General features: G+C 49.2%; 51 protein-coding genes, 1 pseudogene and 1 riboswitch (2 of these 53 running past the window's edge). Of the genes and pseudogenes, 21 read left to right on the forward strand and 31 right to left on the reverse strand.

From position 1 onward, the window contains the following. From HG66A1_RS20510 to HG66A1_RS20520, 3 genes are all read right to left on the reverse strand, one after another. A protein-coding gene (locus tag HG66A1_RS20510) for a recombinase family protein (RefSeq protein ID WP_197996714.1) crosses the window boundary here: on the reverse strand, positions 1–62 show its 5' portion. It extends 2386 nt beyond the left edge of the window; the window shows 62 of its 2448 coding nt (coding positions 1–62); its start codon is at positions 60–62; its stop codon lies off the left edge, out of view. An 87-nt stretch (positions 63–149) separates the two neighbouring features. Continuing rightward, a complete protein-coding gene (locus tag HG66A1_RS20515) occupies positions 150–1253 on the reverse strand; it encodes a site-specific integrase (protein ID WP_145188251.1) in 1104 nt (367 codons plus the stop codon). Between the two features lie 5 nt (positions 1254–1258). Beyond that, complete coding sequence (locus HG66A1_RS20520; RefSeq protein WP_145188254.1) at positions 1259–1510, reverse strand: helix-turn-helix domain-containing protein; 252 nt, start codon at positions 1508–1510, stop codon at positions 1259–1261. Positions 1511–1930: 420 nt separating this feature from the next. Here HG66A1_RS20520 and HG66A1_RS20525 point away from each other — a divergent pair, with 420 nt between their 5' ends. Beyond that, entirely contained in the window at positions 1931–3010 is a 1080-nt protein-coding gene (locus HG66A1_RS20525) for a hypothetical protein (RefSeq protein WP_145188257.1), read from the forward strand. On the opposite strand, the gene HG66A1_RS32120 is transcribed toward HG66A1_RS20525, so the two are convergent. The 11 genes from HG66A1_RS32120 to HG66A1_RS20580 all read right to left on the reverse strand — a co-directional run bounded on the left by HG66A1_RS32120 (position 2992) and on the right by HG66A1_RS20580 (position 8758). Beyond that, positions 2992–3150: a hypothetical protein gene (locus HG66A1_RS32120; protein ID WP_197996715.1), complete on the reverse strand. Its 159-nt coding sequence runs from the start codon at positions 3148–3150 to the stop codon at positions 2992–2994. The genes HG66A1_RS20525 and HG66A1_RS32120 overlap by 19 nt on opposite strands. Before the next feature lie 157 nt (positions 3151–3307). Then, positions 3308–3961: a ThiF family adenylyltransferase gene (locus HG66A1_RS20530; protein ID WP_145188260.1), complete on the reverse strand. Its 654-nt coding sequence runs from the start codon at positions 3959–3961 to the stop codon at positions 3308–3310. 55 nt (positions 3962–4016) lie between these two features. Beyond that, positions 4017–4589 (reverse strand): hypothetical protein, encoded by a 573-nt coding sequence (locus tag HG66A1_RS20535; RefSeq protein ID WP_197996716.1) that lies wholly within the window; start codon positions 4587–4589, stop codon positions 4017–4019. Then, the gene (locus HG66A1_RS20540) at positions 4561–5625 is read right to left on the reverse strand and encodes a hypothetical protein (RefSeq protein WP_197996717.1); all 1065 of its coding nucleotides are present in this window, start codon (positions 5623–5625) and stop codon (positions 4561–4563) included. Before HG66A1_RS20540 ends, HG66A1_RS20535 begins: the two co-directional genes overlap by 29 nt. A gap of 227 nt (positions 5626–5852) precedes the next feature. Beyond that, on the reverse strand, positions 5853–6176 hold the full coding sequence (locus HG66A1_RS20550; protein WP_145043766.1) for a hypothetical protein: 324 nt from the start codon (positions 6174–6176) through the stop codon (positions 5853–5855). A gap of 54 nt (positions 6177–6230) precedes the next feature. Then, the gene (locus HG66A1_RS20555; protein WP_145188270.1) at positions 6231–6512 is read right to left on the reverse strand and encodes a hypothetical protein; all 282 of its coding nucleotides are present in this window, start codon (positions 6510–6512) and stop codon (positions 6231–6233) included. 39 nt (positions 6513–6551) lie between these two features. Continuing rightward, on the reverse strand, positions 6552–6734 hold the full coding sequence (locus HG66A1_RS20560) for a hypothetical protein (protein ID WP_145188273.1): 183 nt from the start codon (positions 6732–6734) through the stop codon (positions 6552–6554). 3 nt (positions 6735–6737) lie between these two features. Beyond that, positions 6738–6959, reverse strand: a complete 222-nt coding sequence (locus HG66A1_RS20565) for a hypothetical protein (RefSeq protein ID WP_145188275.1) — start codon at positions 6957–6959, stop codon at positions 6738–6740. A gap of 93 nt (positions 6960–7052) precedes the next feature. After that, positions 7053–7298, reverse strand: a complete 246-nt coding sequence (locus tag HG66A1_RS20570; protein ID WP_145188278.1) for a hypothetical protein — start codon at positions 7296–7298, stop codon at positions 7053–7055. A 9-nt stretch (positions 7299–7307) separates the two neighbouring features. Beyond that, positions 7308–8258: a hypothetical protein gene (locus HG66A1_RS20575; protein WP_145188281.1), complete on the reverse strand. Its 951-nt coding sequence runs from the start codon at positions 8256–8258 to the stop codon at positions 7308–7310. Between the two features lie 101 nt (positions 8259–8359). After that, entirely contained in the window at positions 8360–8758 is a 399-nt protein-coding gene (locus HG66A1_RS20580; protein WP_145188284.1) for a hypothetical protein, read from the reverse strand. 124 nt (positions 8759–8882) lie between these two features. On the opposite strand from HG66A1_RS20580, the gene HG66A1_RS20585 reads away from it, so the two are divergent. Then, a complete protein-coding gene (locus tag HG66A1_RS20585) occupies positions 8883–9104 on the forward strand; it encodes a helix-turn-helix domain-containing protein (RefSeq protein WP_145188287.1) in 222 nt (73 codons plus the stop codon). On the opposite strand, the gene HG66A1_RS20590 is transcribed toward HG66A1_RS20585, so the two are convergent. Genes HG66A1_RS20590 through HG66A1_RS20605 form a run of 4 tightly spaced genes read right to left on the reverse strand, consistent with a single transcriptional unit; the run spans position 9105 to position 11539 of the window. After that, positions 9105–9425, reverse strand: a complete 321-nt coding sequence (locus tag HG66A1_RS20590; RefSeq protein WP_145188290.1) for a hypothetical protein — start codon at positions 9423–9425, stop codon at positions 9105–9107. 25 nt (positions 9426–9450) lie between these two features. Further along, positions 9451–10938, reverse strand: a complete 1488-nt coding sequence (locus HG66A1_RS20595; RefSeq protein WP_145188293.1) for an AAA family ATPase — start codon at positions 10936–10938, stop codon at positions 9451–9453. A gap of 41 nt (positions 10939–10979) precedes the next feature. Next, positions 10980–11174 carry a DUF2997 domain-containing protein gene (locus HG66A1_RS20600; RefSeq protein WP_145188296.1) on the reverse strand — a complete coding sequence of 65 codons (195 nt, stop codon included), beginning with the start codon at positions 11172–11174 and terminating at the stop codon, positions 10980–10982. Continuing rightward, positions 11171–11539, reverse strand: coding sequence for a DUF1257 domain-containing protein (locus HG66A1_RS20605; protein WP_145188300.1), 369 nt, complete (start codon positions 11537–11539; stop codon positions 11171–11173). The genes HG66A1_RS20600 and HG66A1_RS20605 overlap by 4 nt, the downstream gene beginning before the upstream one ends. Positions 11540–11883: 344 nt before the next feature. On the opposite strand from HG66A1_RS20605, the gene HG66A1_RS20610 reads away from it, so the two are divergent. After that, positions 11884–12339, forward strand: coding sequence for a hypothetical protein (locus tag HG66A1_RS20610; RefSeq protein ID WP_145188303.1), 456 nt, complete (start codon positions 11884–11886; stop codon positions 12337–12339). Between the two features lie 278 nt (positions 12340–12617). On the opposite strand, the gene HG66A1_RS20615 is transcribed toward HG66A1_RS20610, so the two are convergent. Beyond that, a complete protein-coding gene (locus HG66A1_RS20615; protein WP_197996718.1) occupies positions 12618–13193 on the reverse strand; it encodes an SMI1/KNR4 family protein in 576 nt (191 codons plus the stop codon). 298 nt (positions 13194–13491) lie between these two features. On the opposite strand from HG66A1_RS20615, the gene HG66A1_RS20620 reads away from it, so the two are divergent. From HG66A1_RS20620 to HG66A1_RS20645, 6 genes are all read left to right on the forward strand, one after another. After that, on the forward strand, positions 13492–14424 hold the full coding sequence (locus HG66A1_RS20620; RefSeq protein WP_145188308.1) for a DUF2806 domain-containing protein: 933 nt from the start codon (positions 13492–13494) through the stop codon (positions 14422–14424). A 148-nt stretch (positions 14425–14572) separates the two neighbouring features. Next, entirely contained in the window at positions 14573–15964 is a 1392-nt protein-coding gene (locus tag HG66A1_RS20625; RefSeq protein ID WP_145188311.1) for an SIR2 family protein, read from the forward strand. Positions 15965–16235: 271 nt separating this feature from the next. Continuing rightward, on the forward strand, positions 16236–16625 hold the full coding sequence (locus HG66A1_RS20630) for a hypothetical protein (protein ID WP_145188314.1): 390 nt from the start codon (positions 16236–16238) through the stop codon (positions 16623–16625). An 809-nt stretch (positions 16626–17434) separates the two neighbouring features. Then, positions 17435–17971 (forward strand): hypothetical protein, encoded by a 537-nt coding sequence (locus tag HG66A1_RS20635; RefSeq protein WP_145188317.1) that lies wholly within the window; start codon positions 17435–17437, stop codon positions 17969–17971. Between the two features lie 152 nt (positions 17972–18123). Further along, the gene (locus tag HG66A1_RS20640) at positions 18124–18432 is read left to right on the forward strand and encodes a hypothetical protein (RefSeq protein ID WP_145188320.1); all 309 of its coding nucleotides are present in this window, start codon (positions 18124–18126) and stop codon (positions 18430–18432) included. Positions 18433–19556: 1124 nt separating this feature from the next. Beyond that, positions 19557–19862, forward strand: a complete 306-nt coding sequence (locus HG66A1_RS20645) for a hypothetical protein (RefSeq protein ID WP_145188323.1) — start codon at positions 19557–19559, stop codon at positions 19860–19862. A gap of 655 nt (positions 19863–20517) precedes the next feature. On the opposite strand, the gene HG66A1_RS20650 is transcribed toward HG66A1_RS20645, so the two are convergent. Further along, positions 20518–20715, reverse strand: a complete 198-nt coding sequence (locus HG66A1_RS20650; protein WP_145188326.1) for a hypothetical protein — start codon at positions 20713–20715, stop codon at positions 20518–20520. Between the two features lie 415 nt (positions 20716–21130). On the opposite strand from HG66A1_RS20650, the gene HG66A1_RS20655 reads away from it, so the two are divergent. The 4 genes and pseudogenes from HG66A1_RS20655 (at position 21131) to HG66A1_RS20670 (ending at position 28253) form a co-directional block, all read left to right on the forward strand. Next, on the forward strand, positions 21131–24907 hold the full coding sequence (locus HG66A1_RS20655; protein WP_145188329.1) for a tetratricopeptide repeat protein: 3777 nt from the start codon (positions 21131–21133) through the stop codon (positions 24905–24907). 331 nt (positions 24908–25238) lie between these two features. After that, a riboswitch (SAM riboswitch) is annotated at positions 25239–25342 on the forward strand. A 112-nt stretch (positions 25343–25454) separates the two neighbouring features. Continuing rightward, a complete protein-coding gene (locus tag HG66A1_RS20660; protein ID WP_145188332.1) occupies positions 25455–25757 on the forward strand; it encodes a hypothetical protein in 303 nt (100 codons plus the stop codon). A gap of 593 nt (positions 25758–26350) precedes the next feature. Beyond that, positions 26351–26743: pseudogene (locus HG66A1_RS20665) on the forward strand (restriction endonuclease); the annotation flags it as partial. Beyond that, the gene (locus HG66A1_RS20670; RefSeq protein WP_145188335.1) at positions 26736–28253 is read left to right on the forward strand and encodes an ATP-binding protein; all 1518 of its coding nucleotides are present in this window, start codon (positions 26736–26738) and stop codon (positions 28251–28253) included. The pseudogene HG66A1_RS20665 and the gene HG66A1_RS20670, both read left to right, overlap by 8 nt. Positions 28254–28720: 467 nt before the next feature. Here the strand turns inward: HG66A1_RS20670 and HG66A1_RS20675 are convergent, their stop codons facing one another. The 9 genes from HG66A1_RS20675 to HG66A1_RS20715 all read right to left on the reverse strand — a co-directional run bounded on the left by HG66A1_RS20675 (position 28721) and on the right by HG66A1_RS20715 (position 43052). Then, positions 28721–30466, reverse strand: a complete 1746-nt coding sequence (locus HG66A1_RS20675) for a ThiF family adenylyltransferase (protein WP_197996721.1) — start codon at positions 30464–30466, stop codon at positions 28721–28723. Between the two features lie 245 nt (positions 30467–30711). Continuing rightward, on the reverse strand, positions 30712–30897 hold the full coding sequence (locus HG66A1_RS20680) for a hypothetical protein (RefSeq protein WP_145188341.1): 186 nt from the start codon (positions 30895–30897) through the stop codon (positions 30712–30714). A 125-nt stretch (positions 30898–31022) separates the two neighbouring features. Continuing rightward, entirely contained in the window at positions 31023–35000 is a 3978-nt protein-coding gene (locus HG66A1_RS20685) for a hypothetical protein (RefSeq protein ID WP_145188344.1), read from the reverse strand. Positions 35001–35132: 132 nt separating this feature from the next. Continuing rightward, positions 35133–35783, reverse strand: a complete 651-nt coding sequence (locus HG66A1_RS20690) for a hypothetical protein (protein WP_145188347.1) — start codon at positions 35781–35783, stop codon at positions 35133–35135. 39 nt (positions 35784–35822) lie between these two features. Then, entirely contained in the window at positions 35823–36539 is a 717-nt protein-coding gene (locus tag HG66A1_RS20695) for a hypothetical protein (RefSeq protein ID WP_145188350.1), read from the reverse strand. A 112-nt stretch (positions 36540–36651) separates the two neighbouring features. Continuing rightward, entirely contained in the window at positions 36652–37644 is a 993-nt protein-coding gene (locus HG66A1_RS20700) for a hypothetical protein (RefSeq protein WP_145188353.1), read from the reverse strand. A 152-nt stretch (positions 37645–37796) separates the two neighbouring features. After that, positions 37797–38261 carry a hypothetical protein gene (locus HG66A1_RS20705; RefSeq protein ID WP_145188356.1) on the reverse strand — a complete coding sequence of 155 codons (465 nt, stop codon included), beginning with the start codon at positions 38259–38261 and terminating at the stop codon, positions 37797–37799. A 148-nt stretch (positions 38262–38409) separates the two neighbouring features. Next, positions 38410–41610, reverse strand: a complete 3201-nt coding sequence (locus HG66A1_RS20710) for a hypothetical protein (RefSeq protein ID WP_145188359.1) — start codon at positions 41608–41610, stop codon at positions 38410–38412. A 404-nt stretch (positions 41611–42014) separates the two neighbouring features. Then, positions 42015–43052, reverse strand: coding sequence for a hypothetical protein (locus tag HG66A1_RS20715; protein ID WP_145188361.1), 1038 nt, complete (start codon positions 43050–43052; stop codon positions 42015–42017). Between the two features lie 207 nt (positions 43053–43259). Here HG66A1_RS20715 and HG66A1_RS20720 point away from each other — a divergent pair, with 207 nt between their 5' ends. The 4 genes from HG66A1_RS20720 (at position 43260) to HG66A1_RS20735 (ending at position 46810) form a co-directional block, all read left to right on the forward strand. Next, positions 43260–43454: a hypothetical protein gene (locus HG66A1_RS20720; protein ID WP_145188364.1), complete on the forward strand. Its 195-nt coding sequence runs from the start codon at positions 43260–43262 to the stop codon at positions 43452–43454. Positions 43455–43573: 119 nt separating this feature from the next. Further along, positions 43574–44632: an ATP-binding protein gene (locus HG66A1_RS20725; protein WP_145188367.1), complete on the forward strand. Its 1059-nt coding sequence runs from the start codon at positions 43574–43576 to the stop codon at positions 44630–44632. A gap of 418 nt (positions 44633–45050) precedes the next feature. Continuing rightward, entirely contained in the window at positions 45051–46052 is a 1002-nt protein-coding gene (locus tag HG66A1_RS20730) for a hypothetical protein (RefSeq protein WP_145188370.1), read from the forward strand. Further along, positions 46046–46810: a nucleotidyl transferase AbiEii/AbiGii toxin family protein gene (locus HG66A1_RS20735; RefSeq protein WP_145188373.1), complete on the forward strand. Its 765-nt coding sequence runs from the start codon at positions 46046–46048 to the stop codon at positions 46808–46810. Before HG66A1_RS20730 ends, HG66A1_RS20735 begins: the two co-directional genes overlap by 7 nt. A 28-nt stretch (positions 46811–46838) precedes the next feature. Here the strand turns inward: HG66A1_RS20735 and HG66A1_RS20740 are convergent, their stop codons facing one another. Then, positions 46839–47381, reverse strand: coding sequence for a hypothetical protein (locus tag HG66A1_RS20740; protein ID WP_145188376.1), 543 nt, complete (start codon positions 47379–47381; stop codon positions 46839–46841). 44 nt (positions 47382–47425) lie between these two features. Beyond that, positions 47426–52600, reverse strand: a complete 5175-nt coding sequence (locus HG66A1_RS20745) for a WD40 repeat domain-containing protein (RefSeq protein WP_145188378.1) — start codon at positions 52598–52600, stop codon at positions 47426–47428. Between the two features lie 429 nt (positions 52601–53029). On the opposite strand from HG66A1_RS20745, the gene HG66A1_RS20750 reads away from it, so the two are divergent. From HG66A1_RS20750 to HG66A1_RS32130, 4 genes are all read left to right on the forward strand, one after another. Next, positions 53030–54397 carry an AAA family ATPase gene (locus tag HG66A1_RS20750; RefSeq protein ID WP_145188381.1) on the forward strand — a complete coding sequence of 456 codons (1368 nt, stop codon included), beginning with the start codon at positions 53030–53032 and terminating at the stop codon, positions 54395–54397. A 57-nt stretch (positions 54398–54454) separates the two neighbouring features. Then, entirely contained in the window at positions 54455–56545 is a 2091-nt protein-coding gene (locus tag HG66A1_RS20755; RefSeq protein ID WP_145188384.1) for a hypothetical protein, read from the forward strand. Positions 56546–56731: 186 nt separating this feature from the next. Then, a complete protein-coding gene (locus HG66A1_RS20760) occupies positions 56732–57388 on the forward strand; it encodes a tetratricopeptide repeat protein (protein ID WP_197996723.1) in 657 nt (218 codons plus the stop codon). Between the two features lie 73 nt (positions 57389–57461). Then, on the forward strand, positions 57462–57671 hold the 5' portion of the coding sequence (locus HG66A1_RS32130) for a hypothetical protein (protein ID WP_197996724.1). Its footprint extends 126 nt past the window's final position; 210 of the gene's 336 nt are visible here — the first part of the coding sequence; it begins with the start codon at positions 57462–57464; its stop codon lies off the right edge, out of view.

The raw sequence follows: 57671 nt of genomic DNA on the forward strand, positions 1-57671 counted from the left end.
GTCACAGGAGTGGAAGACTTAGAAACATTTTCTGACTTCAGGTCGAAGAAACGGTGTAACATTTTGTGATCTCCATTTAAATCGGGAGGTAACATAAATTTTTTGCGATCTGTTCCATCAGACCGCCAGATAAATAAGGGAGCAGAAAACTATGGCTCTGACCGATTCAATCGCTGCATCGCAGCCTGTGACTCCCGGTCAGCGATATGCGTGTAGTGTTGCAGTGTCTTATGATCGACGTGACCCACCCACTTGCGGATGATCGCTTCAGGGATGCCCTGCACAATGGCCCGCGAAATAAAGCTGTGCCGGAACGTGTGCAGGTGCCCTTTCAGTCCCAGCTTTTTAAGAGTCCGTTTGAGAGACTCCAGCAGTCTGCGTTCCGAGATCTGATGATCGCCTTGGGGATATCGCTTGGACGCCCTGGCCGTAAAGACCCAGCGACTGCGCCGGGGCTGTGCCTGCAGAACCTTACGAGCACGAGCAGAGATCGGGATCGAACGTACGTTCCCGGTCTTTGTCGTCCAGTCATCCTTAGGCCGGACATGAATTAGTCCCTGCTTCAGCTCAACATCGTCCCAGGTCAGCCACCGGAGTTCCCCGATCCGCAGTCCGGTTTCTGCCAAGAATGTAAATACCGGCCAGTGAACCTTGGAACTGGACGTAAGGACCTGTTCGACCTCCTCCCAACTCCAGAACGGTTGCGGTTCTGATTTAGGTTCAGTGAGCTTCAAACCTTCCAGCGGATCCTCGTTGAGCATGCGACGCGTCTTGGCAAAGAGTAAGAGGCGACGGATCACTCCCACTTCGGTATAGATCGTCTTGGGTTTTGCCCCATCCTGTTTTCGGTATTGCCGGTAGGCATCCACAAAGCGCATGTCGAGCTGTTCCAGCTTATAAAGATCACGTGATTCAGCAAAATCAGCGACCCCTTTCAGAACCTGTCTGTATTTACTGATGGTCTTCGGACGCAACTCTTCCGTTTTGCAACTTTGAATGAGTGCTTCTATCGCATCGGTAATCAGAGCTGGTTCAGATTCAACCGTTTTTACCGCCTCTCCTTTTAACAGTTCTCGCTCCAGGGCAAGTGCCCTGGCACGCGCTTCCTTCTTATTCGAAGTTTTCAGAGATTTGCGAATCTGTTTACCGCGAAATTGCATATTGAGATACCAGACACCGTTCCGGTTAAATATCGATGCAACCTCACCTACACGTTCATTATTCATATTGACGTTTTTAATTTTCGTATTCATAATTTCTATACTCCTTTACTCATCAGCTTGAGAACCAAGCGATCACGGAGAAAACGCAGATGCTTGCCTAACCGCTGAACACAGCCCGTTAGCTTGCCTTCTGAGTTCCACTGGTAGATGGTCGCTTTGGGGACCTGTAACAGATCTGCTGCCTGGTCGATGGACAGCAATGGTGGGTATCTGATGCCCCAGTCCCCGACTGAAAAAGCCTGAGTAACTTCCTTCTGAGTGACCTTGAGAGTTTTCCTGTCTCTCATTGCAGACCTCCTGCTCTGGGGTTCAAAAGTGGGGGACAAGACACCACGCCAAAAGTGGGCCTCCCTCGGCAAGGTGATTTCCGGACGGGTTCAATTTATAAAAAAATAGAAATTGGCAGCAGGTGGCTGCCATATGTCATTCTTATGTAAGGGATTACAGTGATTATGGTTTCAGGAAACTGCGCAGAATCGAATTTCGGCACTGTCAGAATTGAACTCCCGGAAAGTCATAGTGAGTTAACCCCAGGGTTAGAAAGGGCGTGTCAAGTAGCCACTGCCAGACATGTCTACCGGTGGGGCCCATCAGACACCTTGCGAGGTGAGTTACCGGCTGATTTTGAGCTACGGTTTAACTGTCTGACAGACAAAGACGGCTTACGGCGTTTTTATCCGACACTGGGCAGTGAGGGGTTAATCAGTATGCTTTTCGCCGGTGGGCTGGCCATTTCAATCAAGCAGAATGGACTCAGTGGTGAGCAGGCCCGGAACTCTCGAATGAAGTTTCTGCTGTTTCAGAAAATGCGAAAGCTGAATAATCGTCAGCAAAGAAAGTTTCAGGGGATCAAGGACCTCTATATAAAGAGACCGGGACGTTCTGATAAAGGCCAACGCAATGTACTGCCTGACTCCCTAGGTATGATTTCTGATTGCGACGACTTCCCTTGGGGGATGAATAAACTGCGAATAGAGGGAGAGAAACTGGCCAGGGCGTATGGATACAATCGACCAAGTATGCATCAGACGATTGAGTACGGATTATTCGCAGCGGCGCGATCGCGCCCTCTCATGATTGAAGAGCCAGAGCAAGTCGAAGGTCTGTTGCGCATTGCCCTGTATAACGAACAGAATACTTGTGACTGCGATTTTCAGACCAGAGAATGGATTGAGGGTGAAGTAGTGGCGGCGACTGATGCTCATCTGAATGACTCGCAAGATGATTTCAATGAGTGGTTTTGGGGAAGCAAAAACTCCTTCTTGAAGCAAATCGCCAGAAAACGATGTCCTTACGGAAATGTTACGAATCCCATGGTCCGTAAGGTCCTACTGGATTTAGGATGGCAAGCTTATACCTACGTTGCTGACTGCATTCACGCGCAGATGTGTAACTTTCAGAATGCCCTGTTAAATCCTTTGAATAAACAGGAGCGACAGATTTATGAGATGCTTTATCAGAAGCAAAGCTATCTGGCAAATTTACCGCTATTACTGCTCTATGAACGAATACCCTTTTTGAAAGCCCCCATGCTGGCCGTTCTCAACGGCCAAAACGATTTTGAGTTTGCGGGTACTGTCCATCAGCTTTTGTATTACTATTCGCAAATGTCTGATTCGCGTCGCGGGGCAGATCGCCTGATACAAGATTTTCATGTGTCCTGCCGATCACAGAACCGTCCCATAAAAATTTTGGAATTTGATGAGTCATGCCCCGTGGAAGACAATGGAAAACGTCGAAAGTACAAACCGCTCTATGATGAAGATAATCAAGGCTGGGATGACTGATTTTTCTTGTGCTTTATTTTCTGCTCTGTATGCCAGCGTTTTGCCAGTGCAGTTGCGATCACGCGTGCAAATTCCTTTGCTCCTGTATTTAATGCTTGTTTTTTACCAGATCGATTTGAGCGTTGTATTTTAGGTTGCATTCTTTCTCTCCTTACAATGTCTGATGATAAATTAAACGACTTTAGAGATATGGGCTGACCAGATCATAAAACTGCCATTTAGGTGTCGGAAAACTGTTGCTGACATTGCTGATTTTCAACAAAACAGGTTTTCCTGATAAACAATTAGCTCCTGTTTTCAAATACAAAGCTCTCCCGCAAGCAGATTCAAAGTCAGATCTCGATCTACAGACAGGTCGCGTAGCCAGCGTGTGCACTGATGTAGCATCAGTCCTGCGGCAATACCGGCGGTATAGATCGTACTGCGGGAAGTGCAGGTCCCGGTCTGCGCTTCTGCCTGGGGAAACAGCGCAGTGTCGTAGTGCGTGCGGGATGGTGAGTCTACGGCTGTCAGGATCCGCAGGACCTCGCCTCGCATGCGTCCGTCACTCCAGAATGCGCACTGATCACGGAGCGTCCTCCAGATGGCAGCCCGGCTGCTGATTGAGTCCACGCAGCAGAAGACGACTTCTCCCGTTCCCAGCCCCGGCCGGAAACGGTCATTTACCATTTCAACTTCAATCCCGGCATCAATGGCCAGCAGCGCCCGGGCCGTTGCTGCCACCTTAAACTGCCCCAGATCCCTTTCCAGGTAGCCCTGCGTGGTAATGTTTGTCGCTTCCACCCGATCGAAGTCCACCAGCTGGAGCTGACGTACCCCCAGGGACGCCAGTTGCAGGGCCACCTGCCTGCCGATGGCCCCTACTCCGATGACGGTCACCGTTAAGGAGCGCAGTTTTTCAGCGGGAACGAGTTCCGACTGACGTTCAAAACGATCCAGAGTTGTATTCATAAAAGTCTCTTTCTTTTAAAAAATGATTGATTTAGAACATGCTGCACCTGGCCCCTCAGATGGGGAGCCAGGGCCATTGTTCGGAAAGATAAGGTTCGTCACCGGGCAGGAAATCCAGGTCCCAGATGGGAGCCACGGGGGTTTCCTGCACACACTGCTGGAATTCCCCCTCCCAGGCAGCCTGATTGCTGCCGGTAAATTCCTCCCGAAAATCAATGCCCACAGAAAGCGGCTCTGGCTGGGAGTGACCTGTGCGTTTCAGCTCAGCATAGCTGGCTCCGTTTCGAGCCAGAATAAACATCACTGCCCAGTCACAGTTGCCAAAAACGCGGGCAAAGGTTTCGTGATCGACACCACTCGGCTCCGCAGAATTTCCCGGATGTGTATGAATCCAGATCCGGGCAAACTGCTCTGGATGCCGCCCCGCGTCGATTTGGTCGTCAAAGTAATCGGCAACCGCTGTGTCGTCGAAAGCGACGGTGACTTCGGTGCAGGACTGGCTGACCAGGACGATGTCCTTGACGAATCGGGGCTGCCCGGGATCGGTAATCCCGAAGCCGCCCACCTCAGTCATTCCGCGGTCACGCAGGTAGATCAGCTTAGCCCAGGCATACGGGCTGAACTTCAACAGGCGACGTTTCCTGCGCTGGGGACGCTTCCGACGCGGACGATGCAGCAGGCGATGTGTTACTGGATGAGTCTTCGGATGGGGCATGAGAATCTTCCTCGCTTTCTTTAAGACAGGCAGGACAGGTTTCAGAACAGAGACAGGAGTGACAGCAGCATTCGCTGCAGGAAGCACAGGTCGACAGGCAGCTGCGACAGAAGATTTCGTTACACGATTCGCAACAGTCAGCGCAACTGGAACAGAGGGCGTCCCCACAACGGGCACAGCCCCGCCTGCAATAACCGCAGGTGGTCTGCTCACAAATCGAGCAGGTGTGACTCTCATTGCGCGAAACAGAGTCACCGCAGTCGGCACACTCGAGACTGTACCAGCGACTCAGCGGGACGTAAGCCGAACCCGAGTTGTACGTGTGCAGGATCTGCTGGACCAACAGAAAGAAATCACCGATCCGCCCCTCGGCCAGAGCCCTGCTGATGGGGATTTTTCCTTCCCCCTCACACAGGGTATCCGCCTGCACGTGCGGATGATGGACATCGTCGTCTCCGGTTTCGGCCAGGGAGACGACCCGGTAAGGTTGTGGCTCTCCGAGCTCACTCCAGCGCAGTCGGATCTCGAAACAGCCCAGATCGATGCCTTCCAGAACAATGGGCGGCGTCTGAACGACAATTTCTTTTTCGTCCCAGTCAATCGCGACAGCTTCAAACTCGGAGGAGAGTGCACGGAGTTCAGCATCAATCTCGCGTAGCGAGGGGACGGTCGTGGTAACCTGATTTTGCAGCAGTCCGTCCCGGTAAGCCGCCCACTCCCGGATGGCTGAAGTCAGAGACTGCTGGAACCTTTCACGACAACGTCGGCTGGCGATCGGATACTGTTTTAAACAGGCTTTGTGATAGAGACGCTCCCAGCGGTTCACCCTGAGCCAGGCATCTTGGGGAAGCGGTGGCAGTCGCTCCTGCCGGGATGCAACTTCGACATACCGCACTGCGACCTCCCGTGCCACACGGAGCCAATGCCGCGACTCCTGATCTTGGTGCATAACAGACTCCTTAAAATGAAGAGACCACCCGGTTTCACAGGTGGTCTCTTTGATGGAATAAAAACTCGAAACGACGGGGATCGTTCAACGACGTCGGCGAAACGGCTTACTGGATCGACTGTGGGGACGAATCTCACCCCCATGCAGCATGCTTGCTGCCATGACGCCGACACTGATCCAGAAGACAAGCCATGACTCGGTGGCCCCGCCGATCGATGCTGAGACGATCACGATAATGTAGAAATAGAGACTGTTGAGTCGTTGTCGGGCTCCCATAGGGCTCCTTTCAACCGGGACAAGAGAAAACAGACGAGCGGTAACAGGGGCAATCGTGCCGCCCCCTCAATCTTGGTGGGAGTGATCGAAACACGATCTCCTTCCTGCAGGATGTAGTTGGCAGTTGTTGGCTGACGATTGACACGGATCAGGTAGTCTTGTGGACGTCCATGGGGCAGTCGCTGCTGAAACAGCGCCGCCACACTCAGGCCGGCACTGATTTCAATCTGGTCAGCAAACCCGGAACCGTCATTGTTGATAAATAGAATTTGCATACATTTCTCCTGGATGTTTGAGTAAAAATTCATTCGCTGTGGTCAGCGAAGAGGTCAGTAGTCTTCGGGTAACAGAATGTTGGTCGCAGAGCGGTCTGCCACGGTGATGATCCAGAACTTGATCTGGTCCGCTGTGTGGTAAACCGACAGCAGTCGATCACCGTTCAGTAAAGCGGCATCATTGGCTTCCGCATCCGCGGGACAGCAGTCGCCCCAGTCACCGGCAAGATGGCGGGCCAGGGCGCGCTGCATCTCATGCTGTGGTAACTGCTCCAGCGCGTTGCGTGTGGCCAGAATCATGCCCAGCGAAAACCGGGGACGATTGGATCGAACCATAGTCACTCCCTGTCAAATAGTAGATGATTCATGACCAGATCAGTCTTCGTTGGTCTGAAAGTAGAATTGCCACATGCCCCAGAGCGTGGCGGGCAAAGCCAGCAAGAGAGGCCAGCCCAGAAAACAGCCGGCAATCAGACAGGCCACAGTCCAGAAACTGATCGAATGGAGAGTGTGCTCCAGTAATTGGGCTTCTCGGGTATCTTTAGGATGAGAGTCCATGGTCTAAATCAACCCTGGTACTCGGCCACAGCGTTGGGCAAACAACGCCACATTCTGCTGCAGACTGAGCTCATCCCAGTCCACTGACTGAGGCGGCCGCAGGTCTGGTTCGGGATCAAAGTTCACTTGCATTGGGTTGGCGAGACTGAAGCCCCGCTGCCGAATGGCCCGCAGATCTTCGCCGGTGGCTGCGGCCACCGCCTGGTCCAGGTCCTGTTGAGTCATCGTTCACTCCTCATGAAAAGAGAATACGACCACCGGCACGCGGGTGGTCGTGAGAAAATACACAACCACCCCGCGCTCACAGGGCAGTACCGTTTACGTGTTCGAGAGCAGCCAGTGCTGCTCCAGCCAGGCGACCTCGGCGGCCAGGGCCTCTGATCTCAGGGGAAACGGCCCCAGCAGGGGACCGCTCACCGGACTGAGGTCAGCCGTCCATTGTCCGTCTGCCGTTGGTTCCACATGGGAGCCCCGCTGGATCTGTGGTGTTCCCAGCGCAGTCAGTTCCAGAGTTTCGTCATAGAGGCAACGGATGGTTGCTTCCGGGGTAATCAGCAGCTCCATCTGGTCACCTCACTGCGCACGCCGCAAGATATTACGGCGGGGGCGATCCAGCAGCAGTCCTTCCAGGGAAGACTGGACTCCCGAGAGCTGCGAGGCGACCTTTTGCCGCAGATTGCCGTTATCCCGCAACTGCTGCGGAGCAACACCAGTCACAATCTGCTGCGCCCGTTCTACGAGTGCATCGAGTTGATCATTGGAGCGGACATTGAGCTGCTGAAATCGTTCAAAGAAGTCTGACAGATTGGAAACCGCGGTATCGCGGAACACCTTTGGTTTGCCATCGGATTGACCACTCAAACGCTCGGTCAGGTGTTCGACCAGTCGTCCCAGTTCTTCCAGGAAAGCCTGTTCGGCCAGTTGCACGGCCTCATCAAACCGCTGCTGTACCCGCTGGCATTCCTGGACATAGACTTCCGGGTTCAGTTGTTTGAGATAGTTTGGTGGCTCCACCGCCGGAAAATCATGCTCGATGGCAAACAGCCCTGCCAGGGAGTGGGGATAGTCGGCGGGATCATAGAGGTCCCCCAGGCGGATGCGCGCGGCCGCCTTGAGTTCTTCGAAATGCCGGTCCAGTTCGCGTACCGCGGTTTCCAGTTCTACCTGGAACTCGCTCATCCGCTGATCAAAGTCGGTGATCTCTGACTGCCGGATCAGGCGAATACCCGCTTCAGGATAGGGCAAGGAGATGCCTTTCCAGTAAGCGACAGCCCTTCCTCGGACCGCGGTCACGGCTTTGAAGGCGGGATGCGTGGTATCCAGCAGCTTTTTCCCGGCGGAGAGAAATTTCCCCTCGGCACCGAAGGAATCCGCGGCCTGGTTTTTCTGGACGGCCGTGAGGGACTTGCGGACGCCCAGCCAGGTGAAACTGAGTCGGGCTGCCGCCATCGTGGTCCGCAGTCGCTCGGCTGGCCTGCCGCTGGAGGCGGCAGGCTGTGGTTCATCGAGAATAGAGTGATTCATAATGCTCCTTTATTAAGAGTGGGAAATGAAAAATGCCGCCCAGCCCCAAAGGACTGAACGGCATCAACAGGAGAACCAGAGTCTCTTTAAATGATCGCATGTCAGCGTGGGGGTGGGCTGAGTGGAGTTTTCGCTGTGGACGGGGGCAGGTTCAGGTTCAATGACTTGGCCACCGTGACTTTCAGGCCCCCATGCAGGGTGTCAGTCAGCATGACGCGTTTCGGTGTGAATTCTTCGTCTTCCACGAGAATCACGTTCCCGGATTTGAGGTTGATGAAGTGATGCGAGGTCAGAAAGCCTGTCTCGTCAAGATAGGACATCTGCAGTATCCCTTCCGGAGTAATTTTCACATCGTGCACGTTCAGCAGGTCAGACGCGTGGCGTTTGATCTCAACGGAACTCCCCTGGGGACCGACGCCTTGCTCGTCCTCGGGGGCAATCAACAGTATGGCGATCAGAATCACCAGGAAAATGATCGCACTGAGAGTGACTTTTTCCATATTTGTCTCCTGTCTGGGCTGCAGTTCTGTATCCAAAACGCAGCGGTCATAGTCAATTGTGGACCATTAGGATGATACTTATAGTCCGTGGTTTTATCGTCGCTGTCAAGTGTTAAATGTCTGCATGGCAAAACGCAAAGACATTTTGAAGCGATTCGGCGAACGGGTGCGGGAACTCCGCAAGGAACAAGGCTATTCCCAAGAGAATTTTGCCTACGCCTGCGAGCTGGACCGGACCTATGTAGGCGGGATTGAACGGGGCGAACGGAATGTCGCCCTGCGGAACATTGAGCGGATTGCCGCTACGCTGGGAATCAGCGTGGCTGAGCTGATGGACGGGGTCTGATCAGACCTCGGAAGAGGCCTCTGGCAACAGCAGTGTGCCGACCAGATCGGTAGGATTGTTACAGGCCTCGAAAGCGCCCTGCAATGAAGAGTGTAATTCTCTGTCTTGCAACACGGTTCTCGATTCGTTGGAAACAACGTACTTGAGGTGAGCCGTTTTCAGACGCGATCTCAGTTGCTGGATTTCCGCTGGCGTCCAGATTTGCTCAGAGTGTGGAGTCTCAGCATAGATCCTCAAACACTGTTCGTCCTCAGGATCCATTTCTTCTGCCCAGAACTGCAGGGCCGCGATGATGAGCGTAATATCTGCTTGTATCAGCATGTTGCTCCTTTCCGGGACTTATGAGTCAGTTGACAGAAGCCAGGTGTTTGAGGTTCCGGCGGGACGGTTTTCTCTGATCCTGTGCATGATAAATGCCTGGACGATCGGCATCCAGACAGCGACCGCTGGCCCATTCACGCAAACGGTGGATGGATTCCGCAGCCGTGACCGCAACTGGGACCACATTCTGCTGGGCTTGGACCAGGGTAATCTGTAGTAGTCCCGCCAGCCGGCAGCAACTGCGGATCTCTGCCCCGGTCCAGTCGGTATCGTCGGGACGGGATTGCTCCGGATCGAGGTCATACAGCTGGATGTACTGACTCCAGATCCGGTCTTTCTGTTCCCGTCCCGGCAGATCGACAAAGAACAGACCGTCGAAGCGTTCCGAGCGACCGAATTCGGGTGGGAGTTTGGAGATGTCGTTGCTGGTGGCCACAACGAATACATCGGAAGTATGGTCATTCAGCCAGGTCAGAAACTGGCCAAACAGGCGGGACGCAACTCCGCTGTCAGTCTGCCCCGAGTTGCCGGCACCAGCAAACGCTTTTTCGATCTCATCAATCATGAGTACGCACGGCGCCATGGCATCCACGATCTGTAACGCCTGACGTGTTCGTTTCTCTGATTCCCCAACGAGGGAACCCAACAGGGCTCCCACATCCAGGATCAGTACTGGGCGGCTGACCTCCCGGCCCAAGCTTTTACAGAACGCGGATTTCCCGCAGCCGGGTGGAGAGAGTAATAACACGCCTCGCGGCCGCAAGTGCTGGTTTTGTCGTTGCGGTGAGAGTAGTGCAGAGCGAGTGAATTCCTTGAGGGATTCAAGGCCCCCCAGGCTATCGAACCGTTCATCCCCGCGGTGCAGAGTCAGTAGTCCTGATTTTTTCAGCGTCTGGGTTTTCAGTTCCCAGATGGCAGCGGGGCTGATCCGTCCTTCTCGCACCAAGGAAAGTGAAAAAGCGCCCTCCGCTTCGAAGCGACTGAGTCCGCTGGTGGCATCCAAGACGGACTCTAGTTCCTGGTCCTCAGGCAGTTCGCCTGGTTCGGTCGCGATCTCCCGGGCGATTTCAGCCAGCTGGTCCCGATCCGGAAGGGCATGTTCGAGCACCACGAACAGTTTTTCCAGCTCCGCAGGTAGCGAAACGACTGGAGCAAGCACAACGATGAAGGTCCGGTTCTGTTTGCCGGTTAAGATCTGTTGCGCCAGGGCCTGTACGATCTCGGCGGACTGGATAAAGCGGTGGAAGTTCTGCAGTACCAGGACCGCGGTACCTTCAGGTGTGGCAAACGCGTTGATGGCTTTGATGGCAGCCAGGGGATCGGTGCTACCCACGATACTCGTGTCGTCCGTGCCCTGCAGTCCCTGATCGATATCCCAGGTGGCCAGTCGCCAGGATTCCTCGCGACAGAGCTGAGCCAGTTCAACCAGGGCTTCCTGTTGTTCGTGACTTACGACCCAGATACCGGTGAAGCAGGCACGAACGTACTCGATAAAAGTTGTTTTCAATGTCATAAGCAGTCTCCCGTATAAAGATTTGGTAATTAAGAACCAACTCAGTGTCCTTCCTGCAGGTGCTCTTCTTCTGAGGCATGCTGATGGAAGTCCGATTTGAGTTGTTCTGACGTTGCTTTGCCAAGGGCTTGTTCCAGCAACCGGCTGGCATCACGGCAGTCGTTGCCAGTGAAGCCGTGTGTTTCGATGCGGGATTGGCCGTCCGGGGCGATGATGATTTCGATTGATTGGTTCATGCAGCACCTCCAACCTGAACCGTGAGCTTGATTGAACCATCTTCCAGGGGTTGCTCACGGACTGTGTGTCCCAGCTTGTGGGCTTCCAATTTGGCTTTTTCGACGGCATACCCTTGCAGGAATCTGTCCAATTCGTGGCGAGTACCCCAGCGACCTTCGAAATTGTCATAGGCCAGCTGGGCCGTTTTGACGTCGCAGACAACGGGGTAACGCCAGTTGCGTAATTGGACCGCCCAGCCGGCAGCGGTGCTGTTGAAGAGCTGGAATTCCCCCTGGACCGGGGGCGGCAATTGCAGGCGCTGACAAGCCGTGCGTATTGCTGCTGGATCTCTGATTTCGGTTTGAATCTGCACGATGTGTGACACACTGGACTCCTTTGTGAAACGGACAAGGGAAAAAGTCATACTGGCGAGACCTGAAGCGAAAAAGCCCGCTGCAGAGCGGAAATCATCGGTCGGCAGCGGGCTGAGAAGAGCAAAAAGCAGAGCTCTGATAGTTATGCTAGAGGACTCATCTTATATGCCACATTTTGCGGCTGGATTTAGCTCTTTAAGCCATTTTATGTCCCTTCAGATAATCTCTGTAAGCAGTTGGAACATAAGGGGAGCGTTGTTGGCATGCTGGTGATCCGGAAACATCGCTCGATGTCCTGCACGAATTTGCGACGCTGATCAGTCTGCCCGGATCCGTCTACAAGGTCAAAGGGATCGTGATCCCGCATTACCTGTTGAACCAGCGGCAACGTGGTCGGGCGATCGTTGAAGGGGCGATGTTCCTGGATGAAGCTGGCGTCGAATCCATGGAGAAATCCTGGAAGCTCCCCATGATCGGGATCCATTCCACGGTTTCAGTTCTTCCAGGGAAACAGATCACGAATCATGTGCGACGTACTTTCGGTCATCGGGATCTGCAGCCTGGTGCGCTCATGAAGGCGGCCGTCCGGATCCAGGGCGACCTGGGCGTTACAACCCGGGTGATTCGCGTCGTCTCAGTTCGCCGGGAGGCCTTGAGCAAAATGGAACACGATCCCGATTACGGCCGACGGGAAGCGGAGCTCGAAGGCTGGCCGCAACTGTCCGGCCCCGAGTTCGTGAGCTGTTTCTGCAAGAAGTTTAAAGTCGTTCCGGCGACGCCGGTTACTCGGATCGAATTCACTTACGTTTGAAGGGAGTTGAGGTGCAGGAACCAAGAACGCTCGGTGATTGCAAAGTCGGAGAAAAAGTGACCTTGATCACTGGTCACGAGGTTGAATTGCTCGGAACGAATCATGAGTTCCCCAGCTGGCGATTAGTCAAGAATCTGGCCGATGGTGCTTTGTTCGAATATCACAAAACGTGCCGGCTGAAGGAAGGGAGTTAGTTCATTTGGATTAAGCATGTCCGGGTAATGGTGATTACCCGGACATTATGAGACATCAGAAAAGTTCCTCCGAAACAAACTCCTTCATTTTGCAACTGACCGTACTGACCCTTCCTCCATATCAAATTCATATTTGCCACTCGCCAGGTCATTGGCAAACGTGATTACAAAGTCCCCAAAACTCGGAGCAAGAACGTGTGATGGCCCTGTCTCATGCTGGAACTTGATAAATTGTCCTACTACACCGTCGACAGCTGGGTCCATGTCTACGCAATGGTAGTCACCTCCGCCGTTATGAAGAACTGGAATCCAATGTGGATTCCACCATATCTGTTTGATCGGTCCATCCGGCCTGGCATCTGAGTCGTCGAAGAGACCATTGTCGACTGGTTCCTTGAACATATTCCAAGTCGTGAGTACTTCATCTAGATCCATGAGGTAACCTCCTGGCAATACCCACATCTTGTTGTCACCGTTGAACATCAGATAGGTATCACGAAGATCGCTGGGTAGCTTGCACATGATTGCCTCCTCCACCGTTTCGAAGGCTGCATCACTCGCAGGAGATCCCCAATCAAAGAAGTCTGCATAGGGGGGCTCTTTGACATTGGCTTCGTACCAAGTACGAATACTTGCCCAGGCCTTTTCTGTTTCGGTCATCTTGTTTTGATTCTCCGACTTCATTTGGGATGAGTTACATCAGTTTCCTGGACATTCTATGATCTGGATATCAAACAAAGACCGGGTAAATGATGTTACCCGGTCTTTTCTTATGCGCTGGGGTCAAGCATTTACTACTGGAAACTGTTGATCGCTTAACATTATGCAGAAATATTTTGGAACATCACAATCTGTCTGGGCATTGCATGCTGTGTTGATTGATTAATTTCAGAGCATCTGTTCATATGGTGAAGGAGACGCAAATACAGAGCTAAGGAAATGATAAGGAGTGTATCCAATGTCTGACGAGATCTACCAAATATCAAAAGGCTTAGGTGAATCAGCAAGTAAACCTCTTTGTAAATTGATTGGGGCAGTTCAATCTGCTGTGGGGATGGTATATGAACCTACCCACATTCGTCGCATTGCAAAAGCAGAGTCCGATAAACTTTTGATTATGGAAGAAACTCAAATTGCGTTATCAGAATTAAGAGAGCGCGCAGTCGCCAGAATATCCAATACTGAAATTCGACGACAGGAAAATATAGAATCTATCGTTCATAATGCCTCAAATAATTTACCTGAAGAATGTTCTGAAGATCTTGTTGATCAAGACTGGATGGCTGATTTCTTCGATTGCTGTAAAGATGTTGGTAATGAGCAAGTACAGTCACTCTGGGGTAAATTACTCGCTGGGGAAGTCACTGAGCCAGGTACTTATTCTCGGCGAGCATTGAATACATTGAAGTTAATGAGTTCAAGCGAAGCTTCTTTATTCATGCTAATTAGCTTTCGTATTTGGCATCTTGATGGTTGGCCAATTCTTTTAATCCCTAGTGATATGAGTGGGAAATGGTCTGATTCTTGCCCATTCAATTGGTCTCACATTTCAACTTTAACTGATGCTGGATTATTGGAATCAGATCTTAAAAATGAGATTCACTATCTAGATTCGCGAAAAGAGGATTATGTATTTGATTACTTCGGCCAACGATTTATTGGTCGTACTAATCCAATTCATAATTCGATACTTTCTTGGATTAATTTTTCAGCAATCGGAGTTGAGCTTCTATCTTTGGTCGAAAAAGAAGGAGGCGTGAGGGACGACTATTATGATGATTGTGCTCAATACCTGTCTGTACCAAAATGGATTTCTGATGATTCAGATGCCTGTATATTAGAAATACCTGATGAAGAACTTCTTCAGTCTCTTAATCTCAATCGACCTTAATGATTTTTAGGATGTCTGATTCGCAACTCAAATTTCTTATTGTTCACTTCCTCCACGTCTATGATCAGATCTAATAAGTTCTTGTGAAAAATGATGCATGCTCTCGATCTTGATCACCAAAATATATCTTTAAATCAGAGAATAATTCATGACGCACTACTCAGAGTACCAGGAAAAATGCTCGAATGTCATTCGTGAAGTGATATCTGATCGCGGATGTCAACCAATTCTATTCGTTGGTTCTGGTCTGTCTAAACGATTTTTCGACGCCCCGAATTGGGATGAACTGCTTGAACATCTCTGCTCAACGTGCCCTGCGATTCAATATGAGTACGGATACTATAAGCAGAAATATGAAAGTATGCCCCAAATAGGGTCTATCATCGCAGAACATTATCGCGAATGGGCATGGAGTAAATCTGGAAAAAAACACTTCCCAGCAGAATTGTTTGGTGCGGATCTTCCCAATGATATATACATGAAGCATGCCGTAGCTCAACACTTCAATGATATTACTCCGACGCTTTCGAAAATTCGGAAAGTCGCTGTAAGGAAAGAAATAGAAGCATTAAGAAATATTCAGCCCCACGCTGTGATATCAACAAATTATGATCAATTTCTCGAACATATATTTCCTGATTATGAGCCCATTATTGGACAGCAAATACTTCGGGCAAATTACGTAAGCGTCGGAGAAATATTTAAAATCCATGGTTGTGCAACAAATCCCCAGTCACTCGTACTCACAGCTGAAGATTATGAAGACTGGACCAGTAAAAAGAAGTATTTAAGTGCAAAGCTTCTTACTTACTTTGCTGAGCATCCGCTAGTCTTTCTTGGGTATAGTGGATCTGATGCTAACATTCGGGCAATTTTGTCGGACATTGACGAAATCCTTGCAGAGCCAGATGGTCTCGTATCGAATCTGTTTTTCATTCGTTTTAATCGGAATGCTGAAGCTGCAGAAAATCTACCCACAGAGAAATTGATCGAACTTCAAGAGGGACGTTCAATTCGTGTACGAAATATCGATGCGAGTAACTATGAATGGATATTTAATGCATTGGGAACTGGAGCACCGATCGAGCACATTAACCCTAAAATACTCAGGGCATTATTGGCAAGAAATTATGAGCTTGTACGTCATGATATTCCGAGGAAGACAGTGCAGATCAATTTTGAGACATTAGAGCATGCCATAAATGTGGAAGGCCAATTCGCCCAGCTGCTCGGAATATCCACTTTAGATAATCCAAGTGTATTCAACGCCGTCTATCCATTTACACTTTCGGGAGTGGCAAAAGAGCTTGGATATTCGTATTGGTCTCATGCAGATAAATTGATCAAACAGATACGGGATGAACGTGGTGTTGACATTAAGAGCTTCGATAATAAATACCACATTACCGTAAAGACAGGATCGTCTGATACTTCTGTAACTCAGAAATATTCGCAGGCATGTGTGGACTTACTACAAGCCGTTAGGAATGGAACCGAGTACACCTTAGACCTCACAGAACTGAGTGGTCCCGATCAATAAAATCGTGATTGAGCATTGAGTGATGGGATCATGTATTTAATTCTTTCATAATCTTAAAAGGAGAGACGTAATGGCCGCGCCATGTTGTGCAAACTGCAAAAGTAAGAGTATTTCTTGGACGACTGTAACTTATGGAGGGATTCAGGGAGTCTTGGTATTTTGTAGCTCTTGCGGTTCAATTATTAGCTGGGCTCCGAAACCTCAATAGTCCAAAGTCTGAGAATTACCCTCATATTTGGATTGATGAGTCTATCTTGTGAATAGGGTTGTTATGAAAAAAGAATTGAATCTGTCTTTGGATGTGTATTCACCTCGGTGGGGACGGAACGATACCTATAATTTATCTTTCGACCGTGAAGGAATTTCGATCTCGAATCAAAGTAATGCATTTAGTACTTCTGCCAAGAAAGACGAATTCGGGTATTTCAGTTGGACTGGCTACAAAGATACGTTAGAGAAAAACTCACTCATGACTATCTTCGCCAATGACAGTATCTATGCTCCATCAATTATTCCATTCGCTATCGAGAGTGCTTGGCAAAGCTGGATTGACGGAACCCCTGATGATGTGATTTCTCAAGCGATTATAGAATTGTTTGATTGGATCAGTTTGACAGCAGAGAATAAACCATCTTCTGACTATTGGGTGGGGATTTTTTAGGACGTCTATTATCACTGGGAGAATAATGCTCGCTGGGTGAGTGAGCAATTATGGCAACATAGAATATGCTTAATTCTCCGGAGAGGCATTTTGATCTTCGAGCCAAAATGGTATCTGGGAAAGGATGTCGCCTGATTCTGTGACGAGCCTGGCAATATATTTGCCATATTCTGGGAATTCAGCTTCCGGGATGTGTGCCAATAGATGAAGGAGACCACGTGGATGTTCTGCAGATATAGTAAGTGGCGCTGATCGTATTCCTTCGTATTCCGTCCTGGCGTCCGAAAATGTAATGAAAAGATTTGTCTCGCCGCGAATACTTGAGATGGCAATGAACGCGGACAAATCAAGGCAGATAGGCTTCGTACAGAGGAATGTACAAGACACGTCAATAAGGTTGTAACCATTGTTGGTTTTGACAGCCGATTTACAGAGTGTGAATGATTGAACTATGGGTGGGACCGATGCCATACCTTTTGCCTATTAATGATTGATTGAGTGAATTTTATTGTGTCCAAACCTATCAGGATTTCTGCCTATTATCAATTCACTCAGTGTGATCTGGTTTTCTCATTATTATTCATTTTCATGGTCAAGAGTGTCCGGGTAATAAGAGTTACCCGGACGTTTTTTCTGCACTGGTCCTGGATTCAGATGTCGTGGTAACGATGTTTTCCTGGACTATCTGCTGTGAGAGCAGTGGGGTTCAGGATGATCTATATGATAAATCCCGAGACAAACAGTCCGACACGGCCGGCGACGAGTAAACCGGCTGAAGACCGTTGTTCTGTAAAGGAAAGCCAACTCTAATGAGCGATAAGAAACCATTTAGCTTTCTGAAAGGGTATTCATTTTCGTTTGAGGATGAGGGAAGAAAAATCGAATCTTGGTTCAGTTCTTTATCTGGTCAGGAAAAAGTGTTTGTGAATGGGGCTCAAGTATCGTCAAAGATAAATATTTCCAAAGAAGCACTTCACGAGTTTTCGATTGCTGATGACAGATACTCAATCAGATTGAATATAGTTGACCTCATCCGGGGGCCATTCGAATGCACATTGAGCAAAAATGGGAAGGAAATCAAACGACAGAAACTGATATTTCCTCCGGTACCTTCATTAAAAAACACATTTCGAAAAGTTTCATATTGGTTATCGTGTCTGTTCTACCTGTTTTTGTACGGCCTAGTAATATTCGCTTTAGTACTTGTCAAAGTTTACTGGAATCTTCCTGAAGAGTCATACTTAGCATTTATCATCGTATTACTCATTCTGAGCTTTACCATAATCGCTTACACTTTTCTTAAATGGTCCTCAGGAGTACAAGTTATAGAAGAAGATGTTCCCTGACCAACTGTGCTAAGTGAGAGACATTCTCTTACAAATTATCCGATTCCCGTTGATGTCCGGGTAATGTATATTACCCGGTCATATAAACTGAGTTCTAAGCTCAGGCTGAGTGAGGAAAGTCGCATCCATTTTTCGTTCGGAGGTAAATCGTTATGAAGTTGAAAATCCTAGTACCAGTTCTTCTGATCATTGGGGTTTTCTTTTCAGCGTTTTATTATCGAAATGAATTGATACTTTATTGGCATACTGATCCTGAATTTCATGCCCGCTTTGAAAAAGTCAAATTGGGGCAAACTCAGCCTGAAATCGAGGCTCTGCTGGGTAAACCAGTTCACTCTTTACGGTTTGAGGATTCTTCAGATTTCGTTCTCGGTTGGCCACGGTATGAACACATTACCTACGCTGTGCTGTTTCGTAATGATCGGGCAGAAATAATCTCTGATAGATTTGGCTCATTTTAAACATACGTTCGAATGGAAATCGCTATCAGAGAAGAATGGCCGGGTAATATCCGTTACCCGGTTTTCTTTCTTCAAAGTTTAAAAAATAATAAGACGTATATTTAAAACGATCGGTATCGATATGGATTTTCAGAACGCAACTTCCTTTGTCACATTCATCTTTGCGATATGTGGTTTTGTTTTTGGAGGTAATGCTTTGAGAAAAACTCATCTTTTAGAAAAAAAAATTATTGAGATAGATATAGAGAATCGAATACTAGAGCTAGAAAAACTAAAGACAAAAACTCGCAAGCATGATTATGACCTGCCTTAAAGACTTGGTACAGGTTTTTGAGGCAGGTCACGGGTAATACACGTTACCCGGATTTCATTTTGCGCGGGACCTGGTTTCAGATGTCCTGGTAACGATGTTTCCCCGGACATCATGTCCACCGGTGTACTCTACCGTATGTTGAAATTACTGCAGATCGTATAGCTCGAAAATGGGGTAGCTATATAATGGGCATCACGGGAATGGAGAGAGAGAACACGTGATTTTTAAACCAATAGTTTTCCTTTTCGGAGCCCCGCAATGAAATTCGATTTCAAAATTGTAATTCAGTGCCCCAAATGCAACTGTCCCCACTTCTCTAAAACCGATCCTGGCAACGAGAACTCGGATCGAAGATGTACCTCCTGTGGTACTATCACCAGCTTAACGGAACTTCGGCGAATTGGTCGATCTAGGGCCGTCGATAAAATCAAAAAGTTAATATGAGCAGGTAACTGGTATCACCAGGGTAATTCAGAATGAAAATCACTCCTGAAATTCAGGAAAAGATTAATCGCGTTAGAAAGGCGATTGAGAAGACTCAACTGGCTTTCGCGAGATCTGTCCCCCCTGAAGTCCGGTTACAGTTGAATCAGAATTACGATCGATTCAGAAAACAGCTCTCCGATTCTGATATCCTCCGGATGACGCTGAAAGCGGACGTCATTACCCCCAGGGAGCCGGTTCATTCTTGGGATCTACCTCTCAGGCCGGCAGAACGGGGCGATTCCCGCTGATGTCCGGGTAATGTGAATTACCCGGACACATTTGGGGTCCGGCATGCTTTGAGGATTATGATTGAGGTGATTTAAAGATGGGGATTGATTATCTTGACCTGCTTTTTCGTGCCGAAAAACGGTTTGACATTAAAATCCCACGGGAGAAAGCTCATGAGCTTCTCAATAACGGTAATACATCCGATCCTCCCTCAAACGCTTGGACAGATATTCGGGTTTCTGATTTTGTTGGGTTGATAGAAACTCTGGTGTCAGAACAGAATCCGGAATACAATCTCGAAATATTTGAAAGTGTTAAGCAGGATATAATCGAATGCCTGCATGTTGAGGAGAGTGAGGTCACACTTGATGCATGGCTGTATCGCGACCTTGGGATGGAGTAGGATCGTGATTCGATTGGCGAATTAAATGTCCGGGTAATAAGAGTTAAGGCACCTCCTTGTTAAAAGATTATGATGATGAATGATGGAAAAGAAAAAGTTGTTCCTAATCGAAGGAACTTCAAAAGCTTTGTATGGATAGCATTTTCGTTTGTTTTGATTTGCGTTGCAGTAATAGTGTATGGATCTATTAGCCTCCCCAACATCCAAACATCACAAACAAATTTAATGATCGTTAATAAGACAAACAGACTTATTAAGAATTGCGTGATCCATAACGAAAATGGTACTGAAATAATCAAAACATCTATTTCACCCAGTAGTACTTTTTTCGGATTTATTGGTGATGATGTGAAGTCCTTGAATTTGTTTATACATGTGACTTTTGCAAATGGAACTTCTATTTCAGCAGAAGACGTTGTTCGTGGCGTCGATGGTCATACGCACCGGTTTGACTCAATTATAGTTGAAGTTAAGAATACACATATTTCATCAAAATCAAAAATAACTCAAAAAGGTGCCAACTTTTACCCGGACGTTTTTCATTAATGGATGGCCCCTATTTCGCGATATCTTTTCATTTAAGGCCTACCGGACGTTTCCAGCCAGCGACGCGATACAGGGCCTCATACGGGCGAATCTGCCAAAATCGGTGATTTCAGCGATTATCTGAGGGTTTCACCTGGGGAGGCTCCGGAATCTGGATCTGTTTGCAGATTTCTTGAATCCTGGGAGCCAGTATCTCTCTCACCAGGCCGCGGAGTGATTTTCCCTGGCGAGCTGCGTAAATGCTTAGTGGACGCCACTCTTCGATCGTCTTCAGGTCGACCGTTACCCGCTTTGTCTTTCTGATCATCTATTGCCCTTGACTTTTGATCGTGAGTCAACGCGAAATTATACCTGCGAGGATGAGCCGAGACCAATGAGGGATCAGAAAGTTTCGGTGAAATCAAGAGCGGATGAGCATGGAAGCGAGTCCGCTTTATATCATTTCTATCCCAGGCAAGGAAGCCGGATCAATGCTGGATAAACTCCCCCTCAACGGTAAGAAGACTTATGTTGTCGCTGCCCTTACCGTCGTCTATGCCGTCTGCGGAATTCTCCTGGGCGAGATGCCCTGGCTCTGCTCCTTCTAAATGATGATTTCTACTTAGTATTCTGGAATACATGGATCTTTCTTGGTACGATCAGGCCTGGTAGACAATCGAGCACTCCCTTCTCTGCCAAAACTTCAACATTTTCAAGTGAGCAACATTTCCGGAGTATTTAAAATGAGGAAATCTGGGCAGGCTGCCGTGCAACCGGATGGGGACACTGGTAAAACAAAACGCTCACCTAAAGAACGAGCTATTGTGTGGGGACTAATTGCTGCCGCATTGGTTGTGATTCTGATTGAATGGAATGCACGATCAGGCTACAGCAAATCATTAGCCGCGCTGCAGAAACGGATTGAACTTTCCGACCAGCCGAACGGCGAACCTTTTCGGCTCGACGAAGCCAAATCAATGGTCACAGGATTTCCGCTGGGAACAGAAGAGCTGACAGATCGGGGGAAACGGCTGCAGTATCACTGGTTCAGCCTGTTTCGCAATTATGACCTCCAGTTAACAACTGACGACGAGGATATCATCCTCGCATTGAAAACAGAAGCCGATCCTTCGGGAGAAGCCCCGCCTCAGCTCGCTGCACCACAGAATCAGGCGCAGCCAAACACACCGACGATCGCAGCGCATCAGTTGTCACTACCTGACAAAGGACTGGATCGGGAACTCAAAGATGAGGTCGTGCTGTCCACAGATCAGCTCGATTCACAGGTCGATGAGTTACAGGGAATTCTCACCAGGGAAATCGTACGACAGGCGCTGCTGATTGGAGGGCGGGATGGACTCGGACGAAAAACCCGCGACACCTCACTGCGAGGTGATGTCAAGCTGATAGAAAATCCGGAGCGGTTCCCCATCCAACTGATTACACATATTAATCGCAACCGCGAAGTCTCGATCGATTTGATTTTGCCGTACAAAACCGAACTGCCTTACCGCTGGAATTCAGAACCGTTCATACTCCCGGAAGAGAATGCCTTTGAGGCATTGGTGGAACAGTCGGAGGCACTCTCGCGGGACGGCTTTGTTGATGCCCTCAAAGAAGCAGGTTTTTCAGGTAAAGCTGCCGACTGGAAAGCAGAGTCTGAAATTCCTGAAAAGACATTGAAGCAGATCAAAGAGTGGAGTTTTATCTCCCAGTACACCATCGCCCAGGACATGCACGCCGCAATCGCAACCGAGGGTGAATCTCCCGAACGCCTGGCGATGCTGGCCCGCGCTTACGCCAACCTGGGCAGTCTGACGGAGCGGTTCCAGAGTCCGGCGCATAAAGTTTTCAAGGCACGGGCCCTGTTGTATGCAGAACGACTGACAGATCGCTGTGAGGATTCTCCCTGGTCCCTGGCACATCGCGCTTACGTCCGAACGTTTGTCGGCCGGCATCAGAGTGCCATCGCCGATTTGAAAACACTTGAATCTACGGAGAAGAACAAAGATACAAAACGCCCATTACCAGACTGGCTGGAACTGATCGAGGCCTACTGTCTGTATCAACCAGAAGTGCTGAAGAAAGCAACGCGTGACGAAAACCTGCAATACATGGCGATCTACTTAAGGGCTCTGCAGACGGACCCGGTTCTGGACGGACAAGCTGCGGGAACTCGTACCGAAGAACTGCTGGCAGTTGAACCGGCCTGCATCCGGGCCCTGGATTATCTGAATGATCTTGAGTCATTCCAGCACCTCAGTGAACTTACAGAAGTGCGACAAAAGCAGATCTGGGAGCAGCTCTATAAAAAACTACAGGCAGGGAATCTTCCAGCAGAGATTAAAGAACCACTCGACGACCACATGGCGTTTCTCTTCAAAGTAAAAACGAAACTCCCCTTCCGTAACCAGATTACGAGGCAGCTGCAAAACACCATTACCCATGATCAGGAGCCTTCTATAAATGCTCTGGGGCAACTTTTACAGGAAGTCTCATATCTGCAAGCCTGTCGGCGGCTGTATTTTCTGACCGAATTTCTCAGCAGGAGTGCCGACGATGATATCGCTGAAGTCCAGTCCCTGCTCGCCGGACATCCTTATGCCCCCTACATCAAGATTTATTCCTCCGTTCCTGCTGAAGTTCAGGAGACCTACCGAAAGCTGCTCGCTAATTACGATCCCACAGAACTGGAATTGTCTTCAGCAAAACTGATCACTGGCAGCTACGGCTACCTGAAGTACGAGGACTACGACAAAATCAAGGCCGCCGCTGTCGCTAACCAGGACCACATCTTTCAGGATCAGCTTCAATACCAGCGATTTCTGGTCAAACAGAAGATGTACAGCAGAAACCTGCTGGGTGATATCGCCCGATTGATGCTGGAAATCAGCCCGCATCAGCCTCAGACGGTCTCACTAAACATCGACGCCAACAAGGGGTATGCGGACCAGCATCATACTGAGATCGTGGAGAAATACGGCGACAATCCTGAGATACTGTCCGCGATGGGGAAACGGCACCTGCGGGAATTGAACGATGAGAAAGCAGAAGAGATCCTGTTCCGCCGACTGGAATTCACTAAGGATTTTCAGACCTACAACTCGCTGGCGGAACTTTACATGCGCAGGGGCGAGATGGAGAAGTGGCTGGACATCATGAAAAAGTCGTTGCGGGTTCCTACCACTGGCCTGGAGAACGCAGAGATTCGCAGTAAGATCGCCTACTATTATATGGGCGAGGGTAAATGGAAAGAGGCTGAACCGTATGCGATGGATGCAGCCAAAACCTATTCCGCCTGGGGGCTGATCTGTGGCGCCCACTATCTGGAAGGAGTCGGCCAACTGGATGCAGCCGAAGAGTTAATGGAAAACTGCTCCAAGCGTTATGAAGCGAATGCCGCCGGCTGGTACTTCTGGTGTATTCGCACCAACCATGGAGACCAGAAAACAGCCCGGCTGCTGGCCGAACGGATGATTCTCGAGCATCCCTATCCTGATCATTATACCCGTACTCTAGAAATCGCCGTCATACATTTGATGCAGGGTTCGAAGAAGGAAGCCTACGAAAACTTTTTAACCGCTTATCAGAAACATCATGACGGCTACTGTGGCCTGCATGCGGCTTTGCTAGCAGATGAGCTGGAACTGACCTATGAGCGCGACGAACTGCTTAAAGGGATCGCCGGTTTGTGGAACCGGGATTATGCTTCTGCCGAACTGGCCAATTACTTTCAGCGGATGCTCCAAGAAAAAGATCCCATCAAGTGGGACCCGGACTGGTTTCAGTCATTGATGGTACACCAGCCGGTGGGCACTCCCACGAATTTCTACTTCTTCGCTGGAAAATTCCTGAAGCTTCGCGGACAGGATGAGCTGGCAGAGACATACCTCCAACTGGCTGCCGCGTCACCTGACACCAGCAAGTATAACTGTGCCCTGGCCAGCCAGTATCTACGGGCTCTGGATAAGAAAATTGAACCACGGCGCATCAAGGAATTAACCGCTGATTTCAATGATGTTAAACAGCAAGCGGGCCACGCAGCATACCTCGTACAACGAGGCAAACGGGAAGAAGCAATTCAGGCTTACGACGACATTCTGAAATCTCACCCGGAACTGACAGGCGTGCTGATCAGCCGAGCCCAGGAATTTGAGCGTCTGGGAAGATACGAGTCTGCGATCGCAGACTATCAGCGGGTTATCGAACTCGATCCGGAAAACTGGATCCCGCATAAATGTCTTGCCATGGCGTACGGAGCGAGCGAAGATGAAAAAATTCGTGATTCGGCACTTTCGCTACAGCACGCTCAGCGCGCATATGACCTGCTACCGACCCGGTACTGGGTGATTTACGGTGCGTTGGCGGTCGCTTATGCCGCCCAGGGAGAGTTTGACAAAGCGATTGAATTCCAGAAGGAAACACTGGAGCGCGCCCCCACCATGGAGAAAAATGCTGTCAACCGGAGATTGCGACAGTTCAACGAAGGCAAGCCGTATATACGATCTGTGGCAGATTGATCGGGTTTACGTCGAGCAATTATCGCTGATTGTTCTTCTCACTTTTCCGGCGTATTTTCTCTGCTTCATATTGTGCTCAGTCAATGAGTCATTCTCTCGGATTTCCTGATTTAGAATTATCAGAACACGTCTAGAAGCATTAGTTGTTTATGGTGAAGGTGAATTGTGAAACGATGATAAATTTAATAAAACCGGCCTTGATGTCGGCATCTACTGGTGTACGGTTACATGGGTGACGGATTGCCCGTTTATCCTGGATGGCTTTGAAATCGGGACTTGACCTTGAGATGCTGTCCTCTATGATTTCCCTGTTAGTGGGAATTCCCACCTGATTGCATCACGAGTGGCGTTGAGGGATCTGGCCCTTTGAAACGCCCGGCAACCTGGTTCAGCCACCAAGGTGCCACAGCCTTTCCGAGAGGAAAACGATGCGGCCTGAAAAAGCAAAGAATGGCTCTGAGCCCCCAGTGTGGCCTCTCTCTGCTGACGACTGCTCGCCAGTGTTGCCCGTGATAATTCTATTTTGATTTTAAAGGAGATACGGGCAATGTTATTCAGCGGAAAACAATATCTGTACACAAAACCGGGCGAGAAAGCAGAACTGAACTGTCCCATCTGTGGCACGAAATGTGATGTTGAACGCAACTGCTATGGACCGACCGGTTTTGCCGAAGCCGTCGGCGGCCTCGGGCATCTGCATGATTGCTTTACCTGCCCCCACCGGGACGAAGACTGGCATTGCTACGCCAGTCAACTGATCGCACAGAAGCATGAATGTGCCAGTCGACGCGTGCGGGAACTGATTGACCTAGATCTGCAGGAAACACTGACAACACGTTCTGTACTATGATCAGAAGGCACTATTGTTAGATGACATCTCAAAATCAATGACCTTTAAGTCTTTTAATATCATCAGCTTAAAAAACGCATTCGTTAAGTTTACTTCAGACTCACTTTCGGCGCGGTTGTATCAGCAACGATGCCGATAAATTGCCCTCGATGAATTATGCTCTCGCATTAATAGCCATGACTGGACTCAGTTAACTGTCAGAACGTATTTTTATTCGATCATGCAGCGCACATACTAATAGCATGTTTAGCCATAAGTTCACGATATGCTGTTGCACTGCTTATTGCGATAGCCCAGGACTGGCGGCATAATTCACTCTTCTGGAGTCCACCAGTCCTGGGCTATCGAATACATACATATGACACCTATATTTTTTTGTGCACTCAGGGTGTCGAATTGATCCAAAATGGTTTAATATTTTTTCACTCCGTAATATCAACTTAAATATAGAGTTAAGTGCGTAAGTGGAGGTGACATGGTTGGCGTGACAGTCGAACAACAGAAACATCAATCTCAAATAATAAGTATTCATGTATAACCAATATTTTGAACACCCGATCCTAAATTCCCCGCACGATTATCCAACTCGACACTGGGAGGGAGAATTATGTCGAATTGCTGAGGCACATCCCAAAATGAAATCGTATGTAAAGAATCATAACCTGGGCTTGGAAGTTCCTTACCAGTATGGTTCGACAATGCGAAAATACCGTCCTGACTGCATTGTGCTCGTTGACGATGGTCACGGCGAAGATAATTTGCTCCACCTGGTTGTTGAAATCAAAGGATATCGTAAGGAAGATGCAAAGGAAAAGAAGGCAACAATGGAAACTCAATGGGTTCCCGGAGTCAATAACCTCAAGACGTACGGCCGCTGGGATTTCGCTGAGTTTACCGACGTTTACGAAATGGAAGATGACTTTGAAACAAAAGTCGAACAGAAGTTCAACGAGATGATTGTTAAGTGCGGAGGAAGTAATGGTTAAATATAACCCCCGTGCAATGATGGAGCGGGCAGTCAAAGTAATGGCTCAATCCATTCCTGAGCGTCGTGATGATGGGAAAATTTCTCCCAAAGTTGGTGCCGTTCTCGTCGATATTGGTGAAGAAGTTCCATCAGTTCCAAGAATAATGGAAGCCTATCGAGGGGAATTACGAGAAGGAGATCACGCAGAGTTTACCCTGCTAGAACGGAAGAATCGAGATCGAATTCTTGATACTTGCATACTCTTCGCCACTCTCGAACCCTGTGCACCAGGTGCCCGTAATCCTCCGAAAATGAGTTGTGCAGAACGCATCGTATTGGCAAGAATCAAAGAAATATGGATTGGAATCGAAGACCCCGATCCAACTGTCGCTCAGAAAGGAATCAAATACCTACAAGACAATAATGTCAAAGTGAATTTGTTTGATCGTGATTTGCAGGAGATCATTCGTGAAGAAAATAAAGAGTTTCTTGAGCAAGCTCTTGAACGTGCTGCCGAGGCAGAAGAAGCTCCTTGTAAAATAGTTCTTTCTCCTTTGGAGTCAGCAGCAGAGAATATGCAAATCGAAGATTTTTCTCGAAAAGCTCTGAAAGACTATCGCTCGCTGGCAAAAATTAAAGAGTCCATCAATTCCGAAGACTTTCAACGCAGGTTGTCTCGCCAAGGATTATTAAAGTCGGTCGGCGAACAATTAGTCCCAACCGGTTTTGGAACAATTCTATTCGGTGAAGAACCGAGGACGGCAATTCCACAATCAGGTTTGATGGCAACAATTCACTATCCAGATGGCACAGAAGAAGTCAAAGATTTTGACGGCCCTCAAGTTCTTGTCCCTGGCGAAACAATTAAATGGCTGAAGGACAAACTGCCGAACATTATTGATCGCTCTGATGCTGTCCGCACTCAAAAGAATGATCAGTTCTTTGAGCTGATTCGCGAAGGAATTGTCAATGCTCTCGTGCACCGAGATTACGCCATTGCCGGTGCAAAATGCCAACTTATCGTCTCTCAGAATAAGATAGAAATTCACAGCCCTGGCAAACCAATTAAGCCAATCACCTTCGAACAAATGAATTCATTCGATGCTCCCATGCTCAGTCGTAACCCCATTCTGCACTATGTATTTGCAAAAATGGATCTGGCAGAGGAACGTGGGCTTGGTCTCAAATCGTTGAAACAGAAAACGCAACTGGCAGGACTACCATTACCAAAGTATTCTTGGACCAATCCATACCTGGTTCTCACACTATTTCCAAATGTGGCTGCCAGCATCGCATCATTACCGCCTGAAATTCAAGACGAATTGAGTTCTCTTGAACTTGAGGGATGGAAGTGGCTGACAACTCAAGGACGCACGAACTCTACCGACTATGCAAAGAAATTTGGAATTGACTCGCGCAATGCCCGCAGACATTTGAATCACTTTATCAAACTTGGGCTTGTGCAGAAAACAGGCTTAGCTCGTGCAACGGAATATGTGGTACTACAAGACAGAACGCTGGAAAAGTAACCGGACATGAATGCGGACATTGCGTCCGGTTAATTGAAATCGAATTTAATTAATGAGTATTCGGACACAAATGCGGACATTGCGTCCGGATACTCGCAAATATCAAAGAGAAGTATATTCGGACACCGGACATCCCGAGACATCACAACCTCTTAATATTTCAGAAGATACATCAATACCATAGGGCAGGAAATGGCAAAGAAACGCACTAAGCAGAAAAAACTATCGCCACCATCAAGCATGAAGAGGCGACACGCACGTAAAGATAACAAAATTGTACTTAGTGATCCCGACATCGGACAGGCTGAGTAATCTCTCACAGAACCCGAATGGATGACCGAGAGTCCCTGCCCGATTGTGGACATATGGATATGTGCTTCGATTTCTCCATGACGATCAATAAAAAACAGAGGTGGCCGAACGGGTATGTTCAGCCATCTCTGTTTCATTATCTGAGAACAAGGTTTTCATTCACTCTGTTGTTGACAGTCAATACACCGAGGATTACCCCCCTCCCCTGTTTCCGGCTTCTGGGGAAGCCAGATGGTTTCATCAAAGGCAAGCCTGCTCTGGTCGGCCTCAGCAAACACGCGAGAAAAGACCGACATCTCTGCGGAATTCGCGCTGGCAGGTGCCATCCGAATCAAGACCAGGTTGCGATCTGCGATTTCACCCATGATAGCCGACCAGCGAGGATGCTCGACTCCAGCGTGAAGTAATGCCATTGCCACCATCCCTTTGATGGAATTCAGGCGCTCTGTGGCAAATACAGGCGTCGCGTCCGAGGTCACCGTGTTTTCGAAGTCCTGTTCTTCATATGCCCGGTAACGGGACGCCAGCATACAGCGATGACAGGCTTTGGTCCGCTTCGGGTGCGTAAAGGTGACTTCCGCAGCCATCCCTGCCATGTGAACCTGTGCACAAAGGCTGGGGACCTGATACTTGATCGCCAGACGATTGATCTGCGCCTGAGCAGCAAACTGGTCTGTGAATCCACACAACAGGGTCGTCCTGGGGAACAACGGCCGGGATTGCGCTTTGCCATCAGGGCCCAGCCGGTATTCAGAGCCGATTGGCTCCCGCAACAGCTTTCGCAGTTCGTCCTCTTCAATCTCTTCCAGTCCCTTCTGGTACATCTCCACCTTCAGGTTGGGATTGATATCCTGTAATCGCTCCGCGAGCACTTCCACTTTGGGGCGTCCCAGGTCCTTCCGATAGACCTGTTGAGTCCCCAGGTTGGATTCAGTTACCATGTCAGGATCAATGAGCACCACCTCTCCAATCCCGGTTCGCACCACAGATTCTGCAAACTGAGCGGCACCTCCCGTACCCACAATCACTGCGCGACAAGCTGCCAGGTGCGGAATATCATAAGCCGTGTTCACACGCGCAAATGTTTCTCCCATGTCAGTCCATTCCCGTTTTTCCTGTTTGCTGTACTCTTTTTGCAAAGCTCTCCATCCTTTGTTGTTGAGCAGCCGATCTTCCGGCAACGATTCGTACATGCAGAAGGTTTCAGGAACAGAAACCCGGTCCTCCTGCTGAGGTACTTCGACAGGCTCCAGACTCTCGTTTTCCGTTTCACATTCAGAAGTCGTGAATTCGGTAGACATTACAATCTCCTTGGAAATAGTCACAATTCGGGCATCATTATCGTCACGCAAGGCTGCGTACGCATTGAATTCACAAGCATCAGTCGCAGTCTCTGGCAAGACAATGGGTAATAACAGATATGGCAATGAGGGGATCGCGTTCAGGATGCGAGCTGCATAGATACGATCACCGGTAGAGGGATATCCCATCGAACCAGGATGGCTATGCACAAATCCCATCAGGCGAATTCCCTGTTCATTCCATTCGGAAAGGACATGATTCAGCACAGAAGTGTCTGGCGAATAGGTTACCGCTGTGGTTGCCGCCCATTCATCAAACAGGAAGTGGGTCACTATACCGGTTTCGCGATCCCCTCCCAGCAGTCCCCCGGTCTCCGGGGACTTGACGCCAATCGAGTCGCGAATCTGTTCGTAGACTTCTTCTGTCATTTTCATAATGGGAAGTGAGGACTTTGCTGAGTGTTTCAAAGTCTCATCTTCCATTTCACGGGGCGAGAATGTCTGTTCCTGTTTTGATGTATCTCTGTGTCCGATCTGCCCAAAGAGCGGCGATTTGCATAACCGATTCTTTTGATGTTGGTTCTGGTGTCCAGCAGACATAATATCGATCTCCCTCCTGCAGGCGGTGTGAATCATGGAGAGATTCAGAACGGCCCTGGTAGTCGGGCTGGCTTACGATGTAGGCACGCCAGATCCCTTCCGGGAGACGTTCTATTGAAAAACCGTAGTCTTGCTCTCCATCTTTGGTTCTGTAATAAATCACGGGGCTACCTTTCCTGGCGAAAAGCCAATGAGAGAAGTGAGGCTGCGCATACACGCAGCCTCACTATGGAAGTGGACTCATCTCATAGCACGTGAAACGTTCCTGGCGGAATTTCGTCCTTATCAGAGGACTCGCCATGAAACGTGCCGGGAGGGATTTCATCTTTATCAGATGAATCGGAGTGATTCTTCTCAGGCTCCCCGGCAGCAAAGATTCCCCGCGGAATCACATCAATCCCCGCATGAGGGGGAGACGAAGGTGTCGACATGAGCATTCTCCTTCTGAGGGTTCTACCCTGATCTGTTTTGCCACTTTACAAAACGAAAATAATCAGGACTTCACTCAGAGAAGGAGAAAGGTCGAAAGATTTCAGTTAGTTTCGGTTGAATCTAATTAGTTTGTTACGAATTCATAGATCTCCAGTTTATTGTCAACGACACAGACTAATCGGTTATTAAATTTATCAATTGCAAAAGAATTAGCTTCGATGAAAAGTGTATTTATTGGCTTAGATGGAATTGACGTGGTTTCACCATCAGTAAGAAATACTTCAAATTCCCAAAAGCATAATCGCCCATCCCAACCTGCAGAAATTAGTTGTGGGCCTTTGATTCCTTTGTATAAATCAACACCAAATAATCCTCCTCGGTGCGTTCTAGAAATACATTTTATAAGCTGCTCATTTTCGAGGTCGCTGATTCTAATCTCATTCTCAGTAGAAGAGATGAGCATAATTCCTTCAGGACCTTCGTATAATGCTGCACAGATAATTGGTCTACTATGAATTCCTTTGATTGACCGTTCTATCTGTCCATTCTGAGGGTTACTAAACACGATTTGTTTATCATACCCTGCTGATACTATAAGAGGTCCTCTCGAGCTTTCAAATACTGCCACACCAAGAATCCAGTTGGTGTGGGCTCCTGTTATAATTCTTTGAAGCTGTCCAGTATGGATGTCATGGATGATAATTTTGCTATCCCATCCAACAGAAATTAGCCATGAACCCTCAATTCCCGAATAGGCTGCCAGACTCGTAATAGCATTCGAATGCTCCCCCTTAAAACTCTTAATTTCCTGTCCATTATTTGAATCGATTATCATTAAATCATCATCATTTACTAGTGCGATAATTTGGGCTTCATCTTGCTCCTGATGCACAGTCACACACCTGAACTCGTATGTGTTTTCCTTGCTTGAGTGTATCCCCATCTCGATATTCTGAAGATCTGTAATTACGATTCTACAATCTCTTCCTGCTGTGATAATGTAAGAACCATTACTTCCTTGATAATTTGCCACACAGTTGATCACATCAACATGTAAACCCTCAAGACTCTTAACAAGCTGGCCAGTTTGTGGATCACTGATCACGATCTGGCTATCATTGCCCACCGAGACGATCCGCGGGCCATCTGGCCCTTCATAGACCGCTAGGCTGTTAATGCAGCTTTGATGTGCGCCCTTGATGGTCCGCACGACAGTACCGGTTCGGGGATCACTGATCACGATCCATTCGTCTTCCCCTGCCGAAACGATTTGTAAGCCATTCGGTCCTTCATAGACTACCACACTATTAATTGCATTTGTATATGCAAATGAGTCTGCATGGGCATCATCAATGGTTCGCTCGACGGTTCCGGTCCGGGGATTACTGATCACGATCCGTTTGTCTTCCCCCACCGAGACGACCCGCGGGCCATCTGGCCCTTCATAGACTGCTAGGCTGTTTATTGTCTTTGTATGAACTCCTTTTATTATTTTTTCAATCTGTTTGGTTTGTGGATTACTTATCACAATTTCCTTTTCATACCCAGCTGAGACAATATAAAATTCATTATTACATTCATAAGTTACTAGACTAAGAACATCCTCTCCGTGGTGTCCTTTGAGATTAGTCACTAACTTACCTAATTCAGGGTCTATGATCATTATTTCAGTGTCATTGGGATGGCTTCCAGCCACCACGATGAGTGGCCCCTCAATACCTTCATAAACAGCAACACTATTCATCTCATCTGACTCAATATCGTTAATAACCCAGTCCACGATACCAGTCTGTAATTCAAAACTTATAATACGCTTGTCAGTACCCACTGAGACTATATGTGGTCCATCAGTTCCCTCATATATTGCTAAACTAAGAATATCATCACAATGTGCCTTCTCAATTGTTAGAGAATTTTCTTCCCGTATTCCCTTTATTTTCTTGATCCACTCTGGACGAGAGCCGTCCCCTGTGAATTCATCCAGTTGCCTGGCCCACTGCTCTACTTCATTCCCTGTTGCCCCAAACCAGCAACAGCGGTTCATCACTTCCTGCAACAGGAGATGAGGATGTTCCCAAGCAAACCGGCTGTGATCATTGCTCGCCTTATAAACCTGCTGCAAGACCCGGTCATGTGGTTGGCTATTGGATAAACGAGAGACCAGTTCGGGTACTGGTTCCATAAACGCGATCGCTGCTTCACGGGGTAAATCAGGCCAGAAGGCAACCAGCCGTGATACCAACTCCCGTAGTAGACTCTGATTATGCCTGCAAATTTCCTCACCTGATCCCTCATCGCGGGTTTGGACCATTTCTCCCAGGAATTCTGCTACCAGCAGCCAGCGGGCAGGATCGTCCAGAAAGGTTTCTGATATTGCCTGAGGCCATGCGTCGTCTAACGGCTCGTCTTGTGAAGGGAGACCAATGCCTTCGTACTCACGCAGCGCACGCGCAGCAAAATAGTATATCAGTGAGTCATGCGCAAACCCGAGACTGTCATCTGTTTTTCTCAGCAGCCCCAGTTCAAAGAGTGCGGCCACTTCTTCCTCTGTGAAGACACGAGAATAAGTGAGTGACTGCGTCAATAATTCTCCTATCGGCATCCAGGCGCGGCGGACTGGAATGCGAGTGTTGCCTCCCTGAGGCCGGGTGAGTAAACGTTTTGCCTCTGTTGCAGATAGACGGGTTTCTCCCTGTTGTGCCAGCATCGCCAGGGCCAGTCGTTGCATGGCGATGAGTAAATCTTCGGGAGAGATTTGAGTTTTAGTACGATTTTCATCTGACTCTTCACGTTGGAGATGCTGTTGAGTGAGTTGAGCATAAATGTCTGCCAGGGTTTTGATACGATTGAGGACTTCAGGAGGAAACGTGGAGACCCAGTGCATTAGCAGCGGAATACTGATGACCGTCTCCTGTTCCCAGAGATCATCGTCGGTTCCACGCTGACGAATGGCGGCACGACGCCGAATACGGAGCAGTCGTTTGAGATGTGTCAGTTCGGTCTCGGGGTCGTGTTCGCTGCGGGGAAGCCTTGTGTCTGGCTTACCTGACCAGTCTTGCAGCCAGAGATCGAGGTGGTCAAACAGATCGTTTTCCACCTTACGAATTCGCGAGAGATAATCGATGGCCACCTCATCATCCAGAGGTAACAGATCGTACTCCACGAACTGGGGGGCGCGTGTGCCTTGATGAGTCAGGTTGTGCAGAACCTTGTCCTCTTGACCGGCGGCCCGGTAAATGACGATACAGCGATGTCCCAGTTGAGGACCGTAACGTTCTTGAAATCGGATGAGTGCCTCGGCGTAGCAATCACGGGTCTTGGCCGGGGCATGATTGAGGTCAAAAAACAGGAGATACTTCTGCGAACCCAGTTGCAGGTAGCGTTCCAGGAGTCGCAGTTGTGCAGCTTCATCAAGATTCAGATGTCTCAGACACTGCCTGGTGATCAGCTTTAAAATAAAGTCGTTTTCGTTGCCTTCAGGCAGCGCGCTCTCGGCGACATCGATCCACACCGGCGTAAAGCCTGCCAGCGGGGCAGTAATTCTGTCTGCGGACGCGGGAGCAAGTCGATTTGTCCCGGGCTGGTTTGGATAAGGAGTCCAGGCCCGATCACTGAAACAGCGAAACCAGGCACACCACGATCCCACTGTTTTCCCGCCACCACTGCGGGCACTGATCAGCAGGCCGTGGGAGTCGCCGGCTGTTTTGAGGAGTAAATCAGTCAGATCCTCCCAGGTTCGATGACGATCATGGGCCAGGCAGATGGGAACCGGACAATAGAGGTCGGCATCCGGCATGGCGGCGAAGAAGCGATCCGCCGAGGTCCAGAAGAACAGTTCACGACAAAATTCTCGTAGCGCTGGCTCATACTCTATTGCTATCTCGCTTCCATGTGCCGTCCACCACTTTTGAAAAGCCTGTCTGGCACGGTCGCGGAGATCTGTCATTCCCAACAGATCACGCACAGGATCATCTGCCGTGGAGTAATTAGATGAATCGACGGCGATATCAGAAGTCACCAGTCGTTTCGATATGGCAGTTCGAAAGGGCGTTAACCGGAATGTGCCATCAAAGCTGCGTATCGACATCAGATTATTATCCACGGGAATATCATTTTAGGGATTCACATTGTTACTATGAATATGACCACCGGCGACGCGATTCGCAAGTTCTTTGGTGACTGTTCCTTAATCTCATTATGATCTGGTAAGAGATAACAACAAAATAGAAATATTTCAGTTGTCAATCTGTCTGACCAGTGTGGCCAGCCGTCGGTGATTCTCATCGGATTGATCTTCCGAATAATCCAGGTATGCCTGTAGTCCCTGTCGAACCAGCGCGGCCAACTCGGTGTTTTCATCAGCACGGGCATCTTTAAATGATGTGGAAGCAGATCGCCCGGCAACCACTGGAGGGTCTTGAACCGGCAGTTCCGTTTGAGAGGCAACCTCATTCGACACGACAGGTGTCGGAACCAGATGGGCATAGCCAAATCTGTATAACAACTGTCGTTTCTGTTCCGGATTATCAACGGACTCCAGAGTGATGGCGGCAGCCAACTGTTGACGGGTGATCGTCTGACTCTCTTGATTGTCCTTGGAGGCAATCTCAAAGGCTCGGACCAGAGCAGCACGCACACGAGGGTGATTGGTCATCGGTTGACTCTGAACCGGAGACTCTCTGGAACTGGAATCGCTTGAAATCAATTCGGTCGGGATCAGGCAACGGTCATTGACCAGTTCTGCAAACTCATTGAGCGCTTCCGCGAGATGCGATATCCGAACCAGTCCGTGTTCCGCCCGGAGCATCGCCAGGCGGAACACGGAATAAGCCTCGTCATTCATCAACGAGTAGATTCGGCTAAGAGTGATCGTCGTTTCCGGCATCTGAACCTCCCTGCTGAGAAGGAAACAGCTGGATAGATTTCAGCCAAGGTGCAACAGCCTCTTGAAAATATTGACCAATGAACCGTCGGAATGATGCGCTTCCCCAGTTTCATTCGGACCGGGATCGACCTGGATCTGTTCCTGCTCCTGCAAAACCTGGACTACCGCCTCATAAGTCAACTGGGCTTGCAGTTCCGACAAGCGATTTCCCTGCTCAGCAGCGATCCGGCTCTTCAGATCCATCACTCCCATCAGAATCATCGCCGCGGTCAGCTTGGGTTCCTGCCTGAAATCGTCGTTAAGCTGCTTCAGGGCGCGCTGAATCTGCTGGCGGCGTTCATCATCCTCGCTCAAACCGGCAACCAGTTCCTCTGCGGTTAAAGAGACGGGTTTCGGGGACTTAGCAGGGTCTACAGCTGGCTGTTGATCCTCAACAGTGCGACCTTTATAAGGCCGTCGAACCTGTGTTTTATCTTTTAAGGCCAGCTGACAATGAATGCCTCTGGCTCCATCATGGATGCATTCCACCTGGTAGATCACCGGAGGTTGTCCTCTCTCAGGCCGAAATTCAAATTCTGCCTCTTTCTGTTTTGTCGTGAGTTTACGATAAAATTTCTGAAATTGAGCAGATAGTTCTGCGAAGTTTGGAGGTTTATTCCCTTTGGAGATCGTTAGCACGTGCATGCCTCCTTTACCCTGTGGGGCGAACGTCATTTTCTCGGGATACCTGATTTTATGAGTGATAGTCTGCGACATGGGATTCAGCTCCTGTGAGTGAGATTTACGGCAAAATCACGAGCCCCACCACACCGGTGAGACTCGTGATCTGAGAGATTGCTGTGGTGATTGTGATCTTCATTCCGGCGGTTCAAATCAATGAACGACCTGCTTCTTTAATCGGAATGGACCAGTGGGGCATATGCTCCAGGTCACTATCCAGCATGTGAACCACGCGGCTGACAGCAGCCTCCTGTTCCGCAGAAGTATGCTCTAATTGAACCGGTAACAATCCATTCAGCAGGGTCCATAACAACAGAGGCGTGGTGTTATAAGGCTCAGCATAACGGTCTTTCAGTCGATACATGGTCGTTGCCCCGGTTTCGATCGTGCTGGGGATCGGCTCCGCATTCTGCCAGCCAAATGCACTGGTCGGAATGATGGCGGCACTAAAGACCTTCTGAGACTGATTGACCACCTGAACCAGCGGACGCAGCCAACGCATCAACAGCTCATCAGTGAGCTCGCTGCGGGCTTCCTCTTCACTGTCAAACAGAGTGTCGAGTTTGGTCATGACAATTCCTACTGAGCATGAGGCACGATCTCCATGATGCCTTAATGCGGTACTCAGATACTTTGCCACCAGACGATTGTCTTCCATGAAACGCAATTCATCATCCTGCGAGCCCCCTAACGGCGGGGGCGCCACCATGGGTAAGAGGGCATGAGAATTGGATGCCCGGTTTAACAGACCATCGTACTCATGGAGTTCCTGTTCACTGCTGCCACTGGTTGTGCCCGTCAGGACCTGACCGATGGCTTCATTGGTATGCAATTCGGCGACCACATTTTCCGCATCACAGAGCTCAAAACGCATTTTGTAGGCATCCTGGCTGGTAATGTAGCCACCTGAATGGGCTTCGATACGACGTCGACGCAAATCCTGCAGGATTTCGTTGGCCATCATGGGGTCTTCCGTCCCGAAAGTGAGTCCCGATGGCAGTGGGATATCGACAGCGTGTTCAAACCAGGCTGTCTGGATCGCCGTTTTACCGGTTGCTCCGGTGGCAATCATTTGCATGTTAAACTGAATTTTATCGATAATTTGTCGCTGCTTTGTCTTGAGTGATTTTAAAAACTTCATCTGATTCTCCTTCAGGATTGGATGATTTGACGCGAAAACGGTTCATTCTCATTCGATTGCCGGCACTGCAATGAATGGATTCAAAGACTGCTACGTGAGCACTCATAAGCCAAACAATACTCCACTCGAAACTGGCCGTGACAGGGCACAGGTTACGAGCGTTTTTTCAGCAGATCAGCCACCTGTAAAGCAGGCTGACGTTCCCGGCGGGTCAAGCGGCGTAAATCTTCTCGCGAGACAGAGCGATGGTCTCCATTAGAAGCGTGGTTTCCCGTATCAGCGACAGTTCGACGACGGGGCACATTCTTTTTGGGGCGACGCCAGTAAACCAGCATCATCGTCGCGGAAATGGCAACTCCGATCAGTGCCGGGATCTCGACGGGCAATTGCATTGCCTCTTCCATCAGTTTTTTGCCGAGTTCACTGACAGTGGTGCGAATCCAGGTACTGCGGTCGGGAGTGGCAAACAGAATTGCCAGTCCACTGGCAACGGCACCCACCAGGGCACAGACCGCCGGCACTCCCACCAGCCAGCGCGCGGTCTTGCTTCCCCATGACGAGGGGAGAAGCTGGAGCATACAGGTCACAAAGACCCAGGCGACTATCCATTTTAACATTTTGTCTCTCCTTCTGATTGACCGGCTGGTTAACCGGACCAGGCTGATGCAACGCAGGCTGCCAGGCGATCTGGCTTGTTTGTCCCTTGTCACCACACCCTACATAGGAGAGAGTTAGAAAGATTTCAGTTAGTTTTATGGAAACCGACTAATTTGTCACGAATTCATAAACTTCAAAACCACCTATGGTGCCGACGAAAAGATGCTGATTGGCTTCATCAATCGCCATCATCAAACCGTTAAGAAGCTCGAATTCGCTGATTGGCAGAGGTTGATTTGCTGAGTCCCCAGTCCAGGATAGAATTTGTTTAAGGTCCCAGAACTTGATTCCTCTATGAGAACTTGAAATGATCCGCGGACCTTCCGGGTGTGAGCAAACCATCAAATCATCTATGTAGCCTGCATGGGCAATTGCCTGCTCCACCCTACCATTTTGCAGGTTTCTGATCAGGAGCCGATCATCCATTCCCCCCGAGACGAGTCGTAGCCCATCCGGGCTTTCAAATACTGCCGCACTCTCAACCGAGTCAAAAGTGACTCCGCTAGTACTCCATCTATGCCCCCCTTCGAGAATTCGCTCCACCTTCCCTGTTTTGGGATCGCAAATCACGATCTCCGACCCCACCAAAACAATCCGTGGTCCTTCTTGACCATGGTATACAGACATGCTGTTTACAAATCCAAGGGGAGTCTCAATGGTTTGCACCACATTCCCTGTTTGTGGATCATGAATTACTATCCATCCGCTACTACTCGAGACAATCCTTGGCCCCTCCATGCCTGAATACGTGACTATACATGCTATACGGCGGTTTCGCCCACCATCAGGGTGTTCACATGGCTCCTCGATTTCTTGCTCTACCTCTCCGGTGCACGGATTGCAGATATTCATATAGTTTCCCGCCCCCGCGACGACCCGTGGTCCTTCGGTGCTTTCATACACGGCCACAAAATCTATGGAAATCACGTTAGCCAATTTGATTTTTTGCTCCACCTCCGCAGTGTATGGATTGTAGATCACGATATAGTTCCTCACCACCGCGACAATCCGCAGGCCTACTGGGGCTGTGTAGACAACCACATCAACACCTTTATCTGTATAAATCTCCTCATCTGACAATCTTACACCTTGAATTTTTTTCAACCATTCCGGGCGGCAGTGCGGATTAGCAGAGTCAAATTTCTTAGAGTATCTATCTAGTTGCATACCCCACGGCACCACTTCCCTACCGAGACTAGGATACGAATCTCCTACAGCATACCAGGAACATTCATTGAGAACCTCCTGCAACAGCAGATGAGGACTTTCGAATAAAAACTGACTGTTCTGATTGGTATGTCTGAAAACTACACGCAATACGTCGTCGTTGATGTTATTCGCTTTGGAACTGCACAGACGCCAGACCAGTTCAGGTACCGGTTTCATGAACTCCATCGCTTCATCGCGAGGTAAATCAGGCCAGAAGGTAACCAGTCGAGATACCAACTCCCGTAACAGGTTCTGATTATGTCGAGGAATTTCCTCACTGGATCCATAATCGGGAGTCCATATCAGTTCTCCCAGGAATTCTACCACCAGTAACCAGCGGGCAGGGTCATCCAGCAAGGTATTTGCGATCGCTTGAGGCCATGTAGCATCTAACCTTTCCTCGTGTGAGGAAAGCACAGCACCATCGTATTCTCGCAAAGCCCGAGCGGCGAAATAGTAAATTAGCGAGTCATGCGCAAAACCGATGCTGTCTCGCGTTTTTCGCAGCAATCCCATTTCATAGATAACGTTTAGTTCATTCTCTGTGAAGACACGAGAATATGTCGATGTCCCCGTTAGTAGATCTCCTACAGGCATCCAGGATTGACGGCCCTTATTGCGACGGTTGCCCAACTGAGGATCAGTGAATAGTCGTTTGGCCTCTTCGATGCGAAGACGAGTCGTTCCCTGTTGGGCCAGAATCGCCAGGGCCAGCCGCTGTAGGGCGGAGAGCATATCCTCGGAGGAGAGTTGTGAAGTATTGCGCCGCCAATCAGATTTTTCCCGCTCAAGGTGTTGCCAGGTCATTATGGTGTATATGTGCGATAAATTTCCGATGCGATCAAGGACTTCAGGAGGAAACTCTGAAAACCAATGCATCAATAAAGGAATGGTGATGAACGTTTCCTGTTCCTCAGTATCATCTTTCCTAATATCACTAGCGACTATCGCAAGATCACAATCGACGGACCAACGCCGAAGACGGAGTAGTCTATTGAGGTGTGTCAGTTCTGTTTTGGGATCATGTTTGCTGCGAGGTAATGAAGCATCCGGATCTCCAGACCAGTTTTGCAGCCAGTGATCAAGATGGTCGAACAGACCATTTTCCGCATTACGTATCCGTGCGAGATAATCGATGGCCACCCTATCATTCAGAGGTGACAAATGGTACTTAATGAAGCAGGGGGCGCTTGTCTCACTGTGAATCATGTTGGGTGGATACTCGCCCCTTTGCCCTGTTGCACTGTAGATAACGATGCAGCGATGTCCCAGGCCAGGACCATAACAATTCTGAAACCGAATGAGTGCTTCTGCATAGCGGTCTCGTACCTCTGCCGGGGCATGATTAAGATCAAAAAACAGGAGGAACTTCTGTGAGCCCAATTGCAGATAGCGATTCAGGAGACGAAGCCGAGCATCTTCATCGAGATTCAGATGCCCCAGACACTGCCTGGCGATCAGTTTCAGGATGGAACCGTCTTCATCGCCTTTAAGCAGCGTACTATCGGCGACATCGATCCACACCGGCAGAAAGCCAGCCAGCGGCGCGGCAACACTACCTGCTGACGCGGGAGCAAGTCGATGTGTCTCGGGCTGGTTCGGATAGGGAATCCAGGTACGATCACTGAAACAGCGAAACCAGGCGCACCACGATCCCACAGTTTTTCCGCCACCACTGCGGGCACTGATCAGCAGCCCATGGGAGTCGCCGGCTGTTTTGAGGAGTAAATCGGCCAGATCCTCCCAGGTCTTATCACAATCCTTGGCCAGGCAGATGGGGACCGGGTAGTAGAGATCGGCATCCGGCATGCTGGCAAAGAAACGATCCGCCGAGGTCCAGAAGAAAAGTTCGCGACAAAACTCTCGTAGTGCGGGCTCATACTCTGTTGCGATTTCGTTGCCATGCTCCGTCCACCACTCTTCGTATGCCCGCCTGGCACGGTCGCGGAGTTCTGTCATCCCCAACAGGTCACGAACAGGATCGTCTGGCGTGGAGTGATTAGGAGAATCAACGGCGATATCAGGAGTCACCAGTCGACGCGCGATCGCAGTCCGAAAGGCTGTGAAACGGAATGTGCCATCAATGTTGCGTATCGACATCAGAGTATGCCTCTCTTCGAAATTGAGTCCATTTTCTGCATGATGAGCTCTCACAAATAAATAGAAAATCAAAAAACAACCTGATTTGATTGAATCTGATCAATTCGTCATGAATTCATAGACTTCCAAGTGTTTTCTTCTCCAGCAGATCAAACCATTTTTGTGTTGATCGGTTGTTAGTTTATGACCCACAGGGAAGATTGTGCTGATCGGTTTTGCAGTTGTCGACACTGTTCTTTCAGCTCCCGTTCAGATTCCTCCCAGCGCGGCTGAACCCGTCTGGCTCCGGAGTGACGGAACAGGGAGAAACGATACGCCGCGTGGGAAGAATACTGCTGGGTGACCATGGTGTCCTTTCTGGGAGATGAACCTTAGTCAATTATCACATGGGCCGAGAGAAAAGATCAACCGACGGGCAGAGAAAGGTCAACCGGGGAGTTCATCCAGGACGGTGTGCAACCAAACTCATAAGTACCACAGTCAATGGAATTAAACGTGCAGGACTCACAGGCGATGACGACCTCAATCACATGGTCGAGGTCGAGCTGCATGTCCGGTTCGCCTGGACTCAGCAATTCACGAATCAGACGTTCGTGCGCATCTGAGCCGGACTCACTCAGAGAGGCCTCATCCACGATTCTGTCCTGATCATCATAAAACCGCACAGTTTTCTGTTCGGTAGCGACCGCTTTCCCTGCACGGATGACAAAAGGGATCTGACGATCTTCGAGACCGATGGCGCCCTCAATACGGGTTAACGTACTGACATCAGCCTGTTCGTTCCCTCGTGTATAGCTCCCTGAAAACGTACGGTGCAATTCCAGGAGAGCCAGCCGATCCTGCTTGCGAATGGGAGCCAGCAGACACTCCAATCCATGCCAGCCAACATCCCAGGTGGCAGGGTCAACCTGCCGGTTATCGATCCCGCGCGTTTCCAGAAGATCAAATTCAGCTCTGGCAATCTTCGACAGGCTGGTTGTCTTATTGGCAAACCGTTTCGTCAGATCCAGCATCTCCTGTTTGAAAAGCTGATGTCCGATCGGGTAGACGGTATCCTCCAGAGGCAGCAGTGCTTCCGCAGTCGTGATATCGTCTGTCAGCGGCTTCTCTACGGCAATTCGTCCCACATGCCCGTAGGCCTGTTTGGCATAAAATGCATGATAGGCGGTTGACGTACAAACCAGCACTAATGTTTCCTGCCCGAGAAAATCAAGCCGACTTAAATTTTTGAGGTCCAGTCCTTTAGTAGTAACGGGACAGTAGAACTCTGCCGCCGTGTGGTCCTTGAAGGGGGACTTTTGATGAAGATCACAATAACAGATCCGTTCAATCAGTCCCTCGATCACCAATAACTGTAGCGACGGGCGTACACGTTTTGCGACCACTTCTCCTGTACCAATCACGATCACGTTTTTGAAGCCGGAATTACAGATATTTTTCATAGTGCCAGTCCCTTCTGAATAGATAAATGAAAGTCATCCACGGCGTGGATAAAGGGCTTTCAACCTCCATAGGAAAAGGGACCTCAGATTTCAGTGAAAAATTGGAAGTAATTCTTCTGAAATCTTTCACACTTTTTCCTCTGGTTGACAGAGGGCGCAGTATTGTGTTGTGCCAAAGTGTTTATTCGTTTCAACAAGGACCTACTAATGAAAAATTTCAACTCACAGCCGCAGTCAGAAGTTGGTGGCACCAAATTGGAGCAGAGCTCCGAAAACACACCTGGTTCTGGAAAAGCTTCCCATCATTCTGAGGGGGGCTGGGATCTGCCCGATGACATCATCCCTTCAGGTAATTCTGCCTGGGATGTCCTCAAACAGCGTGAAAATTCATCTGGAGAATAGGGAACACCAACCAGGGTTGCATGCCAAGTGCTGCAACCCTGGTTTTTTATTGGCATTGGCAGACATGCCACAGCCTGTGGCAGTTTTTATCTCACATCCGACATCAGGAGAGAATTACCATGACCTATAACACAAACAATCGGCCGCACGATGCAGACGATTTTGATCGAGAACGGGAGCCGCGCCGCGACTCAGCAGTTTATCAAAAGTCAACTGAGGAGTCGTTGCAAATTGCCCTGAATCAACTGGACAAGAAGGAGGGGATTATGCGCACACGGATTGAAGGTGTCTGGGATGGAGTTTATCCTGGCCTCTATCTCTTCGGCCCTCATGGCACAGGCAAAACGTACAAAGTCCTCGAAACCCTCAACCGCATCCAGGGGGAAAGTCCGCACTCAAAAAACTACGTCTATCACCGCGGACATCTGACTCCCATGGGACTGTTTGAGCTGATCGAAGAACACAGTAATGAGATACTGGTCCTCGATGATGTTCATCTCTTATTCGAGCAGCCACTCGCCCAGCAGTTGCTGCTGGCAGCATTGGGTAATCACGTCAACGGCGTTCGAGTAGTGAAATACAAACGCCAGGGACGTGATCGCAAAACGGTATTCCATGGCGGACTGATCTGCATCTCCAATCTCGATATGAATAACAGCTACAATGATCCGGTACTGGATGCACTCAGCAGTCGAACCCATATCATTCGCTACGAACCGAATGAGCTGGAGATGGAAGCGGTAATCCGCGATCTGGCTTCAAAGGGATGGGAAAGAAACACGGGTGAACATGTCTTTTACTTACGTCCACAGCAGTGTCAACTTGTTGCTGACTTTCTGATCGCCGAATGTCGAGAGCGAAGTCGTCGCCTGGATCTGAGACTGTATCTGGATAAAGCTTTGTCGGACTTCTGCCATTGCGAGAGCGGTGATACCGAAGTCGAGTGGCGCGATCTGATTCGCAGCACGCTGGACCAGGAAGTGAATCAACCAGAATACAGTGAAAAACAGCAATTCACTGTCTCTCGCGAGGCTCGCAAGGCTCAGGATAAGGCTATTCTCGCTGAGATTCTTGCCGAACATAATGAACCAGAAGCACGAATTGCCGCCTGGACATTGCAGACCGGAAAATGCAGGCGGACATTCTACCGCCGGCTTAAGGAGCTCGAGGAATCGTGATTGGGATCTACTTGCTCCATAAAATGACACCCGATGACACGAGTGACAATTTCACAAACTGTCACTCGTGTCACTTTTGTCATTCGGATAATCAAGATGAAAAGCTCCTGTTTATTCGGGTGTGGTGGGGAGTCAACCTGCAACACATCAATTTTACATAAAGCAATTTATTATATGCACTTACAATACCATTTCGCATCCTCATTGACTCCACTTTTTCCGAAAGCAGTCTTTCTAACACTGGTCATATATTGTTCTAACAGCAGATATGTACGTCATAGAATTGCACTATACCATAATATATGATATAGTGCAGATGCAGGGCACATTATAGCCTGATAGCCAATATGTTGCAGACCATTGCACGATGCCAAAATGTTTGAGATCATACGGCACCTTGACTCATGAGGTTCACGGCTTGGATTCACTCGTTAACGAACTGTTGAAATACCTTGATGAACTCGGTGCCCCAACTGCGCGCCCTTTGCCAGACGATGCTGCCAAAGAGTCGCTACCAATCTTCCTCAGCCAAATCTACGACGTGTATCGGGCTAAGGTCTTTGGTCGTACGTTAGTCTTGCTCATCTCAACTCAAGCAGAACCTCCCACACCTTCTGAACTCGAAAAGCAATTAACAGTAGCTGAGCGGATACTCGAATCTCCCGTGGTATTCGTGTTCCAAGAACTACCATCCTTTCTTCGTCAAAGGCTTGTGAGACGCAGAATTCCTTTTCTGGTGCCCGAACGACAGGCCTACTTGCCATTAGCCTTAATTGACCTCCGGGAAAGTCCGAAAGGCGGCAGTAGAGTAGAAATAAAACAAGACGTGTTGTCTGCTCCAGCCCAGGCACTTGTTCTCTACAAAATTCAGAAAAAAGAGGGCAACGAACCCTGGCCGCTGAATCAGTGGGGGGAGGTGCTGGGCTACTCTCGCAGTACGATGACGCGCGTGTATCGTGAGCTTACATCAGCCTCGATCTGTGCACCTACCTCTAAAGGACGATACTCTTTACTCACCTTCATGGAGACATCACAGGACCTATGGCAAGCAGCGATACCGTTCCTGGAAAGTCCCGTGCGGACACGAGAGCGAGTGAGAGTCCTTGATGAGACGATTCAACTGTATGATGCCGGGCTAACGGCACTGTCACACATTACAATGATGATGGATTCACGTGAGCCAGTAAAAGCAATGTCTTCTGGGGCGTTCAGAGCAGCTTGTGAAGAAAGAAGAATAGAACCTACTGCCTACCCGGATGATGATACGATCCAGATCGAACGCTGGAAGTACGCGCCAGGCTTACTCTCACCCGATGGTATCAATGTAGATCATCTTTCGCTGTATCTTTCGCTTCGAGACGATCCAGACGAACGGGTTCAAGTATCTTTGAGAGAACTGCTGGAGGAAGTGAAATGGTAAATGGTTTAATGTATTTCCTGAGGCACTTCGACGGACTTCAGGATGATTTTGTATTGATAGGAGGAACGGCCTGCGACCTCTGGATGGGCGACAACGGATTAGAATTTCGGGCGACAAAAGACCTCGATATCGTGATTGTCACAGAGTCTCTGACACCAGAGTTCTTTCAGCGTTTCTGGGAGTTTGTTGAAGAGGGGCAATATGCGAGTCTGGAGCAAAGCGAGTCGCGTCCATCGTTTTACCGATTCAAGAACCCATCACACGATGGTCATCCCAAAATGATAGAGTTATTCACGCGAAACTATCTGGAAGTACCGAGTAAATACCATCTGACACCCGTTCCTGCCGAGCATGACATTTCAAGTCTGTCCGCGATCATCCTGGGTGACGACTACTACAATTTCATTCTTTCCTCTCGTTTGATAATTGAGGGAGTCCCCACGATTCCAGTTCAATGTCTGATCCCGCTCAAGGCACGTGCTTACCTCGATCTTGTTAATCGCAGGGAGGACGGCGAACAGATCGATAGTCGGCAGATCAAAAAGCACCGAAATGACGTATTCAACTTATATCGAACATTAGCCCCTGCAGATCGCCACCAGCTGCCTGAGACACTTGCGAGTGACCTAAGCTCCTTCCTGAAATATTTCGCTGAAGCTTTAGAGGACTGGCCTGCTATCAATACGGCAGTTCCCAACTTGCCCCCACCGGGGCAAATAGTGAATCAGTTACGAGAAAACTTCGGATTGATACCCTGACCCTGCTGATGAATTCAGCTTAAGGAATTCAGGGCCGATCACTGAAACAGCGAAACCAGGCGCACCACGACCCCACCGTTTTTCCGCCACCACTGCGGGCACTGATCAGCAGGCCGTGGGAGTCGCCAGCTGTTTCAAGGAGTAGATCGGTCAGATCCTCCCAGGTCCGATGACAATCATGGGCCAGGCAGATGGGGACCGGGCAATAGAGGTCGGCATCCGACATGCCGGCGAAGAAGCGATCCGCCGAGGTCCAGAAGAACAGTTCACGACAAAATTCTCGTAGCGCTGGCTCATACTCTATTGCTATCTCGCTTCCATGTGCCGTCCACCACTTTTGAAAAGCCTGTCTGACACGGTCGCGGAGATCTGTCATCCCCAACAGATCACGCACGGGATCGTCTGCCGTAGAATGATTGGGGGAATCAACGGCGATATCAGAAGTCACCAGTCGACGCGCGATCGCAGTCCGAAAGGCTGTAAAGCGAAATGTGCCATCAAAGCTGTGTTTCGACATCAGCTTTAGCCTCTCTTCGAAGTAGAGTACATTTTCTGCATGATGAGTCCTCATAAAGAAGGATTCAATCAAAAACAACCTGATTTGATTGAATCTGGTCAATTCGTCATGAATTCATAAACATCCAGACGTTTTCCAACACCACAGATCAGACTATTGCTGGCTTGGTCGATCGCTATATAATTTGCTTGAACAAAAAGAGTTATGATGGGCTGTGCGCAAGACGAAGAATTTTTTCTTGAGGCAAGAATCGATTCAAGACTCCAAAGTTTTGTTTTTCCATCATTGCATACCGAAATAATCAGCGGGCCATCGAGCCAGTCATACACGTGCACATTGCTAATCCAGTCTGTATTGACACCTTTAATGGTCCGTTCGATGGTTCCGGTCTGGGGATCAATGATCACGATACGTTGATCCCTCCCCACCGAGATGATCCGCAAGCCATCAGGACCGGAATACACAGCCAAACTGCTAATCCAGCCTGTATGGGCACCCTCGATAGTCCGCTCGATGGTTCCGGTACGGGGATTAATTATCACAATACGTTTGTCAGTCCCTGCTGAGACGATCCTCGGGCCCTCAGGACCGGCATACACAATCATACTCTTAATCAAGCCTGTATGGGCGCCCTCAATGGTTCGTTCGACGGTTCCAATCTTTGGATTACTGATCACAATCCGTTTATCATTGCCCGCCGAGACGATCCGCGGGTCCTTCGGATCCCCATACACGGTTACACTGTTAATCCAACCTGAGTGGGCCCCCTTGAGAATCCGTTCGACTGTACCGGTTTGGGGATCACTGATCACAATCCGACTGTCGTCACCCACCGAGACAATCCGTGGGCCATCAGGACCGGCAAACACGATCACACTTCTAATCGAGTAAGTATGAACCCCCTCAATCGTCCGCTCGATGGTTCCGGTACGGAGATCACTGATCACAATCCGTCGGTCGTTTCCTGCTGAGATGATCCACGGCCCCTCCGGGCCAATATACACAGTCACACTGTTAATCTTATCTGTATGGGCTTCCTCAGTGGTCCGCTTGATCGTTCCGGTCCGTGGGTCATTGATCACAATCCGATTATCACTCCCTGCTGTGACGATCCTTGGGCCATCAGGACCTGCGTGCATGATCATACTTCTAATCCAGCTTGTATGGACGCCTTCGATGGTCCGCTCGACAGTTCCTGTTCGAGGATCACTGATCACAATCCGACTGTCGTCACCCACCGAGACAATCCGTGGGCCATCAGGACCGTGATATACGGTTAAACGGTCAATTGAGCTTGCATGAGCCCCATTGATTGTTCGCTCGATGATTCCGGTCTGGGGATCAATGATCACGATCCGTTTGTCGTCACTCACCGAGACGATCTGCAGGCCATCTGGACCGGTGCACATCAACATGCTTTTAATCCAGTTTGTATGGGCGCCCTCGATTGTCCGCTCGATGATTCCGGTCTGAGGATCAATGAACACGATCCGTTTGTCGTCACCCGCCGAGACGATCCGCAGGCCATCTGGTCCCTCATAGGCCCCTACACTGCTAATTTGGTCTGTATGGGCGCCCTCGATTGTCCGCTCGATAATTCCGGTACGGGGATTACTGATCACGATCCGTTTGTCGTCAACCACTGTGACAATCCGCGGACCCTCCGGACCTTCATAGACCTCTACGCAGTTAATCAAGTTTCTATGAGCTTCCTTGATGGTTCGCTCAACGGTTCCGGTAAGGGGATCGCTGATTACGATCCGTCGGTCCTCCCCCGTTGAAACAATTCGCAGCCCCTTAGGAGTATCATATACGGTCACAAGGGTTATCCTCCCTTTATGGGCCCCCTTGATGGTCCGTTCAATGGTTCCGGTTCGGGGATCGCTGATCACGATCCGTCGGTCCCCCCCCGTTGAAACAATTCGCAGCCCCTTAGGAGTATCATATACGGACAAAGTGGTTACCATCCCTTTATGGGCCCCCTTGATGGTCCGCTCGACAATTCCGGTACCGGGATTACTGATCACTATCCGACTGTGGTTTCCAACCGAGACAATCCGTGGGCCATCTGGCCCCTCATATACGGTTAAACTGTTAATTGAGCCCTTATGTTTTACCGTTAGGCGCCGCTCCACTTCCCCGGTTTCAGGAATAGTGATCACGATCCGTTTGTCGTCATCCACTGTGACGATTCGGGGCCCCTCCGGACCTTCATAGTTCACCATAAGTGCAGAAATGTATTCCCAGGAGATCTGTTCGAAGGTTCCGGTCCATGGATCAATGTTAAAGATCCTTTGGTCACTCGTCTTCGAGAAGATCCGCGCATCATTAAGGGCGATATACGCGATGTGCATTATTTCTGTATGGATATTTTTGATCGTCCGCTCCACCGTACCGGTCCGGGGATCACTGATCACAACTCGATTGTCGTCACCCTCGGAGATAATCCGTGGGCCATCAGGACCGGCATACACAGTCACTCTGTTAATCCTGCCGGTATGAGCGACTTCAATGATGCGCTCGACGGTTCCGGTCCGTAGATCACTGATCAAGATCTTTGGATCACCGATAAAGAACCCTTTGCTGTCGTACCTCACCGAGACAATCCGCGGGCCATCAGGCCCCTCATATACGGTTAAACTGTCAACTGAGCCCTTATGATTTACCGTTAGGCGCCGCTCCACTTCCCCGGTTTCAGGAATAATGATCACGATCCGATTGTCTTGCCCCACCGAGACAAACCGAGGCCCATTCGGTCCCTCATACACAATCAAACTTTTAATTGATCCTGTATGGGCGTAATTAAAGGTCTGCTCGATGGCACCGGTCAGGGGATCAATGATTACAATTCGTTTGTCCCCCCCCACCGATACGATTCGCGGGCCATCAAGTCCCTCATACACTGTTAAACGGTCAATTGAGCCTGTATGGGCCCCCTCAATGGTTAATGTATCCGAAAGACGTAATCCCAGCTTTTTCTTCAGCCACCCAGGCCTTCTGGTGTTTCTTGAAGATGAGCCTTCTTCAAGAGGCACATCTAGTTGCCTGGCCCACTGCTCCACCTCATTACCTGGAGCACCAAACCAGCGACAACGGTTCATTACTTCCTGCAACAGCAGATGAGGATGCTTCCACGCAAACCGGTTGTGATCGTTGGTTGCCTTATAAACCTGCTGCAAGACCCAGTCACGCGGTTGTGTACTACAGAGACGCGAGGCCAGTTTCGGCACCGGCTCCATGAACGCGATTGCTTCGTCACGAGGTAAATCAGGCCAGAAGGCTGCCAGTCGCATTACCAGTTCTCTCAGCGCTTGAGAAGGCTGCCCTTTCAGCCTGCCGTTTTCCGGGGGCAGAAGCATTGCCCCTCCTAGAAACTCGGCTGGTAGCACCCAGCGATCAGGATTTTGAAGCAGAATATCAGCAATCGCTGCAGCCCAGGTCTCCGGCAAGATACTGCTGGTTCCCGGTTTCCCCGGTTTTTTAAATTCTCGCAATGCCATTCCTGCGAAATAGTAAATCAACGAATCATGGGCAAACCGTAGCTGGTCTCCTTCCTGCCGAAACAGACCATGGCGGAGAATGGCCTGCGCTTCTTCCGGTGTAAATTCCTGGTGATTGTAGTCCGACTTCGCTAACGACGGCATATTAGAACTCTTGAGATGCCAGTCCCGAGAATCATCCTCGGGATACTCGGACGGATCTTCCAGCAGTTCACAGGCTTCGTCGACTTCAATAGTCGTGCCGGCCCCTTGTGCTAGAATCGCCAAGGCAATTCTGGTCATCCCCGTGACAATTTTTCCGGTCACAGGTTTTCTGTTTTTCGCTTCACCCGTCTGATATATTTTTAAATCAATCAGATTCTGATGAAGGCCCATTTGCGGATGTTCGCGTCTCAGATGCTGGCTCACGATCTCCCGATACAGGTGCGTCAGATTGGCGATGCGTGACAGGACCTGGGGATCCAGCAACGAAACCCAGTGCATCAGCAGAGGAACGCTGATCAGTGAGTCGTTATCTTCTTCCCTGGCCTGTTTCGAGTCGCTCTCATATGATTTGGCCATCCGGGACCGACGAATGAGCTGTTGCAGCAGCGTGCGGGTCTGCTGCTCACTACCATCCAGAACCAGCTTACAGGGGACCAGGTCCGGCTTCTGTTTCTTAAACTGCTCGTTGATCTGATTCGTCAGCCCGTTCTCGGAATCCTTCCACAGCCGCTGTTCAAATTCACGGATTTGGCCACAATAATCGATGGCCTGCTTATCTTCGATCGTTTTCAGATCGTACTCCTGAAATCCGGGCCAATGATGATCGGTATTCGAGAGCAGTCGCTGTATCACGCGGTCGCCTTTACCGGCGCCGCGATACACCACGACGCAGCGGTGTTTTTTGCCCAGCTGGGGGTGCTTCTGGAAGGCAATGATAGCTTCTGTATACAGTTCCCGGTCCAGCTCATTGGCATGGTTGAGATCAAAGAACAGGACCAGCGATGGACCGAAGTGCAGCTGTCGATGCATGGCCCGCTGGCGTGCCAGGAGTTCGTCGTCTGTAGTCGCGAGCTCTTTATGGGCATTCGCCACGAGAAGTTTGATCATCATATCCAGATCGATTTGCTCCTGATACGACTTTCCCTTCATATGTGAGGCTATTTCTTGTTTGAATCCGGTCGCATGCTGCAACGATATCCAGACGGGGATCGTTGCCGAAGACGGTTGCCGTTTCTGTTCGTCTGCTGCCCGTTGCTGCATCCCCAGAAACAGTAAGTCCGCCTGGCGGCAGGCCACGGTTTTTCCACCGCCGCTGCGGGTGGTAATCAGTACGCCCTGTCGACTCTGTTCCTGCTGCAATTGAATCAGAAACTCACTCAGCTGGCTGGCCTTTTCGATGATTTTGGTTTCCGAGCCCACTGCTTTGCGCTGGATCACCGGGAGCGGATGATACAGAGGAGCTTTCGTTTCAGAGCCAGCCCAGGTGAAAAATGTGGCGGGTGTGGTCAGAGCCTTGACCTGCTCCAGAAACCAGCGTCGATCCTCATCGGAAGGTAACGACTTGAACTGATCTTTGTGCCAGTTAACAAAGACCGCCTCAGCCCGCTGCCTGAGTTCTATCAGGGCCAGGATATCCAGGGCCGGGTCGTCGGGACTTTGCAGCTCTCGAAACTTTTCTTTCAGCTCCCATTCAGAATCCTCCCAGCGAGGCTGAACCCGTCTGGCTCCGGATTGACGGAACAGGGAGAAACGATATGCCGCGCGGGGAGAATACTGACCGGTGACCATGGTGTCCTTTCTAATGGATGAACTTTAGTCAATTATCACATGGACTCAGAGAAAAGATCAACCGACGGGCAGAGAAAGGTACTGAGCAAAGGTTGTATTGAGATTACAGATCTTGCAAGGCGCACAGTTCCCTGAGCGACAGAGTCATGTTGACTAAAGCTACGCCGAATCGTGTAGCTGTCGCCATTCCACTGAGCAGTTCAGGTCATATATGAGCAATGCTTGATTTCTTTAATGCAAGCGCCTGCGCTCAACAAAAGAAGTGTTCACGTGACCATACTTCTGGCTGGTTTTAATAAATTATTCAATAAATTCAGATTTTTTTGTGCTCTGGGCTGAAGATATACCGCCGCTGTCCTCTGTGAGGTAAAGGGACTTCAAACAGCATCGATAAACGCTATTCGACCCGAAACTAGCCAGGAGAAACTGATGAATTCTGAATGTAGTAGCACATGTATCAAACTGGAAGAATCCACCTCATCCAAGAGAGGAGATGTCGTTATTGAACAATTTCGTCAAATACCATCAGACGAAATCGATCGGTTGTGCGGAAACGGCCCTGCATTGCTCGGCATTATCAGAGATTCATACCACTGGGCCGATTGTGGGTATGCATCGTTCAAAGAGTTCGTCCGCAACGAATGTCCCTTCGGTCTCCGCAAAGCACAGGAGTTGATCCGTATTCACAGAGTCTTCGGAGAGCTTGAACTGACGTCCGAGCAATTAAATTCGATCGAGTGGTCTAAAGCCGCGACCGTATTACGCGTCATCAATAGAGACAATCGTGACAGCCTGCTTGATGCACTAACCACAGAATCACTCCGTGAGATTCGTCAACGTGTGCAAAGAATGATCGCACTTCAGTCACATCTTGAAGAGTCGCCAGTGCACAAAGGGCAAGTTGTTTCACCTGGAGTAAAGAAAAGTGTACGACTCGTGGACTCTAGCTCAGACTTAATAGACTGGCGACTACCTCGGCCAGATGAGTCCGAGTTCTACGTTGCGCCGAAAGTCTGGGATCAAATCTGTTTTGAAGCAGCTCATAGTGGATGTGTTTTACTGGTAGGACCTTCCGGGTGCGGAAAGTCAACGCTCGTTGAAAAATTCGCGCAACGATCTAAACGCCCATTAGCCAAATTCAATTTTGGCGCGATGAGTGATCCGCGCTCGGCCCTCATCGGGAACACTCATTTGAGTCGGGCCAAGGGAACAACATTCAAAAAATCCAATTTTGTGTCGGCTATTGAGTCTCCGAATACTTGTGTGCTTCTGGATGAGGTCAGTCGTTCTGGGTGCGATCCCTGGAATATTATCCTGACATTGCTTGACCACCAGGGGTATCTGTGCCTGGATGAAAGTGAAGATTCTGCCATCATCCACAGAGCAGAGAATGTCTGCTTTTTCGGCACTGCAAACGCTGGTTTGGAGTACACAGGTACTTCACAGTTGGACAAAGCATTAACAGGTCGATTCCATTCAGTCATCCCCCTCGACTTTCCTCCGTTTGATAAAGAGCTGGCCATCCTGCTTTCAGGCTGTCCTGGTCTGGATGATCAAGATGCCAAGCAGATGTTACGGATCGCACAGCGACAACGCGATCAGGCTGACGAAGGTGATTTTCTGACAAAAATCTCGACTCGTCTGCTGCTTGCAGCAGGTCGACAAGTCGCTGGTGGCATCAGTCTCGTGAATGCACTTGAGTTCTGCATACTGAATCACTTTTTCCTGGATGACGATGGAGGCGACGTTGGTGAGCGAGCGCGTCTTCAGCAACTCTTTGCTCGATTTGTCGAATAATTCAAGAATCTTCTACCTGGAATATTCCACTTAATATGTCTAACGAGGATGAGAACCATGACCACATCCATGGCCACCGTAAACACATCAGGTTCAGACTGGTATACCAGCGCCAGCGCGAAGAACCTGAAACTTGATGCCAAACGTCTTAGCCGCTCGATCATGATTTCAGATTGCGGCACATTTAAAGAATCTGACAATCTTGTGAAACAATTGCGCAAGATTCTTAATGTCGTAACCAACATTACTCGTAATCACGGATTACCTCGCCACTGCAAAATTGCCTTTGCGTCATTGTCGGATGGTGCAGCAGGAGGTGCGGGGTTCAGAGATGCTCCAACATCATTTGATAAGCCCTTCATACTGTTGGATAAAGGGCCCATGCAGTTTTGTGAGACCTCGGAGGTTCTAGCAGTGTACTGTGGGATTGGGATTCATGAGGCAAGTCACATTCTCCACACACGAGAGGGGTATTCGAGGTTGTCTGCGGGAACTACGAAACACAAGCGTCTCTATAACAATTTATGGGAGGATGAACGCATCGAAGCTCTGGCCGGAGAAGAGTCCCCTGGTTACGCATCACTGATGCAGATAACCAAGCATACCCTGATTGAACGGCCATTAGAGACATTTTCCGGGAGTTGGCAATTTTTACCGGATATGGACAAAGTAGAAAAACTGCTCTTTGCTTTCATTCGCTGCCCACATCGGCTCACGAGTGAAATGCAGCATTGGACAGCAATTAATGAAGACTGTGTCTTTGATTTACTCCGGTCAAGCTTTCCATCAGCACCAGTGAGTGAATCTGACGTCGAAGAATTCGCAATTCGAACAGAAGCGTTATGGCGGAGATATCGCAAACTGTATCCAGAACTTCCAGAGAAATTTGTTAAGGAGCGACGAGATGGAAGAATTCATGATAAGAGGGTTGAACGGATTCTGTGTCAATTGGAAGCTGATTCCCGAGATCGCGCCTTGTTGACTGCTGAAGACGAAAACTGCCGCAGTGTGGTCGATCTATTGCTTAAGGAAGTCAAACGTTGGGAACGCGCTGCTGACATCGCATTGCAAGAAGACCGCGATCCATTACTGGCGATTGCAGATCGGCTATTCGACCATGCATGTAAAGTCGAGAAGAATGGCGATAGCAGACATGATCGTGCAGGAAGACGGTTTGGTTCTCCGGAAGTCATAACGATCGATGACACATACAATGGCATCAGCTGTCCACTCTCAAAGCAGGAAATCACAGCGGTTGAAAAATTGGGTGATGAAGCAGAGCATCGTGAAGTTCAGGAGGAAGTCGAGACTGGTGCCCCCTGGGTCTGGGACGGAGATCGCCAGACGGTCATTAAATTCCCTAAGCCAACGGAAAAGGCACGGCAAAAGTTGGTGCTGGATCAAGCAGTCGTACGTCCACACAAAGAAGCCCTCCGACGTACCATTCGTTTAACCAAGGTTCCTCGACAATCGTTACTCACAGGTCGCACACGGGGAAAACTGAATTCACGTCAGATTGCACGTGGATTCATTGACGATCGGATTTTCTGCCAGAGAATTGAAGAAAAATCAGAGCCTGGAATAGCATTGTGCCTCCTTTTGGATGAGTCAGGATCGATGTTTGAAGGGAACCCTTCAAGACACAAAAGAGCGAGAGAAGTAGCGACTCTTTTCGTTGATGCCTTGGGGGCAGTTCCGAACATTGAACTCGAGATTTATACACATACAACCTGCGGTCCGCAGGATCGGGACTGCCTGGTTCGTTATTGCTACGGGCGACGTAATCGAGAGGTCGCCTGTATTAGTGACGCAGTAGAGAGGGCCAACTACGATCACCAGGCAATACGCACAGCCGGTGAACTATTCCGCAGCAATACCAGCAGTAAGCGTCCACGCTGGATGATCGTTGTCAGCGATGGTGCGCCCAATGGTAGAGACTACGAAGGACAACCAGCCATTAAAGCAACACGTGATGAAGTCATTCAACTGCGTAAGTCCGGAATCCGAGTGCTGAATGTTGCCATTGAAGACTACGCCTCAGAGCAGATTTTTGGTGATTCATGGGTCTTGAAATTCACCAACATGGAAGAGTTCGTGCCACAAATGACTCGACTGGTCAAGACCTTACTTCGATCAACAAGCTTGTAAATCAGAATATGCCGCCATCGGCCCAATGGCCTCTGGCGGCATACTCTGTCGGGAGACAGTAAACGTTGTCCTCTTTATTTACTCAATGATTTCCGAAATCTTTCCGACACATACTTTTCGCCCTCAGAGGCTTTCAGACTCGAATTAAGTTACTGATACAAAAAATTCATGCTGGAGACATCAGTTATGACAAAATCAACAATCGCTGAGATTAATGAATTAGCTGACGCTTACTACTTTCAAGGATCGAAAGATGAGATGTCTATTTACGACTGGATAGACGCCAATTACTCATTGCGGCATAAGTCATGGAGGCAGTTAGCTGAAACTGGATATTCGGGCTATTACTGGCTGTTGGGGATAGCATGCCAGACTCAAGCCCCCTGGAAGTATAAAGCACCAGAAAATCCCGTCATCTATGTTCCACCACTAGCGTCGGAAGCAAACGCTGCGAGCAAATCGTTATTCCGACTGGAAGCAGAATCTGGATGTCAATATTCGCAATACGAGCATGCCAGTGTGTTCTTAAGACGAAAAAATTGTTCGTCAGCATTTCGGTGGTATCTTGCATCAGCGAATCAAGGCTTCTCACCAGCAATGCATGCCGTTGGTATCTTCTATTTAAATTCATGGAGTGTGGCCGCTGATTATGACCAGGCATATTGCTGGGTCTCGCGTGCAGCTGAAAAAGGACTTTCTCATTCGCAACTTACGCTTGCCCTGTTTTATCGGGATGGTATCGGCGTGCCACGGGATATTGAAGAGGCGAGAAAGCGACTTCAATGTCTGAGCTCTTCAGGGCATTTTGAGGCGGGTTTGTATTTGCGAAAACTGGAAAATTGACCCCACCTTAATAATGGCGGTGAAGAGGTAAAATCAAGAATTCTTTAGAAAAAGTGGAAAATCCAAACTCATTGTGATTAAAGGAGTTCCAATCAATAGAAAATCAAGAAGCTCAGAGTTCAGTGAAAAATCAGATGTGATTCAACTGAAAACTATCACGGCTTTTCCTCTAAATATTGGAGACACAATATGGTGTTGTGGTCCAGCGTTTGTTCATTGCAGCGAGGGCATGTCGATGAAAAACATCAAATCATTCTTACTGCCAGTAGATAGCTCAAAAAAA

Source organism: Gimesia chilikensis (assembly GCF_007744075.1).
GTDB classification, from domain to species: domain Bacteria; phylum Planctomycetota; class Planctomycetia; order Planctomycetales; family Planctomycetaceae; genus Gimesia; species Gimesia chilikensis_A.

What these genes read in the sequence shown, in the direction of transcription:
- HG66A1_RS20650 (WP_145188326.1), bottom strand. Translation starts at nt 20,715, where the DNA reads ATGATCAGAAAGACAAAGCGGGTAACGGTCGACCTGAAGACGATCGAA.
- HG66A1_RS20555 (WP_145188270.1), bottom strand. Translation starts at nt 6,512, where the DNA reads ATGGTTCGATCCAATCGTCCCCGGTTTTCGCTGGGCATGATTCTGGCC.
- HG66A1_RS20715 (WP_145188361.1), bottom strand. Translation starts at nt 43,052, where the DNA reads ATGAAAAATATCTGTAATTCCGGCTTCAAAAACGTGATCGTGATTGGT.
- HG66A1_RS20695 (WP_145188350.1), bottom strand. Translation starts at nt 36,539, where the DNA reads ATGTCGCAGACTATCACTCATAAAATCAGGTATCCCGAGAAAATGACG.
- HG66A1_RS20675 (WP_197996721.1), bottom strand. Translation starts at nt 30,466, where the DNA reads ATGTCTGCTGGACACCAGAACCAACATCAAAAGAATCGGTTATGCAAA.
- HG66A1_RS20655 (WP_145188329.1), top strand. Translation starts at nt 21,131, where the DNA reads ATGAGGAAATCTGGGCAGGCTGCCGTGCAACCGGATGGGGACACTGGT.
- HG66A1_RS20740 (WP_145188376.1), bottom strand. Translation starts at nt 47,381, where the DNA reads ATGAGGACTCATCATGCAGAAAATGTACTCTACTTCGAAGAGAGGCTA.
- HG66A1_RS20550 (WP_145043766.1), bottom strand. Translation starts at nt 6,176, where the DNA reads ATGCAAATTCTATTTATCAACAATGACGGTTCCGGGTTTGCTGACCAG.
- HG66A1_RS20625 (WP_145188311.1), top strand. Translation starts at nt 14,573, where the DNA reads ATGACGCACTACTCAGAGTACCAGGAAAAATGCTCGAATGTCATTCGT.
- HG66A1_RS20585 (WP_145188287.1), top strand. Translation starts at nt 8,883, where the DNA reads ATGGCAAAACGCAAAGACATTTTGAAGCGATTCGGCGAACGGGTGCGG.
- HG66A1_RS20540 (WP_197996717.1), bottom strand. Translation starts at nt 5,625, where the DNA reads ATGCACCAAGATCAGGAGTCGCGGCATTGGCTCCGTGTGGCACGGGAG.
- HG66A1_RS20630 (WP_145188314.1), top strand. Translation starts at nt 16,236, where the DNA reads ATGAAAAAAGAATTGAATCTGTCTTTGGATGTGTATTCACCTCGGTGG.
- HG66A1_RS20515 (WP_145188251.1), bottom strand. Translation starts at nt 1,253, where the DNA reads ATGAATACGAAAATTAAAAACGTCAATATGAATAATGAACGTGTAGGT.
- HG66A1_RS20590 (WP_145188290.1), bottom strand. Translation starts at nt 9,425, where the DNA reads ATGCTGATACAAGCAGATATTACGCTCATCATCGCGGCCCTGCAGTTC.
- HG66A1_RS20615 (WP_197996718.1), bottom strand. Translation starts at nt 13,193, where the DNA reads ATGACCGAAACAGAAAAGGCCTGGGCAAGTATTCGTACTTGGTACGAA.
- HG66A1_RS20670 (WP_145188335.1), top strand. Translation starts at nt 26,736, where the DNA reads ATGGTTAAATATAACCCCCGTGCAATGATGGAGCGGGCAGTCAAAGTA.
- HG66A1_RS20725 (WP_145188367.1), top strand. Translation starts at nt 43,574, where the DNA reads ATGACCTATAACACAAACAATCGGCCGCACGATGCAGACGATTTTGAT.
- HG66A1_RS20570 (WP_145188278.1), bottom strand. Translation starts at nt 7,298, where the DNA reads ATGGAGCTGCTGATTACCCCGGAAGCAACCATCCGTTGCCTCTATGAC.
- HG66A1_RS20560 (WP_145188273.1), bottom strand. Translation starts at nt 6,734, where the DNA reads ATGGACTCTCATCCTAAAGATACCCGAGAAGCCCAATTACTGGAGCAC.
- HG66A1_RS32120 (WP_197996715.1), bottom strand. Translation starts at nt 3,150, where the DNA reads ATGCAACCTAAAATACAACGCTCAAATCGATCTGGTAAAAAACAAGCA.
- HG66A1_RS20525 (WP_145188257.1), top strand. Translation starts at nt 1,931, where the DNA reads ATGCTTTTCGCCGGTGGGCTGGCCATTTCAATCAAGCAGAATGGACTC.
- HG66A1_RS20720 (WP_145188364.1), top strand. Translation starts at nt 43,260, where the DNA reads ATGAAAAATTTCAACTCACAGCCGCAGTCAGAAGTTGGTGGCACCAAA.
- HG66A1_RS20565 (WP_145188275.1), bottom strand. Translation starts at nt 6,959, where the DNA reads ATGACTCAACAGGACCTGGACCAGGCGGTGGCCGCAGCCACCGGCGAA.
- HG66A1_RS20680 (WP_145188341.1), bottom strand. Translation starts at nt 30,897, where the DNA reads ATGTCGACACCTTCGTCTCCCCCTCATGCGGGGATTGATGTGATTCCG.
- HG66A1_RS20575 (WP_145188281.1), bottom strand. Translation starts at nt 8,258, where the DNA reads ATGAATCACTCTATTCTCGATGAACCACAGCCTGCCGCCTCCAGCGGC.
- HG66A1_RS20750 (WP_145188381.1), top strand. Translation starts at nt 53,030, where the DNA reads ATGAATTCTGAATGTAGTAGCACATGTATCAAACTGGAAGAATCCACC.
- HG66A1_RS20620 (WP_145188308.1), top strand. Translation starts at nt 13,492, where the DNA reads ATGTCTGACGAGATCTACCAAATATCAAAAGGCTTAGGTGAATCAGCA.
- HG66A1_RS20710 (WP_145188359.1), bottom strand. Translation starts at nt 41,610, where the DNA reads ATGTCGATACGCAACATTGATGGCACATTCCGTTTCACAGCCTTTCGG.
- HG66A1_RS20690 (WP_145188347.1), bottom strand. Translation starts at nt 35,783, where the DNA reads ATGCCGGAAACGACGATCACTCTTAGCCGAATCTACTCGTTGATGAAT.
- HG66A1_RS20660 (WP_145188332.1), top strand. Translation starts at nt 25,455, where the DNA reads ATGTTATTCAGCGGAAAACAATATCTGTACACAAAACCGGGCGAGAAA.
- HG66A1_RS20645 (WP_145188323.1), top strand. Translation starts at nt 19,557, where the DNA reads ATGGGGATTGATTATCTTGACCTGCTTTTTCGTGCCGAAAAACGGTTT.
- HG66A1_RS20600 (WP_145188296.1), bottom strand. Translation starts at nt 11,174, where the DNA reads ATGAACCAATCAATCGAAATCATCATCGCCCCGGACGGCCAATCCCGC.
- HG66A1_RS20705 (WP_145188356.1), bottom strand. Translation starts at nt 38,261, where the DNA reads ATGTTAAAATGGATAGTCGCCTGGGTCTTTGTGACCTGTATGCTCCAG.
- HG66A1_RS20700 (WP_145188353.1), bottom strand. Translation starts at nt 37,644, where the DNA reads ATGAAGTTTTTAAAATCACTCAAGACAAAGCAGCGACAAATTATCGAT.
- HG66A1_RS20760 (WP_197996723.1), top strand. Translation starts at nt 56,732, where the DNA reads ATGACAAAATCAACAATCGCTGAGATTAATGAATTAGCTGACGCTTAC.
- HG66A1_RS20595 (WP_145188293.1), bottom strand. Translation starts at nt 10,938, where the DNA reads ATGACATTGAAAACAACTTTTATCGAGTACGTTCGTGCCTGCTTCACC.
- HG66A1_RS20735 (WP_145188373.1), top strand. Translation starts at nt 46,046, where the DNA reads ATGGTAAATGGTTTAATGTATTTCCTGAGGCACTTCGACGGACTTCAG.
- HG66A1_RS20635 (WP_145188317.1), top strand. Translation starts at nt 17,435, where the DNA reads ATGAGCGATAAGAAACCATTTAGCTTTCTGAAAGGGTATTCATTTTCG.
- HG66A1_RS20755 (WP_145188384.1), top strand. Translation starts at nt 54,455, where the DNA reads ATGACCACATCCATGGCCACCGTAAACACATCAGGTTCAGACTGGTAT.
- HG66A1_RS20520 (WP_145188254.1), bottom strand. Translation starts at nt 1,510, where the DNA reads ATGAGAGACAGGAAAACTCTCAAGGTCACTCAGAAGGAAGTTACTCAG.
- HG66A1_RS20530 (WP_145188260.1), bottom strand. Translation starts at nt 3,961, where the DNA reads ATGAATACAACTCTGGATCGTTTTGAACGTCAGTCGGAACTCGTTCCC.
- HG66A1_RS20640 (WP_145188320.1), top strand. Translation starts at nt 18,124, where the DNA reads ATGAAGTTGAAAATCCTAGTACCAGTTCTTCTGATCATTGGGGTTTTC.
- HG66A1_RS20745 (WP_145188378.1), bottom strand. Translation starts at nt 52,600, where the DNA reads ATGGTCACCGGTCAGTATTCTCCCCGCGCGGCATATCGTTTCTCCCTG.
- HG66A1_RS20580 (WP_145188284.1), bottom strand. Translation starts at nt 8,758, where the DNA reads ATGGAAAAAGTCACTCTCAGTGCGATCATTTTCCTGGTGATTCTGATC.